This window comes from Caloranaerobacter azorensis DSM 13643 (assembly GCF_900129995.1).
Classification (GTDB): Bacteria; Bacillota; Clostridia; order Tissierellales; family Thermohalobacteraceae; genus Caloranaerobacter; species Caloranaerobacter azorensis.
In genome coordinates, this window is record NZ_FQXO01000012.1 from 1 (window position 1) to 56121 (window position 56121).

A 56121-nucleotide genomic window follows, 5' to 3' on the forward strand; every position below is an offset into this window, starting at 1 on the left:
AAATACAATTATTCGTTTTTCAATATTTCTGGAACTTCTGGTTTATAGAACCAACCGATGCAAGTAGGCTTTACTCCTACATTAGAAATTATAAATAACATTGCTGTAGTTATTGTTAAAAAGTTTCTAAAAAATCTTTTACTCATTATCTCACCTCCCCATATATTTTTTTCTCACTTTTTAAAAAAGAAAAAAGCATGAAAGATTAGAATATTTTTCTAATCTTTTATGCTAATTATATAAAAATATTTTTCCATTTTCAATAACTTTTTCCGAAAATGTCATTTCATTGTCTGAAAATGCATTTTAGATACAAAAGGACGGTTCTTCTATTTCATTTTGGATACATAGAACCATCCCTCTGTTTCCTATTCATTCCTTCTTTTTAGTATCTGAAAACACATAACCAATTAATATAATTACGCCTACATATATACTAATATCAAAATATACATATCGTTCATCTCTTAAAAATATAAGAACAGCAAGAATTGAAAGTACAATAAGTAAAAAAAATGATTGTTTTAAATATTGCCCGTATTTATTCCTAGAAATACCAAAATAATAAATAATAAAGGAACCCATGCAAAACAAATAAGTGGTGCTAACAAAATATCACTTCTCTCTTAAATTTACAGCCTGCTATATAAATAATATTTCATCTTTTAAAAATAGTCTTCATAAATATTTCTGAACTGTTAATTACATAAACTATAGTAACAAATAATGCTGAACTGTATTTATTTAATATCTTACTAGTACAAAAAACACACCTGCTATTCCAATGATTGAGCCTAAAAAAAGTAAAATTTTACTGTCTTTCTCACTCAAATAAACTCTTAAAAATATAACTCCTATCATTATAGTGATGATAAAAAAGGTCGACCATAACCATAATAACCAATAAAGGCAATTAACAGAATTGTAATTATAGGAATTAAAAAAAGTATAATAGTACCTTAAGAAATTAATTTCATAACTTAAATACCTTTCCCTTGTTATTTATTTCATAAAAATTACAAACATCATAAATATTAATAGTAAACTAAAACTATGAATAAATATAATGTCTTTTTCTTAAATAATAATTTACTTTTTTATTTGACTTGAAGCAGATAATCTAATTGGTTAAATATCATTGTTTTTTTAAATATATTTTTATTGGATAAAAAATGAAATAGACTAATAAAAGCCCATATGTAATAGGAATAATACTTCTATGTAACATTACAAAATAGGACATATAATCACCATAATAGTTTTCTAACATTATTAATTTTATAATACTACCAATAATTCCCGCCATTATACTAAATTTTATATAGCTTTCAATAATCAATATAAATTTTTTTACATCTTCTATTGTTTTTTTCTGTAAATACACTTTTAAAATTTCATTTAAATCTTTATACGTTTTAGATGCTAACATAAAACAAATCAAACTTATCAATATAAAAATAATGTCATTTATTTGTATAATGATATTAAATTTATTAGTTAAAACAAATAACCCAAAACATAGTAAAATTAAATTTATAATTATACTCAAATTTAACACCGTTGACTTATATCTATAAAAATCTTATAGAAAGCAACGCATACCTTTATAGCTCCTATCCGATACTTCTATTATGCAAATTTTATAAAACTACATAACTCGAAGTCACTTTCTACTTTTATAGGATTACACAGCTTAATATTAAGCCAACAGTTTTCACCTCCTGCTTTATATTTTTGCTGTGCTTTTTGTTTCCTAACATACATATATTTTTTGCTCCATTTAAATCAGCATTAATTATTTTATTAACAACTTTATCTGTAAATAAACCTCACTTAACTCACTTTCTATTTAAAACATTAGTTAAATCGAGGTTATATTAGGATAATTCCTTTAATGAATTATATAAACTATCTAAATAATCGAAATCTATGCTCCCATTTATAATGTCGTAGGTATGTGTTTTTGTATCATACTCATATTTAGTAATCTTATTTTCTTTATTTTCAGTTATCGAAAGTGTATTAACTGTAACTGATATACATTTATCAGTCCATATATGAATTAATATTTTTTCATCAGTTTCTCTATTTTCTAGAAAAATAGCATATCTTTTTTGGCTAGTCTTTAAATTGTTATTATTTCTTGGCATACCTGATCTATATTCAACAAGTTCCAATTCATTTAATTTAGACAAAAATTCATTAATTACGTTAATGTTATTGCTAACTTTATAAATAAATTTCCGATCTGAAATATCAAGCATTTCTATTGCATCAAATCCTTTAGCTTGTGATTTATCTAGATAAGTATTCAATACTAATTCTTCAAAAGTTCCCTTTTTTTGATAATTACTAACAAATACAACTATAGTTGCTAAAACAAATATAATCATTAAAACAATAATATTTCTTTTGATAATAATTCACTCCTTTTTTATATCCAAATTGTCAGATCAAGATACATCAATATTTCACGAAAATACATTATATAAATCTTTTTAGAAAAGAATCGCATTTGTTTATGAAGATATTCCCAATTGATGTCAAATTGAATAGCTGAATACTTATACCTATACAGCTAGATAATAAAACTTTTAAAAGGTGTAAATCGTCATTTTTCAATAACAACATACTCATCATCATAATTCCCCAAATTATTAATATGATAAGCCCGATATTTTTAAACTGCATTTTTATATTGTTAATTATTACAAACCCTATTATGACTATCACAATTGTCAAAACAATCAAACTTATATAAGGCAGAAAAGATATTTTAACTAACATTGAAAAAAATATGTAAACAATTACTGTAAAAATGAGGCATCGGTCATAGGATGTGCAATGGGCTCCGCCAGTAAATATTCTTAATGCAAGAGAAGAAAACATCATTGTAATTACAAAATCTGTAATATTCAATATTAAAGAAATAATGAAAATTATAGAAAACTCAACTAAAATTCCTAAAATCAACTGCAGAGCATAATAAATTTGGGCTTTTTGTTTTTGGTCGAAGTTTGAATGTCTACATATACTATTAGTCAAACTTTCAGATATCTTTTCTAAATTTATCATTTTTTAGCCTCCATTTAATTTTTAGGGAACATGACTGTAAAAATGACTTTATCATAAGCACTATCAACCGTTATTTCCCCATTATTCTTCTCTACTATTTTCTTAACTATATAAAGCCCCATTCCTCTTGAAGTCCCTTTTGTTGAAAAATTCTTTTCAAAAATCCTGTTAAGCGTGTGTTTTTCTAATAATTTACAAGAATTTTCAATAGTAAAGATATAATCCATTGGAGTCTGAAACATATTTACACCTATAAACCTCTTATCTTCCTCAAGTTCTAACGTAGCATCTATTGCATTATCTAAAAGATTAGACAATATCTTATTTAAATCAAACGGATTTATTTTTAAATTATCAATTTTACATTTAATCGTTAAATCAACATCTATATTTAATCTTAACGCTTTATTTATTTTAAATTGGAGTAAAATATCGACTTCTGGCACTCCAGTATTGACAAGAGGCTTTAGTTTTTCTGTTTCTTTACCAAATTCTAAAAGATATTCTTCTAATCTATCATATTTCTTTAATTTTAAAAGGCCATATATTATCTGCATATGATTTAATAAATCATGTCGCTGTTCACGTACTAAATCATTCATTTCTCTCATATTTATAAGTTCTATTTGCTTAAGCTTATACATATAATCCTTTTTTATATGATTGAATAGCTCTCTTATGATAAAAATATCTAATACATTTAATAATACGATAAATAATCCGAAAATTAGATTGAAAATTCTGATATCAATAGGCTGAAATATTTGATTGCTAACTAAAAAGTTGTTTATTATAAAAAGTGTCAATAAAAATACACTTATAATATTAAATGCTACTACTGTCTTCAAACTTAAATATTTATTATTCATTTTTCCCCTACCTCTTTAAATATCATTTTCATCCTCAAAGTCAATAATAGTAAAATTTAATTTGCGAACTATTAAAAATAATATAATCATAATCAAAATTTGAGTGATAAAAGCAAACAATCTTATCGACATGTTTTTAATAATCGATTCTGCCGGTATTTTTAAAAAATACATTATTGTTTGAATATTAAAATTCTCAACAGATATATAAATACAGCTAGTAAGAATAACACTACAAAAAATATTAAATAAATAGTTTTTAATAAATAAATATATTACAATAATCATAATTAAATCATATACAAACACATTCAGTAAAAATGAATTGATATAAGGTCTTATCAAAAATGCTGAGAATGACACGATAAAACCAATAGAAACTATTTTAAAATAATTTATTTTAAGACCGCATAATGCCAAAATAAAGATGGTTATTATTAATGCTTCTGGAAAAGAAAAAATAAAAAATTCAACTAACGATAATTTTTGCATCTCATCTATCCTCCATGATGAAAATCTATCTTCTGGGACTTAAAAATTTCAAATCGTTAACTTCAAATTATAAGTCGCTGTTATCATAATCTTATTTCGAAAGTCCTGTTCATACCTCTTTGAAAGCAATGCACATTCCTCATAATTTCTAAATAAAATTTTTCTAGACGAACGACAGTATAAAACTACTTCTTCTACTTTTTTTATATTAACTATAAACGAACGATGTGTTCTAATAAAATATTCTTTATTTAACCTATCTTCTATACTATTTAAAGACTCATATGTACAATATTTTTGAGTAAATGTATGAATGATTCTTTGTCTTTTAACCGATTCTATAAATAAAATATCATTTGAATTTATTAGTATTTGTCCGCTAGCTGTACTAAAATCTATCAATTGAACTTTCGACTTCATATTTTTAATATATTCTAATGTCTTAAAAAGTCTTTTTTTCTGAATAGGCTTTTGTATATAATCAGTAGCATAAACATTAAAGGCTTCTGACATATATTCATTATAGGAAGTAATAAAAATTAAAGAAAGAGTTTCATCTGCCTCACGAATAATTTTCGCCACATCTAATCCAGACATGTCTGGCATTTTAATATCTGTCAGTACGACATCAGGTTTCATTTTAAATACGAAATTTAAAAGCTCCTTCCCATCTGCAGCCTCTGCTATTAGTTCAACATCTTTTATCTGTCTCAAATATAATCTTAAAATATGTCTAACATTCTCATTATCATCAGCTATAATAACCCTAATGGACATTTTCTCTATATCGTTGGCTCATATATAAAATCACCTAGTAAAATGCACAGCCTTTTATCAAGCCAACGTGTCATACCTCCTTTATATCATCTTGCTGTGCATAAGTACAAGGGAATAGTTCGCTCCCCTGATATCAATTAGGATACAACAGAACCATTCCCTTGTTCCCTTTATTCTTTATAGTAGCATCAGTCCAAGTGCTATTATAGCTCCTGTTATTAGTAAGTCTACAACACAGAATCCCATGATATCTCTTGCACCTAATCCAGCTATACCTAATGCTGGTAATGCCCAGAATGGTTGAATCATATTTGTCCATGCATCTCCCCATGCTATCGCCATCGCTGTTTTAGCAACTGGAACACCTAATTGGGCTCCTGCTGGTATCATAATAGGTGCTTGAACTGCCCACTGTCCACCGCCTGATGGTACAAAGAAATTGACTAAACCTGCACTTAAGAATGTGAAGAATGGAAATGTTGTCTGATTCGAAATATTTACAAACCAATTTGACATAACTCCTGCCAATGAAAGTCCTGCTTCATTAGTTCCTGTCATCATACCCATAATTCCAGCATAAAACGGAAACTGTAATATTATTCCTGCTGTTCCCTTAGCTGCATTTTTAACTGCATTAAGAAATCTCCTAGGAGTTCCATGAAGTATAATGCCTGTAAATAAGAAAATAAAATTAATAATATTCAAATTTAATTTAAAGCCGTTTTTCTTGAAATAATAGATTATAAAAGTTAAACCCATAATACCTATTAACATTGAAAGTATGGGACTATTTTCCATTTTATCGGCTGGTGTCATATTTTCAGATATATAAGCAGCTTCTTCTTCCTCTGCCAAAAGTTCAGGGTCTATAGTAACTACATTTTCTGCACTAGGATGCATTGCCCTGTTAATTATAGGTAATACAACAAATATAGCTAATACTATAATAATATTAAAAGTTGCAAAAATAGTATTATTTGTTGATATCGGATCAGTAACTACACCATTTGTAACAGTAGATAAATCAGTTCCCGGAGTAGCTAGTTTTAAAGGAATTGAGCCTGATAATCCTGCATGCCATACTAAAAATCCTGAATACGCCGAAGCAATTAATAATCTGTAGTCAACACCTTTTACTTGCTTTGCTATTTGTCTAGCAAATAAAGCTCCTATTACTAAACCAAATCCCCAATTTATCCAACAAGCAATCGTAGATATTATTGTTACCAAAACTATAGCTTGCATTGGACTTTTTGCCAAACTTGATAATGATTTTAACCCTTTTTTAATAATCGGTGCATTAGCTAAAGCATGTCCTGTAACTAATACAAGTGCCATTTGCATAGAAAATTCTAATAACTTCCAAAAGCCATTACTCCAATGAATCACCATTGTCATTGGCCCTTGACTTGTAAAAATCATTGCTAATACAAATACAATCAATGTTAAGATGACAGCAAAAAGGAATGGATCAGGTAAATATCTTTGAACAAGTACAACACAACCATTAGTGAACTTTTTAAACATATAGTTGCCTCCCTTGTCTTTTATTAATTTGTTTTTTTATAAAACTAGGGTACTTATACAAGTACCCTATCCATTACCTAATCTATATCTCCATTTTCTTTAAGTCATCTGCAATAATTAAATCAGCCTCTGTATTAGCTTTAACATCCTCAATAGTAGCTTCTGGTCCTAATTCTTTTAGTACAAGTCCTCTTTCTGTTACTTCAATTACTGCCATCTCTGTAATTATCAAATTAACTTGTCCTGCTGCTGTAAGGGGCAAAGTACATTCTTTTAAAATTTTTGGTTTACCCTTCGCTGTATGCTCCATAGCTATAATAACTTTTTTAGCTCCTACAACTAAATCCATCGCTCCGCCCATTCCAGGTACCATCTTGCCCGGAATCATCCAGTTAGCAAGATTCCCTTTTTCATCTACTTGAAGTGCTCCTAATACTGTTGCATCAACATGTCCCCCTCTTATTATTGCAAATGAAGTAGCACTATCAAAGAAAGCTCCGCCCGGTTTTATTGTTACTGGCTGACCACCTGCATTTATTAGGTCTTTGTCCTCTTCACCTGATTTAGAAACTGGTCCAAGTCCAATGAAACCGTTTTCCGATTGCAATATTATATCAATACCATCTGGGATATAATTAGCTACCATAGTTGGTAATCCTATACCCAAATTAACGACATCTCCATCTTTTAATTCTTTAGCTACCCTTTTAGCTATTATCTCTCTTGCTCTTTGTTTATCCATTACTCATCACCCCTTACGATATAATCTACAAATATACCAGGTGTTATTACTTCATTAGGATCAATTTCTCCAATCTCAACTATTTCTTCTGCCTCAACTATTACTAAATCGGCCGCCATAGCCATGATTGGATTAAAGTTTCTAGCTGAATTACGATAATAAACATTTCCATTTTTGTCTACTTTTGCTCCTTTAATCAAAGCTATGTCCGCTTTAAGAGGTAATTCTAGTAAATATTCTTTTCCGTCTATTTCTATCTTTCTTTTACCTTCTTCTACAACAGTTCCTATACCTGTTGGAGTTAAGATACCACCAAGTCCCGCTCCCGCTGCTCTTATTCTTTCTGCTAGTGTCCCTTGAGGTATTAATTCTACTTCTGTTTCACCTTCTGTCATTTGTCTTCCTGTTTCTTTGTTAGTACCTATATGAGATGCTATAACTTTTTTTATTTGTTTATTGACTATAAGTTTTCCTATTGCTACTTCAGGAAAAGCTGTATCATTTGCTATTAAAGTTAAATCCTTTACTCCCTTTTTAACAAGTGCATCAATGATTTTATTCGGACTTCCTACCCCAAGAAATCCCCCTATCATTACAGTCATACCATCTTTAATATAATCAACCGCTTGCTCTACAGATATTAATTTATTCTTTGACACTTATTACACCCCCAATATAATATAACGTTATAACCTACATATTTTGTTATTCTATGATAGAATAATAGAATCCTTCTACATAAAAATATATTACTAAATTTTAATAATTATCTGATATTTTAAAAAACAGCAGAAAAGTTTATTTGCCTTCTGCTGTTTTTACTTTTACTTTTTTTATCTTAATTTTTGCATTTTTAATTCGGTTCCCAATCTTTTAACTATAATATCTACTATCCTGTCTGATGCTTTACCATCTCCATATGGATTTACTGCATTGGCCATCTTTTTATATTCATTAACATCGTTTACCAATATATCTATTTCTTTAAATATATTTTCTCTGTCTATTCCCGCTAATTTAGCCGTTCCCGCTTCTATACCCTCTGGTCTTTCAGTTTCTTTTCTTACAACTAATACTGGTTTTCCTAAAGAAGGTGCTTCTTCTTGAATACCACCTGAATCTGTTACTACTAGATATGACCTCGCAATTAAATTGGCAAAAGGTAAATATTCAAGCGGTTCGATAATATGAACTCTGTCTAATCCGTCTAGTATTCTATGAGCAATTTCTCTTACTTTTGGATTAAGATGTATAGGGAAAACGACTTCTACATCTTCATTCTTTAATACTACATCTCTTACCGCACTAAATATATTCTCCATAGGTCTACCTAAATTTTCTCTTCTATGAGAAGTTAACAATATTATTTTCTTATTTTTATAATCAAGGTTATCGAGTAATTCATCATTAAATCTATAATCTTCTGATACAACATATAATAAAGCATCTATTACTGTATTCCCTGTAACATAAATTTTTTCTTCATCGTATCCTTCTCTTAAAAGATTTTGTTTATTCTTTTCTGTTGGAGCAAAATGAAAATCTGTAATTACACCCGTTAACTTTCTATTAGCCTCTTCCGGATATGGAGAATACAGATTACCACTTCTTAAACCCGCCTCTACATGTCCAATCTTAACTTTATGATAGAAGGAAGTTAATGCCCCTGCAAATACAGTTGTTGTATCCCCCTGAACTAGAATTAAATCAGGATTAAAATCTATAATTACTCTTTCGAGCCCTTCCATAGCTCTTATAGTTATTTGAGTCAATGTCTGCCCCGGCTCAAAAATATTCAAATCGTAATCCGGCGTTATATTAAATATTCTTAAGACTTGGTCTAACATTTCTCTATGCTGAGCCGTTACACAAACTTTATGCTCAATGCATTGATTTTCATCTAATTTTTTAACAATTGGTGCCATTTTTATAGCTTCCGGCCTAGTTCCAAATATCGTCAATACTTTTATTTTTCTCAAAACAATCACACACCCTTCACTTAATAATTGATAAATGTAAAATTAATAATAATAAAAAATTTTAGCTAACACCCATTTACTATAAACTAATTTACATTTTTAATTCTAGCAAAGTACCTAATTACCTAAAACAAAAGTCAAGGTAAAACCTTGACTTACTTTTAATGCTATCACTTTTACTTATTTCCCTGTTTTTTTAACTCTATTAATCCTATACTAGATGCTCCTAAAAATATTATTGTTAAAATCAATCCTGAAACTATTACACATTTTTCTGGCTCCATTCCTGTAAGTATAAAAGCCAAGAACCCCAAGAATATACTTATCATATATAATATTAATACTGTTTGTCTTTGACTTAATCCTCTATCTAGCAATCTGTGATGCAGATGCCCCTTATCAGCTTCCATTATAGGTCTACCATTTATAATCCTTCTAAATATAGCAAAGGCTGTATCAAATATCGGCAATCCTAAAGCTAATATCGGTATAATTATCGTTATAGCTGCAACACTCTTCATTACACCTAATATCGCTATTGCTGAAAGCATATAGCCTAAAAATAGAGCTCCAGTATCTCCCATAAAAATCTTTGCAGGATTAAAATTATGAGGCAGAAAACCTAAAGCCGAACCTGCTAAAATTGCACACAAAATCATTATAGGAACATAACCAAATTTCGATGCCACAAATAAAAGTGATAATGCTGAAATAGCTCCTACACCTGATGCTAGTCCATCTAAACCGTCTATTAAATTCATTGTATTAGTAATTCCAACTACCCAGAATATAGTTATAGGTATTGAAAAGGCTTTTAGATATAATAATCCGTCTCCTTTATCAAAAGGATTTGTAAGAAATTCTATTTTTATACCTCCTACCACAAGAACGGATGCAGCAACTATCTGGGCAAATAATTTTAGCTTTGGTGAAATACTTTTAGTATCATCTACAATACCTGTTATTACGATTATTGTAGAACCTACAATTATAGAGATCGTTGTTCTATCGATAGGAAGAAATATAAGCATAGAAAAAACCGTTGCTAAATATATAGCTAACCCTCCAAGCCTAGGAATAGGCTTTTTATGCACTCTTCTATTGTCTTTTGGTACATCGATTGCTCCAATTTTATTGGCCACCCACTTAGCAAAAGGTGTAAGAAAATATGCTACGATTAATGCCACAAAAAAAGCTTTGTAGTAAATAGACATAATAACACTCCCTTATTATTTGCCCATGATATATATATTTCCATAATTATAATTTTACTTTATTTGTAATTGAAAGTCAACAATTTCAATCCCAGCTTCTTTAAGAAGCTGAATTGCTAGTTCATCTGGATATCCTCCACCAAATACTACTCTCTCAATTCCTGCATTTATTATCATTTTTGCACATAAAATGCAAGGTTGTGTAGTTACATAAATTGTACTTCCTTTTATTCTTACCCCAGCGTTTGCAGCATGTACTATCGCATTTTGTTCCGCATGAAGTCCTCTACAAAGTTCATGTCTTTGTCCTGATGGTATATTAAGTTTTTCTCTTATACATCCTACCTCATCACAATGTTTGAGTCCTGTTGGTGCTCCGTTATATCCTGTGGAAAGAATTCTTTTATCTTTTACTATTAGAGCGCCTACCTGTCTTCTTAAGCATGTGGATCTTTTTTTTACGACATTGACTATTTCCATGAAATATTCATCCCAAGAAGGGCGCATGAAATTACCTCCTCTTATTAAAAATCATTAGGCAAGGATATACCTTGCCTATTTTGTACCAAATAATCTATCTCCAGCATCTCCTAAACCTGGAACTATATATGCATGGTCGTTTAATTTTTCATCAACTGCCGCAACATATATATCTACATCTGGATGAGCTTTTTGAACCGCTTCTATACCTTCTGGTGCTGCTATAAGACACATAAGTTTTATGTTATTTGCACCTCTATCTTTTAAGAAATTAATAGCAGCAGTTGCAGAACCCCCTGTTGCCAACATTGGATCTAATACTATGAGTTCTCTTTCTTCAACATCTGTTGGAAGTTTGCAATAATATTCTACCGGTTCTAATGTTTCTGGATCTCTATATAATCCAATATGTCCTACTTTTGCCGCCGGTAGTAAGTTTAACATCCCCTCTACCATTCCTAATCCTGCTCTAAGTATAGGTATAATTCCTAACTTCTTACCAGAAATTATTTGAGATTTAGTTTTAGCAACAGGTGTTTCTATCTCAATTTCTTCTAGTGGAAGTTCTCTTGTAACTTCATATGCCATTAGCATAGCGACTTCTTTAACTAATTCTCTGAATTCCTTTGAACCTGTGTTTTTGTCCCTTATAAAAGTAAGTTTGTGTTTAATTAATGGGTGATCCATTACAACAACTTTCCCCATTTAAAGACCCCTCCTTTGTTTTTCTTCCTCTAATGTTTAATTCTAATTTAAAATTCAACTTTAACCTCTACTGTACATTTCTTCGATTCCCTTGATTTTATCTACTCTTCTTTGGTGTCTTCCTCCTTGGAATTCTGTTTTTAGCCATACATCCACAATTTCTAATGCCAAATTTACGCCGACTACTCTTCCGCCTAATGCCAATACATTCGCATCATTATGCTCTCTTGACATTTTAGCACTGTAGCAGTCGCTTACTAAAGCACATCTTATACCGGGAACTTTATTTACTGATATTGATATTCCTATACCAGTTCCACAACAAACTATCCCTCTATCACATTCTCCTTGTTTTATAGCTTTTGCAACTTTATGCCCAAAATCAGGATAGTCTACGGACTCTGTTGTATAAGTTCCATAGTCTACATACTCAATATTTTTTTCTTCAAGAAATTTCTTAATATGTTCCTTTAGTTCATATCCACCATGATCACTACCTAAAGCAATTTTCATAATCTATCCTCCTTCTATTTTTTTCTAATCTTATCAAGAACCTTCTTGAGAGCCTCTTTGATATCTTCGGCACTCTTTTTATATTCTTCAACTGGCAATCCAAAAGGATCAGTAATATCCAGCGAAGGTATTTGCTTTTCTAAATTCGCTATTTCTCTTTTATCATCTTCAAATTCTGCTTCAATTTCCTGCTCCCATTCTCTAATTTGCTTATCGATTTTCTCTATTTCTCTTTGAAGTTCTCTTTTCCTTTTTTCTAACGCCTTAATTTCTCCAATTCTCTCTTTAAGTATTCTATCTCTCTTTTCATATAGCCTTCTATATAGTACCGCAAGCTTATCAAGAATTTCATCTATATTATTATTTTCTAAAGCAAATTCTTTTAAAGTAAAAACTTTACCCTTTGCTTCTGGAGCCATATTAATCACAGCATTCTTATGATTTACTGTCATTGTAAGTATAAGATCCGCCCTATCTATCATGTCTTTTGTCAGCGGCCTTGCTCTATGTTTTGATAAATCTATCCCTTCTTCTCTTAATACTTGTATAGCTTGTTTCGATGCTGGTTGATTAGGTACGGCGCATATCCCAGCAGACTCAACCTTAATGCCATTAAGCTCCTCTCCCGCTTCTTCAAGCATATCTCTAAACAAAGCTTCAGCCATACTGCTTCTACAAGTATTACCAGTACAAACAAACAAGATATTCTTCATTTTCCCCCTCCTTTCTATTTTTTTCTGTCAACTAATATTACATCTCCTCCTGCCGCCTTTTTCATCCTATTCATAATAGCTCTACCTATCCCCTTTTCCTCTATTCCTTCTGCTAGTATTATATCTACCCCGATTTTATCGAATTCTCTCAACACTCTAAACAAATTCGCTGCAATTGTTTGAGGATTTTCCCTATCTCCGACTTCTAATACATTGCCAATAATATATTTATTTTTTGTCTGCTTTGTAGCCATTATTCCAACTTTTAATCCCTGTTTTTTGTATTTAGAAGCTAAACTCATCAATTTTTCCACAATGTTACCAACTTCGCCCTGTATAATAGTAAGTTTAGCTTTTGGGGAATAGTGTCTATATTTTTGTCCTGGGGATTTCGGTTTCATTTTTTCTGATAAATTTTGTATTGCCGGATCAATATCTACTCGAGGAAAAATTTCTAAAAGATCTTCTAAAGTAACAAAGCCAGGACGCAGTATCGTAGGTATATCAGTAGAAATATCTAAAACGGTAGATTCAACACCTACGCCTGTGTCTCCTCCATCTATTATCATATCAATCTTTCCGTATAAGTCTTCAATCACATGATGGGAATTAGTAGGACTTGGTTTTCCTGAAGTGTTTGCACTAGGAGCCGCAATCGGTAATCCAGATTGCCTAATTAGCTCTATAGCTATTTTATGGTTTGGCATTCTAATAGCTACAGTGGATAGTCCTCCTGTTATTCTGTCAGGGACTATTTCTCTTTTCTTAAATATTAGAGTTAATGGACCGGGCCAAAATCGCTTCATAAGTTCTTTAGCATTTTCAGGAACTTCTTTAACTAAAGAGTCTAAATCACTTATATCACCAATATGTACAATAAGAGGATTATCCTGAGGTCTACCTTTAGCAATAAATATCTTTTGAGTAGCTTTCTCATCAAGTGCATTCGCCCCTAATCCATAAACAGTTTCAGTAGGAAAAGCTACTACTCCTCCTTTTTTTATTATTTCTGCTGCTAATTGTATTTTATCTATTTCAGGATTATTCTTATCTATTTTAATAACTTGTGTTTTTATCTTCTCCATGCCATTTCCCTTCTTATCTTTTTTTGTATTATCTGCAACTTCAAACATATATTATACAATATTACATCTTTAGAGTCTAGACATATATTTAAAACTTATCATTTATTTATTTTATAGAAATACAATTATTATAGAGTTAAATATATAATTTTACATTTTCAATTTTAAATTTAAACTTATAAACGAGGTGTTTGCATGTCGAATATTTTCACTTTAACTTTAATAGGTTCTTTAGTTGGCATTACTGGTACGGGACTTGGAGGCTTGATTGCACTATCTATAGTAAGATCAAATAATAAATTTTTAAGTTCACTTCTTGGGTTTACAAGTGGATTAATTCTGGCTGTAGTAACTTTTGACTTATTACCAGAATCTTTTTCGGTAGGAGGATTTTTTACTGGAATTGTAGGCATATTATTAGGCGTTCTTACCGTTATAATAATTGAAGACTTTATTCCTGTATTTTATAAAACGTACCAAAAAACAAATAAAAATAATTTCTTAAAGACTGGGATAATATTGGGAATTGGAATTGCTATTCACAATCTTCCAGAAGGTTTAGCGGTAGGTTCTAGTTTTATGTTCACTACTCAAATGGGATTTAATATAGCTTTAGTAATCGCTCTGCACAACATTCCTGAAGGTATGGCTATGGCAACGCCTCTTAAGATAAGTGGCATGCCAAAAACGAAAGTTTTATTATTAACGCTACTTTCCGGCATTCCTACCGGCATTGGAGCCTTCATAGGAGCAGCTTTAGGTAATATTTCAAACTTCTTTATTTCACTATGTTTAGCATTTGCAGGTGGAACTATGCTTTATATTACTTGTGGAGAATTAATTCCAAATGCAAAAAAGCTCTACAATGGTAGAGCTTCTACAATAGGCTTGACTATTGGATTTATAGTTGGGGTAATTGTTAGTAGGTAGTTGTTAGTTGTTAGTAGTTAGTAGTTAGTTGTTAGTTGTTAGTTAGTTGTTAGTTAGTAGTTGGCAGTTAGGGGAAATTAATCCTATGTTGCTTAATAATTTTTACATTTTCAATTTTAAATTTAATCTAATACCCAACCTAACATACCCCTTGTTCTTTTTCTCGTCCCAATTCTCTATCAAAAGCTAATTTTAATAGCGGAGGAGTAATAATTGTCGATACTAATACTATCAAAATAACCGCTGTAAATATATCATTTCCTATTACACCCATTTTAATTCCCAAATTTGTAACAATCAAAGCAACTTCCGCTCTAGGAATCATACCTATACTTATCTGCAACGCTTCTCTGTTTGTAAATTTAGATAATTTAGCACCTATACCGCATCCTATTATTTTACCTATAATCGCCATAAGTACTAATACAATACTCAATCCTAATCCCTTACTTATGTTGTCCAATTTTACCATAAGTCCAATATTTATAAAAAATATAGGAGTAAATAATGCATAAGCAATCCTCTGTATCTCATGCGATACTCTATTTCTATGAGGAGTTACTGAAAATACTATACCTGTAAAATATGCTCCTATTATTGCAGCTACACCTAATTCTTCTGCAATGAACGCCAATGAAAAACAAAATATAAGAGCATATGTTAAGACTCTATTCTCTTTACTTATTATATGTGAATATTTCGTAAGTAATTTTGAAAACACAGTCCCAACTACTATAGATAGAATAAAAAATAAAAATATTTTAAATATAACTAATAATATGCTCCCGCTTTCAGAAGGTCTTACAACCCCTAGAATTAGAGTTAATAAAATAATTCCAATAACATCATCTATTATAGCCGCACCTAATATACCTATTCCCTGCCTTGTCCTAAGTTTGCCTAGCTCTCTTAAAGCCTGTACAGTTATACTAACGCTAGTAGCCGTTAAAATTGTACCCACAAATAACCCCTCTGAAATATCAGCATTTGGTTTAATTATTTTTATAGCCAGAAGCCCTAGTACAAAAGGCACTAGGACTCCTCCAAGTGCTATAAAAGTAGAAGATTTGCTAGATGCCTTTAAATCGTCTATATCTGTTTCTAATCCCGCAATAAACATTAAGAGTATTACCCCTATTTCAGCCATATGAGTAATAGACATATTTACAGTTATAAGATTTAAAGCAGAAGGCCCTAACAGAAGTCCTGCTAATATCTGCCCTAAAACTGCAGGTTGTTTGAATTTCTGGCTAATATACCCACCAATGTTCGCAAATATCAGTATAACAGCTATATCTAGCAAAAAAGTAAATTCCTCATTATCCAATTAAATCATCTCCCATAACTTTTGAATTACTGAACAGATTTTAACTTTTCGGCCTGATCATTCGTTATGAGAGCGTCTACTATTTCATCAATATCTCCGTCTAAAAATGAATCTAATTTATATATTGTCATATTAATTCTATGATCAGTTACCCTGCCCTGAGGAAAGTTGTATGTTCTTATTCTCTCACTTCTGTCTCCTGTACCTACCTGACTTCTTCTAGCCTCGGCTATTTCCGCATTTTTTTCTGCCTGAAGTTTATCATATAATCTAGCTTTAAGAATTTTAAATGCTTTCTCTTTATTCTTAAGCTGAGATTTTTCATCTTGACATGAAACCACTATACCCGTCGGGATATGTGTCAATCTAACCGCCGAATCCGTTGTATTAACGCTTTGTCCCCCATGTCCTGAAGAACGGAACACGTCAATACGAACATCATTCGGATTTATCTGAACGTCTATATCATCTGCTTCGGGTAAAACTGCAACAGTTGCTGTAGATGTGTGTATTCTACCGCCCGATTCTGTAACTGGAATTCTTTGAACTCTGTGAACACCACTTTCATACTTAAGTCGTGAATATGCGCCCTTACCTTTTATCATAAAGATTACTTCTTTAAAACCGCCTACCCCTTGTTCGTTTGAAGACATTATTTCTACTTTCCAACCCTGTCTTTCAGCATATCTTGTATACATTCTTAATAAATCCCCTGCAAATATCCCAGCCTCGTCTCCACCGGCTCCAGCTCTAATCTCTACTATAACGTTTTTCTCATCATTAGGGTCTTTAGGAATTAAAAGCAGTTTCAACTCTTCCGTCAGCTTTTCTTTTTTTTCAGTTAACTCTTTAATTTCTTCCTTTACCATATCCTTAAAATCATCTTCTAACTTTTCCTTTAACATTTCTTTCGCTTCATCTAATTGTTTAGACACTGTAGTATATTCTCTGTACTTCATAACTATTGGTTCTATTTCTGCATGCTCTTTTACGTATTTTTGCCATTCATTTCTTTTATTTATAATTTCTGGGTCGCTTATTTTCATGCTTAAATCTTTATATTTCTCTTCTAGAAACTTTAATTTCTCCAACATCTCTTTCACCTCTGAAACTGAATTGTCTAATTTAAGATTATAACATATTTTTGATATTTTTACTACTATTAATACATTATTACTCCCAATCCACCTGCGATAACTATACATAATATAGGGTGAAGTTTTTTATAAGTTACAAGATAGAATATTGCTAATGTTATTATTAAACTTTTTATATCTATTATTGTATTTTTGGCTACTAAAATTGCCGCAGAGGCAATTAATCCTATTATTATAGGTCTCAACCCTTTAAAAAACCAATCAACATATTTTGACTCTTTAAATTTTCTTAAAAAATGGGCTATTAATAGAATAATAACTAGAGATGGTGTAATAACTGCTAAAGTCGACACTACAGCTCCTAATACACCGCCTATTTTATATCCTAAAAAAGTAGCACTATTTATCGCTATAGGCCCAGGAGTCATCTGTGATATCGCTAATATATCGACAAATTCTTTTAAATTAATCCACCCATTTTTAGTTATAACCTCTTCTTGAATAAGAGGAAGCATTGCATATCCTCCACCGAAACTAAATACGCCAATCTTTAGAAAAGATATAAATAATTTTATATATATCATTGCAGTTCACCTTTTTCATTCTTATTATTCTAACTTTTGTATCCAAAATACACTATCGCTCCAAATCCGCCAACTAAAACCATTACTACAGGACTTATATTAACAAATACAACTAAAATCAAAGTAATCAGAGAAATAATCAGCAGTTTCTTTTTAATTCTTGAGGTTTTAGTTAGTTTATATACCGCCGAAATAATCAATGCTACAACCGCTGGCCTAACACCTAAAAATATTTTCGAAACCACTTCATTATTTCTATACTTGAATAAAAACATAGATATTATTAGGATTATTATAAATGAAGGCAGTATTACCCCTAGCATACATGCTAAAGCTCCAATAATACCTCCTATTTTATATCCTATAAATATTGCACTATTTACCGCTATCGCTCCGGGAGAAGATTGTGCAATAGCGATAATATCTAGAAATTCCTCATTATCTATCCATTTATTTTTATCCACAACCTCCACCTGTATCAGAGGAATCATTGCATATCCTCCGCCGAAGGTAAATGCTCCAATCTTAAAAAAAGTTAAAAACAATTTTATTATAGACATAAGTTTTCACCTACTACCACTCTATCATGTCCTGATAAATCCTTTATTATCTCAATTTTTTTGAATAATCCGCTATTTACTAAAAGCTCTTTAACATCTTGCCCTTGGTTATATCCTATTTCAAAGGCTATAACTCCATTATCTGTGAGGTATTTACTCAAATCTTTAACTATTTCTCTATAATAGTCTAATCCATCCTCTCCACCATCTAATGCTGTCCTAGGTTCATATTTGGATACTTCAATTTGAAGTTTTTCAATCTCATCAGTAGGTATATATGGCGGATTAGACACTACAACATCTATATTATTATCTAAATTCAGTGTTGATAAAGGCTTAAATAGACTGCCTTCTAAAAATAATACTCTATCCTCTAAACCAAATTTTTTACTATTTTCTTTAGCCACATCTAAAGCCTTCTTACTTATATCAATAGAGTATACAAATGCATTTTTTAAATAGTAAGCTAAACTCAACGTAATTGCTCCACTACCAGTACCTATATCCACAATATTAATTCGTTTTTTACCTTTTAGGAGACTGTTATCCACAATTTCAATAACTTTTTCCACAAGTATTTCTGTATCAGGTCTCGGAATTAAAACACCTTCTGCAACATTAAATTCGAGGCCCATAAATTCCTGTTTTTGAATGATATACTGTACTGGGTATCCTTCTCTTCGTCTATTTATAAATTCGAAAAATTTATCCACAGTTTCCACATTGACTTTATCGTTTGGATGTGTATAAATATATAATTTATCAACACTCAGTGTATAACATAATATAAGTTGTGCATCAAGAAGAGGGGTTTTAAAATCCCCCTCATTTAATATATTCATCCCCTCTTGTAATAAAGATTTTATAGTATAATCTCTTACCAAATGTCTGCCTCCTTATCTTCAACCAATACTCCTTTTAGAGCTTCAATAGCTACTTCTAACTGCAAATCGTCTGGTTCGCTAGTAGTTATTTTCTGCAACATAAGTCCAGGATATGAAACGATTTGAGCCAATTTGCTATCACTTCTACCCGTATATTTATTTATTTCATACGATATTCCTGCTATTACTGGTAGTAAAATTATTCTCAATATAAATCTTAATAGTGGATTTGGCCATCCAAATAATGAAAATACAAGTATACTTACTATCATTACCATAAAAATAAAACTTGTACCACATCTAGGATGAAGAGTAGTATATTTTCTTGCATTTTCTACTGTCAATTCTTCCCCATGTTCATAACAGTGTATTGTTTTATGTTCGGCTCCATGATATTCAAATACTCTTTTCACATCTTTCATTTTAGAGATGCTATAGACATATATTAGGAAAATGAGAACCCTTATTACTCCTTCTACTAGATTAAGTCCTAAATTGCTGCTAATTTTTGTTTTCAAAAAGTTAGTTAAATACGAAGGAGCTAATATGAATAATAAAATTGTGAAAAATAAAGATAAAATAACTGATAGGTAAATCATTATATCTTCAGTTTTATCTTTGAATACTTTTTCTAAAGCTTTGTCTATAACTCCCGGCTCTTCTTCCTCTACTTCATAAACTTCTGCTGAATACATCAATGATTTGACTCCTACAATCATTGCCTCTATTAGTACAACACTTCCTCTTATAAAAGGTAATTTAAGAAAGCTGTATTTTGATGAAACTGAATTTACAGGTTCTTTTTTTAGTTTGATATTGCCATTTGGCTCTCTTACTGCTATAGCTATTTCTTTAGGCCCTTTCATCATCACTCCTTCTATTAGCGCCTGTCCGCCTATACTAGTTTTGTGTTTAGGTTTGTTAAATGCATCTTTTATTTTTGATATCATGCCTCTCGCTACTCCTTATATTATTTTCTATATAATTACATTATAACTCATTTTATTATGATATAACAAGAAGGCTATAAATACAAAAAAACAAACATATACCCTTTGGACATATGTCAAACTGTTAACAAACTTATTCTCTCAAGTATTTTATGAAAATAAAAGCGAATGCTTGAAAGAATTTAGTTAAAAAACTAGGCGAAAATTTTAGAGAAAATCCGTAGGTTTGACAGGAGGTCAAACCAGCATCCTACAAGATAGGATGTCTTGATTAGGTGCGTTAGGATTTTCTAAAAATTTGAGCCTTAAGTTTTTTCTAAATTCGTCCGCATGAGCGTTATTTTCATAAATATTTAAAAATATAAGTTTATAAGCAGCCTGACATATACCCTTCAGATATATGTTTGTTTTTCGTTATTTTTCTATTGTGATATTTATTAAATTTCTCTGTCTAGTTTTAAATCCTCTATATCAAATACCCTTAGACTGTCATTGATATCCTTTTCCATTGCTAGCTTACCATATTTGTCTACTTCATTTCTGTCTTTAGGGCCATGGTGTAGCGAAGCAGCTCCTCCAATACAGCCTCCTACACATGCCATACCTTCTATGAAGTTGCCGTTTAATCTGTTTACCATAGCCATTTTTAATGCTTTATCACATTCTTTTATTCCATCGCATACTACAGGTTTAAATTCTACATCTATTTTTTCGCTGTCTATTACATGTCTTACTGCTTCAGTTACTCCTCCAGTTCTTGCGAAAATTCTACCAAAGAATGAAGCATTGTCTAATACTCCTTCTTCACAGTACTCAAGTTTTATCTCTGCCGCATCTAACATTGCAGCCAATTCTTCAAAAGTTATTACATAGTCTGTATCGCCTACTAAATCATCCTGCTTTATCTCCATTTTCTTTGCTGTACAAGGCCCTATGAAAACTACTTTAGCCTTGTCGTCCATACTCTTTATTAGCCTCGATACTGCAATCATTGGCGATACTGATTTAGATATTTTATCTGTAAGCATTGGATATTTCTTACGTATATAAGAAACAAATGCTGGGCAGCACGAGCTAGTCATAAACTTCTGATTTTCTATCGTTTCAGCAAACTCTTTTGCCTCATGTTTAGCTACTATATCTGCACCTAAAGCAACCTCTATTACATCATGAAATCCTAATTTTTTTATTCCACTTACAACCTGCTCAATCTTCGCATATGTAAATTGACTTGATATAGCTGGGGCTATAATAGCATAAACCCTTATGTTTTCATTATTTTTCGCCTCTTTTATTAAATTTATAACATCAACTATGTAAGACTTGTCCATTATAGCTCCAAATGGGCATTGATATACGCATGCTCCACATTGTATACATTTTTCATTATCTATAACTGCTTTTTTATTTTCATCTATCGAAATAGCTCCAACTGGGCAAGCTTTTCTACAAGGTCTCATAACGTCTGCTATTGCATTATATGGACACACTTGACTACACCTTCCACACTCAATACATTTACTACTATCTATGTACGCTTTATGCCCAATAATACTTATAGCATCAACAGGGCATACATCCATACACCTATGAGCTAAACAGCCTCTACAAGCCTCAGTAACAACAAATCGCTCAATAGGACACTCATCACAAGCACAGTCGATTACTTCGATTACATTTTCATTATCTTTATTTCCACCCATAGCCAACTTTACTCTTTCGGCAATTATAGCCCTTTCTTTATATATACAACATCTAGTAGTCGCTTCTGGCCCCGGTACTATTTTATTTGGAATTTCATGATATTTCTCTTCTAATTTTCCTTCCATTGCTAATCTAGATACTTCTCTTAAAACCTCATATTTTTTGATTTGAACCTGACTTTCAAACTTCCTCATTTTTTATCCTCCTTTAATTTTACTATACATATGTTACTTTGACTTCTTTCCCCAATTTTTTCATAAGTTTTTCTAATTCTTCTATCTCTTTAAGCTTTATACTAAGATCTATAGGAAGATCAGGATTTTGATGAGCTGGATTAACAGCTTTACCAACCCAAAGATTTAAATGTGTACAGTCTTCAATTAAGGCTTTAGCTAACAAAGATGCTCCATCTGTTCCCTTTATGTTAAATATTTTATCAGCTTTTGATGAAGTGTCTATGTACCTCTTTATTTTTTCAACTGCCTTACTTAATGTAAGTACACCCTCAGTTACCAAATCTATTCCCCTTATTCTAGCTATAGGAGGGACTTCAGCAGTTGCAGTGCTAATATCAACTTCTATATCTCTATTTAACTCTCTGCTTACTATTTTAGCAGCAGTACCACCACATACTATCTTTTTACCTTTGCTTTCCATAAAATTTTTTACTAACCAACTGTCTTTCTCTTTGTCTTCAGGAGGTCCGGCAAATAAATTTATTATTTCCGGCTCCCTTATTCTTACTGCTACTACTGTAGTATCATCTCCCGGCTTGTCCATATATAGACATTTACAAGTTTCTATTAGACTCTTAGATATGGTTTTAGCAGACTTTCCTTTTTTTATCTGTCTTTTTAAATAATCCGATACATTATCCCACTGCCAACCTAAGTTAAGTATTCCTCCTACCCCAGCATGAATAACTCCATCACTGACCATCACAATGGTGTCTCCTTGTTTTAATTTAAAATTACTTTCGAGCACAACTTTACCATTGACTTTTACTTCTCTTTTATCTAAATCGATTATCTCTCCATCCCTTATAAAAAATAAAGGCGGGGTATCATTCTCCACTATATAGACATTTCCATCATCTTGAATTTTTATAATTCCAAGCGTAGAATATGCCAGCTTCCTCACATTGCAGACCGGAAGGGTATTTGTTATTGTATCAACCGTTTCATAAATACTAGCTCCTTCCTTCAACATCGTCCCTGCAATTTTAGTTGTCAGAGTTGCTAAAATATTTGCCTTTACCCCACTTCCCAATCCGTCAGCCATAACAATTATTATACTATCGTCCGTACGTATTACTTCTACTTTATCCCCACATAACTCCTCACCGCTCTTATTGATACTATCATAAGAAACATCAACAAAATAATTCATTATATATCACCTGCTTCACCCAAAGCAATCTCCTTAAGTTTTGTTAAAATAACTTTTGTTTCAGCAGTAGTCTCTCCCAACAAGCTAGCAATTTCTTGAGCTACTCTCATCTGTTTCTCAATAACCTTCTGTGCCCCATTTATAGTCTCTGCTTTAACCCTAGCTAATTCTTTCTTATTCATCTCTTCCGCCGTTACGTCTGTCATAATAGCCATGATGATTTTCTGTTCCTCAAGGTATACAATGTTTGCATAGAATACTAAACCGTATTGTGGATAAGATATTTTCTGACCTATTAGGTTTTTCTTCGATTCTTTAACTTTATAGAAATAATCATCTTCAATTAGAGTCGAAATAGGCTTATTTTTGATTTCGTCAGCTTTTATTCCAAATAATAACTCTGCTTTAGGATTGAAATCTAAAACATTCATATTCTCATCCAATAGGATAATTACATTAGGAGTATTTTCAAATATCACATTCCTTATGCTCTCAGCTTTAGCTCTCATAAAAGGCAAACACATGCTAATTTCCGACATTCCATTATATACAGCCTGTGCCTTTTCTCTACATGTCCTGTATCCGCATGAATTACAATTAAGCTCATCTTCTTTTTTGTATTTTCCCATACTCCTTAATATCTTTTGTATCTCCTCTTCACTAGCTATTTCTATTTTCAATTCTTTATTGAAGAATTTCTTTGAAAAATCTAATTCTTCAATAGTACAAATCTCACCACTTTCACATTTTTCTTTTTTCCTTACGTAATCTTTCACTCTTTTTTCTCTAATATAGAAATTTGTTTCATCTTTTGGCATACCAGGTCCACCTATACAGCTGCCTTTACATATATTAAGTTCAACACAAACTCCACTTATAAGATCATTTTTAATACACTCCAATATATCTTTACATGCATCTACCCCATCGACTTGTATCATCTCATATTTATTAGAAATATTCTTATCTAAACAATTAGCAAGTATCCCTCCTTTAATTGGAAAAGCACATCCTTTTTTATATGATTCAGTATCAAAGTTTTGTGGCTCAAGTTCTTTTATGTTAATCTTTTCTTCTTTTAACCAATTAGCTATTTCATCAAAAGTTAAAACAGAATTAATAGTATCATCATGCTGAAATTCATTCGCTTCAAGCTTTTTAGCAATACAAGGCCCTATGAATACTACATAACTATCCATTCCATATATCTTCCTTAATAGCTTACCATGTGCTATCATAGGCGAAACTACTGGAATCATATACTGTATTAAAGATGGATAGTATATTTCAATTAGATAGTTAGCTGAAGGACAACTTGTAGTAATAAGATTTTTATAAGTCCCCTCTTCAATGTATTTAGAGTATAAATTTGAAACAATTTCTGCTCCTACAGCCGTTTCTTCAACAACATCGAATCCTAATTTTTTTAAAGCCGTTACTATTTGTCCTTCGTTATTCAGATCAAAAGCTCCAGCAAAGGAAGGAGCTATACTAGCAATAACCTTTTTCCCATCTCTTATGGCTTCTTTAACATCCTCAACACTACTCATTATTTTTATTATCCCTTGAGGACAGACACTTTGACAATAACCACATGAAATACATCTTTCAGTAACGATTTCTGCCTGATCTCCTATTATCTTAATAGCCTTAGACGGACATGAACGTAAGCATTTGTAACAATTATTACAATTGCCTTTCTCAAATTTAATCAAATTCACCATTATACCCTCCCAGCAACATACTGCTCAAAAAAGTCGTCCACTGTTTCTTCACTGACAGAAATGATAGTGCCTTCATCGATTTTAACTGATACTGCTTTAGTACACTCTCCAAGACAAAAAGCACCTTTAACGACAACCTTATCTTCTAATTTTCTTTCCTTAATTATCTCTTGAAGTTTATTTATTACATTATACGCACCCTTCAAATGACATGCACTACCAATACATACATGGATTGTCAACATATTTTTTCCTCCTTTAGGCTTTGTTAATTTTTAAACAATATTTGGCAAAAATTTTTTAGCTTACACTTAAAATATACTACTTTATTATCCTTTTATCAAGATTTTTGTATATAACAATTAACAAAATAGAATACGGGTAGCATTTTTAAATACTACCCTTTAATAGCTAGAATAAATAAAATCATTTTTATATTATTCCCTTGGAACTTGATGGTGCAGTCTACATCTAGCCTCATAACTCTCTTTAGCACCAACTAAAATAGTAGGTTCATTATAATTAGCAGGCTCTCCATTAATTAATCTCTGAGTTCTATTTGCAGGATTTCCACAGATTACACACACAGCCGTTAACTTATCCACAAACTCTGCTATCGCCATTAGATCAGGAGTAGGTCCAAATGGCTCCCCTCTAAAATCCATGTCTAATCCGGCTACTATTACTCTTAACCCTTTATCTGCTAAACGTCTACATAAATCCACAATTCCATCATCAAAGAACTGCACTTCATCAATGCCTACAACTTCCGTATCATCCCATAATAATTTATGTATCTCGTCAGAATTTTTTACCGGTATAGCTTTTATCTTCTCTCCATTATGAGAGACAACTTCATCAACACTGTATCTATCATCAATAGAAGGCTTAAATACTTGAATTTTCTGCCTAGCTATTTGAGCCCTTCTCAATCTTCTTATGAGTTCTTCACTTTTACCACTATACATAGGCCCAACTACTACCTCAATCCAACCGTGATGATTAGGTCCGTACATTTAAAATTCCTCCTTAATTAATTAGCGAATAATAATTAACTATGAACATTCAAAAAATAAAGGCTAGAAGCCTCATGGCATCTAACCTCTCGAACATATCCTGATTAGTCAAGACCGTATTTCTTCTTAAATTTCTCAACACGTCCGCCTTTATCTACAAGTTTTTGTTTCCCTGTAAAGAATGGATGGCATTCAGAACAAATTTCCACTCTAAGTTCTTCTTTTACTGAACCAGTTTCAAAAGTATTTCCACATGCACAGTGTACTCTAGCTTTTTTGTATTCTGGATGAATTCCTTTTTTCACCGAAATCACCTCTCTTCCAAAATCATTCTTTTCTGTCATATTATATTCAATATAATTATCCAGTTTTCAACTAATACATTATAGCATATTAATAATCTTATTTCAATAAACATAAGTAAATTAATCCCAAATCCTATTTCTCATATTCTCAATAAATTCTTCGTTAGTCTTAGTTAGTACTAACATATTAATAATTTTTTCTATGACTTCTGCTGTCGGATAGTTGCTTAAAGCCTTTCTAATGCTCCATATTGTCTCTAGCTCTTTTTGATTTAACAATAAATCTTCTCTTCTTGTGCCAGATTTATTGATATCAATCGCTGGAAATATTCTCTTTTCAGATAGTTTTCTATCTAAATGAATTTCCATATTCCCTGTACCCTTGAATTCTTCAAAAATTACATCATCCATTCTACTTCCAGTTTCTATTAATGCAGTAGCTAATATTGTAAGGCTTCCTCCATTTTCAATATTTCTTGCTGCCCCAAAAAATCTTTTTGGTTTGTGCAAAGCTCCGGGGTCTAATCCTCCTGAAAGTGTTCTACCAGTTGGAGGTATTGTTAAATTGTATGCTCTTGCTAATCTTGTTATACTATCTAAAAGAATAACAACATCTTTGCCATGCTCTACTAGCCTCTTTGCTCTTTCGAGTACCATCTCTGCTACCTTTATATGGTGCTTTGGAGGCTCATCAAATGTCGAATAAACTACATCCCCTTTTACAGACCTCTGCATATCCGTAACCTCTTCTGGTCTTTCGTCTATTAGCAGAACTATAATCTCTATATCTGGATAGTTTTCTGCAATACTATTAGCTATTTTCTTTAATAGTATAGTTTTACCTGCTTTAGGAGGAGCAACTATCATACCCCTTTGACCTTTACCTATAGGAGCTATTAAATCTATTATTCTTGTAGACAATTCTCTTGAAGTGGTTTCTAAAGTTATCCTTTCATTAGGATATATAGGAGTTAAAGTATCAAAGTCAGGTCTATTATTTGCTGTCTCTGGGTCTTCACCATTAACTTTTTTCACATATAAAAGAGCCTTATATTTTTCTCCTGATTTTGGCGGTCTTGTTATACCAAAAATTTTATCTCCAGTTCTTAAATTAAATCTTCTAATCTGCGATGGAGATACATATATATCTTCCGCTCCTGAAAGATAATTTTCTGATCTCAAAAATCCATAACCATCACTATGAATCTCTAATATTCCCTCTGCCGTACTAATCTCATCACTTCTTTCTATTTCTTCACTTAACCTTTCGGGTAATTCCTGCTTATGTCTTTCTTTTTCTTCTAACTTAGCTACCGCTTCTTTTGTTTCTGCCGATTTTCCATTTTTATAATGTTCTAATATTTTTTCAATCAACTCAGCCTTTTTATATTTAGAATAACCTTTTATGCCTATTTCTTTAGCAATCTTTCTAAGTTCATCTATCTTTTTACTATTTAAATCAGAACTGTTCAAAGCTTCACCTCCAGAACATATAAAGCTTCCTATCAACTTCTATATATTTATACAACATATGGGAACATTATAGGAAAGAACTTCTAGACAGGCTTCATTAATGTAATGATAGCACTTTATTATTGGTAAGTCAAGGATACAATCTCTCTTTATGTTTACATACCAAAAAATAGACGAATATTGCCTTTACTTTTCTGCTCATATATTATTTTTTTCTCATTATCAATTATTTCAATATATTTACTTTCTATATCATTATAATCGTATATATTCATAATAATTATATTCCCATGCCAGTAAAATTCTAAAGTCGATACTAGCTTTACATTACCTTTCGGCAATTTGTCAATTATAACTAAATTACCTTTAGAAATCTCTTCTTCTATATATTGAGGAAAAGCATGTATTAACCCTATATCAGAATGTAAAGTCTTTTCGTATTCATTATTAAAATTTAAAGTTTTTTCTATCATATAGCTGCTATAATACATTTTTGCCAATGTATTATCTACTTTCATATATGTAGGAGGAAAACGAGAGCATTCCCTAAACAATAAAATCCTTCTGACGCATTATAGTATTTGTCTTTAAATTCTATTATATTATGTCCCTTTACTTCTATTCTATAAGTAGAATCATCTTTGATAAAATCGAACACATATGGCTGCACATTAGGTAGCCATTCGCTTGCAACGTAATGTATTGTAAGTGGAGAGAGAATTTCTCTTAAATCAATCATTTTAAATAATTCATTTTCTGTTATCTCTACTTTTTTATTTGTTATTGGATTAGAAATTATTACTTTGTCCCAATTTTTTATATTTATCCACTCAAAAATATAAGTTTGTCAACAAGCTCATCGGAAGATTAATCCCCCGCTACTAGATTTATAACTTATTAAATAAATTTATTTTGCATAATCTGGTTTTTTGTCCAGCTTGTGAATTGACTCAATAAACCTTACCGTACCCGTTTCTGCTCTTGTTACCATTGAATGTGTTTTTGCCATATTGTTTTGGTAATATACTACTCCTTTTAACAATTCGCCATCGGATACTCCTGTAGCAGCAAAGAATATTTCATTACCCTTTGCTAAATCTTCCATTGTCAATACTTTATTAACATCAGTAATTCCCATTTTGTAACATCTTTCAAGTTCAGCTTCGTCCATTGGTACTAATTTGCCTTGAAATTCTCCCCCCATACATTTTAATGCAGCAGCAGCTATAACTCCTTCTGGAGCTCCTCCTATCCCCATTAATATATCAACTCCCGAATGTTCAAAACAAGTTGCAATTGCAGCAGCAACATCTCCATCTCCAAATAGTTTAATTCTCGCTCCTGCTTTTCTTATCTTTTCTATTAGTTCTTTATGCCTCGGTCTATCCAACAATGTTACTGTTAAATCTGATATGCTTTTGTTTAAAGCATCGGCAACCGCTTTTAAATTTTCTTCCACTGGAGCATCAAGATGAATTCTACCTGCTGCTTTTGGACCTACTGCAATTTTATTCATATACATGTCTGGTGCATGTAATAGGCATCCACGTGGAGCTATTGCAACTACAGAAATAGCATTAGGTAATCCCTTAGCTACTGCAGTAGTTCCATCAAGAGGGTCTACGGCTATGTCCACTTTAGGACATCCTTTTTGTGCTTTTCCTATTCTCTCTCCAATATATAACATTGGAGCTTCGTCCATTTCACCTTCTCCAATGACTACAACTCCATCTATGTTTATAGTGTCAAACATCTTCCTCATACCGTTAACCGCAGATTGATCTGCTATTATCTTATCTCCTCTCCCCATATGTCTAGCACATTCTAATGCAGCGGCTTCAGTTACCCTGACAAGATTTAGTGCTAATTCTCTATCCATAATGTGTCCCCCTTTATAATAAATATTACAATTATAGTATATTCTATTTTTATATAGTATGTCAAAATATATATTATATTTTTATAAAGTATAACTTAAAAATTAAAAATTGAAAAAAAGACAAAAAATAGACCTGAATTAATCAGGTCTAATCTTTATAATCTATACTTGCCCATATTTTTTCATCAATCTTATTAATATATCATTCTTATCCAATTTGTGTCTTGCTTCTATGAATCTTATTGTACCTGTTTTAGCTCTCATGACTACCGAATGTGTCTTAGCATAGTTATTCCCATAGTATACTACTCCTTTTAATAGGTCGCCATCTGTAATTCCTGTTGCAGCAAAAAATACTTCTTCTCCTTTAACTAAATCCTCTAATGTTAAAACCTTCTTAATATCTTCATCACTCCATCCTAATTGATGACATCTTTCAACCTCTTCATCTGACATTGGATAAAGTATGCCCTGCATTTCTCCACCCATACATTTTAACGCTGCCGCTGCTATAACTCCTTCTGGGGCTCCTCCTATCCCCATTAATACATCGACTCCTGTATCTTCAAAACCGGTAGCAATAGCTGCTGCCACATCACCTTCACCGAACAGCTTAATTCTTGCACCTACCCTTCTTACTTCCTGTATCATCTGATAATGTCTAGGCCTATCCTGAATTATTACGGTTAAATCTGATATGTCCTTATTTAATGCTTTAGCAACTGCTTTCAAATTATCTTCAATAGGAGCTTCAATATCTATTTCCCCTGCCGCTTTTGGACCTACAGCTATTTTTTTCATATATGTATCTGGTGCATAAAGCAAACAACCTCTAGGAGCCATAGCTATTACCGATATTGCATTTGGAAGCCCTTTTGATACTAAACTAGTTCCATCTAATGGATCAACAGCAATATCTACCTCTATATCATCTATTGTACCTGCTCCGATTTGTTCACCAATATATAACATAGGAGCTTCGTCTAATTCTCCTTCGCCTATAACTACCGTTCCTCTAACATTTACTAACTCAAAAGCCTCTCTCATTCCATCTACTGCTGCTTGGTCTGCTCCATTTTTATCTCCTCTACCCATGAATTTAGCCGAGGATAATGCAGCTATTTCAGTAACACGTACCAAAGATAGTGATAAATTTCTATCTAAAATCATTTCTTTCACTCCCCTAATAACATACTAAAATTAAAGGATAAGTAAAGATTAAACTTTACCTATCCTCTTATCTGCTACTTTTTAGCATTTTCCCAGTCTTTCAAGAATCTTTCTATACCTTTATCTGTCATTGGATGATTAAGCATTTTTGTAAATACGCTATAAGGTATAGTTGCAATATGTGCTCCTAATTTTGCTGCTTCTATTACGTGCATAGGATGTCTTATGCTTGCAGCAATTACTTCTGTATCAATACCATGTATATCAAATATTTCTACTATATCACTAATTATATCCATTCCGCTATTTCCTATATCATCCATTCTCCCTGCAAATGGACTAACAAATGTTGCTCCTGCTCTTGCCGCTAATAATGCTTGACTAGCAGAAAATACTAAAGTAACATTTGTTTTGATACCTTCCTTGCTTAAAACTTTAACTGCTTTAAGCCCTTCTTTCGTCATAGGAACTTTAATGACTATATTTCGGTGAATCGCTGCTAAATCTTTAGCTTCTTTTATCATTCCATCTGCATCAAGGCTAATCACTTCGGCGCTAATTGGTCCATCTACAATTTTAGCAATTTCTGTTATTACTTCTTTAAAATCTCTACCTTCTTTTGCAATAAGTGAAGGGTTTGTCGTAACTCCGCAAATTACTCCCCAGTCGTTTACTTCTCTAATTTCATCTATGTTCGCCGTATCAATAAAGAGTTTCATTTTTCCCCTCCCAATATTTAAGCTCTGCCAGCTGAACCAAACATTATCATCTTTTCAATTATTACTTTTTTCATTTCCTCTCTAGCAGGGCCTAATATTTTTCTTGGATCATATACATCAGGATTATTTTCAACAAACTCTCTTACTCCTTTATTAAATGCCATTCTGATATCTGTATCTATGTTTATTTTATTAACACCAAGACTTACTGCTTTCTTTATGCTTTCTTCAGGCACACCTGATGATCCATGAAGCACTATTGGCATGTTTAATCTTTCTTTTATTACTTTTAATCTGTCAAAGTCTAGTTTAGGTTCTCCTTTGTATGGGCCATGTGCAGTTCCTATAGCTATTGCAAGGTAGTCTACACCTGTTTCTTTTACAAATCTTTCAGCTTCATCTGGATCAGTAAATGTAGCATCTCTTTCATCAACTGTTATATCATCTTCAGTTCCGCCAATTTTACCAAGTTCTGCCTCTACTGATACTCCAACAGCATGTGCTATTTCTACGACTTTTTTAGTGATTGCTATATTTTCTTCTAATGGATACTTTGAACCGTCTATCATTACTGAAGTGAATCCATTTCTTATACATTTCATTATTTGTACGAAATCTGTACCGTGATCTAAATGGATAGCTACAGGTACTTTAGCAGTTTCAGCAGCTACCTTAGCCATTGCCGCTATGTACTCTACCCCAGCATACTTTAATCCGCCTTGACTAGCTTGCAATATTACAGGCGAATTTGTTTCTTTAGCAGCTTCAATAATAGCTTGAACTATCTCCATGTTGTTTACGTTAAATGCTCCTACTGCATATCCTTTTTTATGAGCGTCTAAAAGAATTTCTTTTCCTGATACTAACATAAATACCCCTCCTTCTTTATTTAACACAATACTATTATAATAGATTAATTACTATTTATCCACATAATTATTTGTCCAGCGATATTTGTTATTCTCTTTTATCTGTTTGAATTTCAATTTAGTATCTGTAGTATTAGCTTTTTCTATCACTATCATTATTCCCAAATTTAATATCTATACATTGAAGAAAATATTTGTGCATCTGTATCTCATCACATTCTAATATTTTTTTTAAATCTTCTTCTGTTTCTGCATAAATCAAATGTGTACTGCCACATTCTGCGCATTTTAATTCTATTCTATCAGGATATAAATCTGTTCGAATACTGTCCGAACCACAGTCGCAGAATATTTTGCCTCTACTATCCATCTCTCTAATTCTATCTATAATCTTCATCATAATTTCAAAATTTTGAAAGTAATCATAAAACCCTAATTCGCTTAGTATTTCTTCAAAATCTTTTTCATTTTCCTTTACTAACTGTTTTATATCATAATTTTTCCCTATAAAAGATATTTCAATTCCTGTTTCTATACATCTTATAATTATCTTACCTTTTAATAATCTTCGTAAACTATATTTGAACACATGAATATCCTGACAAGCAAAACAGAATAATTCTATCCAAAAATTTTTATAATCCTTCGTTTTTATTATGGCTTTAGATTGCCCACAATCACATTCTAAAATTATTTTTTTACTTCTGCTAAAATCAAATAAGGAAATATTATGTATAGTAATTTCTCCACATATATCACACCTAATCGCAATGGCAATATTACAATCAATTAACAAACCATATGCACCTCCTTCCCTTAATACTTCTTCATTTGTTTTATAAATCCTTCTTTAATAGTTAACGAAAAAAACGGCTTATAAAGCCGTTTTACTTTCTCTTGATATTTAATATCTCTCTTGCTTCATCTGGTGTAGCTACTTCTCGTCCTAATTCATGTGATAATCTAACTATTCTCTCTACTAATTGAGCATTTGATTTAGCTAATTCACCTTTTTTATAATATATATTATCTTCAAACCCTACTCTAACGTGTCCTCCTAATAATATGGCTGCAGTAGCAAGTGGCAATTCGTATCTTCCTATACCTGCAACAGTCCATGTTGAACCCTGTGGTATGCTTTCAACTAAATACAACAAATCTCTTATTTCTCCTGGTATTGCGCCCGGAACACCCATAACAAAATCAAAATGAAGCGGTTCATCAATCAAACCTTTTTTGACTAATGCTAAGGCATTTTTTATCATACCTCTTTCAAATATTTCAAGTTCAGGTTTAACACCTAACTCTTTCATTCTCTTTGCAAATTTTTCCATATACTCTTGTGAATTCATAAATACATCTGGACCAAAATTACATGTGCCACAGCTTAATGTAGCCATTTCTGGTCTTAATTCAACGGGCTGAAGTCTCTCCTCTGGTGTATGCCATACTGCTCCACCTGTAGATGGCTGGAATATTACAGGACATTTAGCCTCTATTCTTTCCTTTATCTCTTTGTATACCTCATAATCTTGTGTTGGATTCCCGTCCTTATCCCTCGCATGTATATGAACTATTGATGCACCTGCCTTATAGGCTTCGTAGGCAGCCTCCGCTATTTCTTCTGGTGTAATTGGAAGATTTGGCTGCTGTTTTTTTGTTACTTCTGCACCTGTTAATGCAGCTGTAATTATAAGTTTTTGCATTGTTCTTTCCTCCTTTGCTTGTCCTTTGGCACAACACAAGTTCCTACTGCTCTACAAACTACTATTGGCTCTTCAAGAACATCACATGCCGACTCATTTATATCTGGTCTTGGTACTATAACCTTTCTTGCCTCAAATTTCATCTTTCTTGATGTATTGCCAACTTTAATTATTTCACCTACTGCTTCAATATAATCTCCTGCATAAACAGGTGCTGTAAATTCTACCTCTTCATATCCTGCAAAAAGCCCTTCATCTCCATCATGTCTTATAAGAAGTTCAGTAGCAACATCTCCAAATAATTGAAGCATTTTAGCACCATCTACTAAATTCCCCCCATAGTGCGCATCATTTGTGCTCATTCTAACTCTTATCATAGCCTTTTCCATATTCCTTACCCCCTATTTTTTTATATTCCAATTAAATTATACTAAATTTCTGAAAAAAACAAAATCTTTGTTTAAATAAATTAAAGTGGCAAATTTGCCACTTTAATTTTAATGAGATGAAACTAGCTATTAATTAACCACTGCAATAGAATATTCCATTATTAGCGAATTAATCTTTTCTTTTAACTCAAATACATCAAAAGGTTTTTGAACAATCATATCTGGCTTGATTACACCAAAGCTGCTATCTTGTACTATATCCTCATAGCCGGTAAGTATTACTACACAAATACGCTTATCAATTTTTCGTATGTTTTTTAATACCTCTTCCCCATTCATATCTTGTAGTTTCATATCTAATATTACAATATCAGGTTTAAATTCTGTTATCATCCTTATTGCTTTACTCCCAGTTTCTACTGCTATAACATCACAATCATTCTTAAAAATTTCTCCCAGTAGAACCCTTATTCCCTCTTGATCATCAACACAAAGAAGCCTGTACTTCCTCAAAAGAACTCCCCCCCGTAACCTATTAATAAATAATATATTCTACGTATGTTAATTTATTCCTTCTTATCTAATGATTTCTGTGAAAATTTTTTTAATTTTTTACACAAAAAGCAGTCAAAATAACTTTTGACTGCTTTTAATCTTCAATAGAAATTTTTACTATTAAGTTATTAATAATCTTAAATTCTCCTTTTTGTCCAACTTTTAAATCATCAATTATTGCATCTTCTTCATCTTCAAGTTCTATTTCAACATCTTTACTAATTATATACTCATATTCCTCATCATCTGTTTGGATTGTTAATTTTATTCCTGATTTATAATCAGTTATGGCTACTATCTTTCCCTCTATCTCTAATTCTAATGCTTTTGCTTTTATTAATTCCACTTTTCCATCTTCAATCTTGACTTCTATTTCCATTCCCTCTATAAGATCAGATAAATCGGCATCCCTACCCTCTATATTAATTTTAACATCTCTATCTATATCAAACTCATAAACTTCTTCTGATACAGTTATCTTTATACTATTTTCATCTATAGATGTTAAAATACCTTCTATTTCGTATTCATCTTCAATTTCTTTCCTTACTCTTTCCCTGTGAACAAAAATTTCTCTTATCCTGTTTTGCTTATCAACTATTACTGTAATTGTATCTCCTATATTGATATCTTCAAATCTTCCTCTTTCATTTTTGAATTTAACTTTAGCATCTTTTAAAACATCGAATATAGCTAACATTTGTTTTATTTGAACAGCAACTCTTCTAGGTTCTGCTTTAGAGATTTCTTTTACTTCTCCTGTATATCTTACTATTATTTTCTGAACAGAATCATCATTTTTTAATACTTCTATATATACTACTTCTCCATTTTCTAATTCTACTCTTACTCTATATCCTTTTTTGATGTCTGAAAAATCTATTCTTTTTTCACCATTATAAATTACGGTATTTTCATTTACAGTAAAGACTTTTAACTCTTTATCTATCTTAAGTACTAAATTCTGCTCATATATGTCATCAACTACTCCTATTATCTCTTTGTCATCTACATCACTGTCTACTTTATCATCTAATCTTGAAAACAATACTGCCATTTCAGCTCTAGTCATAGTTCCCATAGGATTAAATCTTTTTTGAGGATCTCCATTCATTAGTCCTAATTCATTAGCTAAATATACATATCCAACTGAACCTAACGGTACTGCTGGAGCGTCAACAAACGGCAGCTCATCTTTCATATGCTTTTTAGCTTCTTCTTCATAACCTAATGCTCTTATTACATATTTAGCTACTTCATGCCTTTTAGCTGGCCCTTGTGGATTAAAATACATCATATCAACATCATCTAGTATTCCTTTTTCATATGCTATATTTATATAACCTTTAGCCCATTCGCCTACCTTCTTACCTTTATATTTTTTAGGAAGCTCTCTTACTAATTTTGCTTGGTCCTGCCATCCCATTATTCTTAAACACATTATTATCGTTTCTAATTTTGTAACAGGTTTTTTAGGAGCATATATTCCTTTACCATACCCTTCTATAAGTCCCTTTTTAGCCATTTTTTCAATAGCTTTTCTAGCCCATGAATAACCCTCTAAATCATCAAATACTTTATTAGTCAAAAACGCTGTTTGATTAAATTTTTCAAATGTCTTTTCAACCTTCCAACTTTTATCTTTACCCCACCCTTTTGCAAATGAAGCTGAAATAGTTACTGAAAACAACATAGTAGAAACTACTATTAATGATACAACTTTCTTTAACACAACAAACACCCTCCTTATTTTTTTATAATATATATTCGGAGGGTGCATTGATATTTTGGGGGTGTTTTATTTAACTTTTTGTGTTACTATTATAGTTTTAGCAGTAAATATACCGCCATCAAAATGTCCTATTGCTATTACTTTATCTCCTTTTCGTAAATTTCTAAATTTTATTCTATCTCCATCACTATCTATAAAAGATGTAAATTTAGTTATATCTATACGAACAACTTCCTTTTTGCCTGTATTGTAGTTAATTACAGATAATACTATGACTTCTGCATCATCATTTAGATATTCTATCTCTCCTTCGTATCTATCATTCTGCTCTATAGGCTCTACTTCCATTGAAATTATTTCATCACTTTCAATATCTAATTCAACAAAATAACCGAGCCTCAAATCATATATATTACCATTATCGTTGTCAATATCTATATCTATGTCTTTAGATAGATAATACGATACTTCCTTGCCGTCTTTGTTAACTATTGTTAGTTTAGGTCTATCGGCAATAAGTATTTCTTTAATTGTACCTTCATCTTCACTTTTGATTACTCTTGCTTCAATCTCTTTTATAACATTATATTCAACTTCTATTGCTACTTTATCTCCTCTCCTTAGATCAGTAATTTCAGCATTCTTATTATTTCTTTCTATATCCGCCCTTTTATAAACAGGAAATTCATATATTTCACCATTTTCGTCTTCAACTACTAAATTAGGCTCTGGTTTATACTTTATATCTTTTATAATACCTTTTATATGTTTATCTTTACTTTCTGCTACAATCTTAACTATCTTTTTATTTTTAACTTGTAATTCAACTAAATCTCCCTCTTTAATTTTATAGATGAATGACTCTTTACCATTTAAAATTACTTTCACATCTTTAGCTATATAAAAAGCTCTTGTTTCATTTTCCCCATTTTTTTCATATTCTATTGTAAGTATTGCCGGAGTCGTAAGAGCTAATGAATCTACTTTACCTGAATATTCTTCTTCTATACTTTTAACTTTCATTGATACTACTTTATTTTTGTTTGTAACTTCAGCCTCAACAGTTAACCCCTCTACTAACTCATTAAATTTTATCCTATCTCCATCCAATGTTATAATTGTATCTGAATTAACTTTATATATATTTTTCTGTTTATTCTCATCTTCAATAGTAACATACATTTCATTTGTAGCTTTCAATATACTCGATATAGTACCTGATATTGTTATAGTATCTTCATTAACTAAAATCTGCTCTATCTTCTCATTTTCATTAATATAGTCGTAAGCTATTGAAAGCATTTTTGCCATTATTGCACGATTTATAGGTGCCTTAGGATTAAATTTACCTTTTGAATCACCTTTTGAATTGATTATACCTTTTTGTATCATCATGTCTACATAAGGTGTGATTTGTGCAGGAATAATTTCAGCATCCTTAAATGGCAGCACTATTATAGTCTTACTTTTTGCTTCATCTTCAAGCCCCATAGCCCTTGTAAGGAATATACATATTTCTTCTTTAGTAGCAGGCGTTTTAGCTCTTCCACTCTTATAATACTCTCTTAAAACTTCTTCTGAAACTATACCCTTATGTAAAGCAACAGCAATACCATCATAAGCCCATGATTCAACCTTTAACTCATCTAATAGATGTCTATATTTATTTTTTATAGTTTCAATTGTACTATTATCCAATTTATATAACCTTGAAATCATAACTAAAGCTTGTGATTTTGTAACTTCCTTATTAGGTTTAAATGTAGCATCCGGATATCCTGTGATTATACCTAAATCCTTTACTTTTTTTATATAATCTTCTGCCCAATAGTTATCCGGTACATCTGTAAATATTTGTGCATATGCAGAAATATTAGTTAAATTTAAACTAAATATTAAGACTGAAAATAGCACTATTTTTGTTATCTTTTTAAAAATCTTCATACTTTAAAATACACCCTCTTTCTTATAAATTATAGAGATTTATCTATCTTAAATATATCTCTTGTAATTCTCTTTTACCTAATCCTGTACTATATTTAAAGTCAAGCAATGCAATATTATAATTATAAATTTGACTTGCTAAATCATTTTTTGCTCTCATAAGCTCTATTCTCGCTTTAGTAACATCATTTGGTGTTTTTTGTCCAGCTTCATATCCCAACATTGCTAATCTTAATGCTTCCTCTGATTTTTTTACTGCCATTTCGCAAGTTTTAATCTGTTTTTCAGCAGTTAAAAGTTTAATATAAGCCATTCTTACTTCCATTTCTATTCCCTTTTCTACCATTTCTAAATTCTTTATGGCTTCTTCAAGTCCTATTTCATATTCTTTATACTTGTATGTATTTTTAGGATATACTGCTTCTGCTGCTTTAAACACTAATTTTGTTAATTCTACTTTTTCTTTCACTGTCTTTAGCAGTGCATTGTTTTTAAGTGCTTTTTCTATAGAATCTTGTAATTCTATTTTATCATGTTTTTCGTATTGGATAATTTGATCGAGTTTTATTTCTTGATCTAATGGCAATCCCAAAATATTATTGAAATTCATTTTTTGAAATTGATAACCCATCTGTGCAGATGTATAAGATGTTTGAGCTTGAGAGACAGCACATTCCATTTCTAATAATTCTTGATTTGACAAAAGTCCAAGTTCAAACATTTTTTTACTTTGTTCATACTGCTTTTTAGCCAAATCCAAACTTTCTTTAGCTATTTCCACTCTTTTCAAAGCTTGCATCACATCATAATATGCTTTTTCTACATTATATTTTATTTCGTTCTGCTTTATCTCTTTGTTCCACTTAGCTATTTGAAAATTTAACTCTATTGCACGTTTAGTTACTCCCATATCATTTTTCATTTCTTCCATGATTTGCGCTGACATCTTCCAAGGTTCAAACGCCATTTTTTCCGAATCTTCTTTAGAGACCTCGTATTTATCTAGCCTTTTCATTTCTTTCTCATAAAATAATTCTGCTTTTTTTACATTTAAATCTTGAATTAAAATATCTCTATTATGTTTTAGTGCATAATCCACTGCCTGTTGCAAATTAAAATTCATCACTTTTTGACTACTATCACTATCGTCAGTACAATAACCTATAGAAATTACTGAAAATAGCAACATAAGAGCAGTTAATACCGTTAAAACTCTTTTCATTTTAAAAGTCCTCCTTTTACATAGCCTTTAATAAAAGATTATCCCATTTAATGCAAATTGTCAATATTTTCAATTCAAACTAAAGTATCAATTTTAAAAAAAAAGTACGGGCATCCGCCCGTACTCCCTAGCTTAATTATCTTTTGAAGAATAATACCTTAACTACTCCGTCTTCCATTAAGCAGTATAATGTGTCTCTGTTATCTCCTTCATCATCAACATCTGAGAAGTCTGCTTCTTCGAATTCAGCTTTTCCATCTTTATTAATTTCTACTCTGTATACTAATGCATCATCAGCAACTTTGTAAGTTACATCGTTTATATCAAAGTAACTTCCTGAAACTGAGTCTTCATCAACTGTACCATCTACAACACTGAATCCTGCTACTGTTATAGAACTCATGTTGTCATATACTGCATCAGCTACAATCTTAATTTGATCATCTGATAATAATTCGTAAACAACTACTGTATTTTCGTCTTTTTGCTCTTTAGCTTTGTATGTTTCTGTTCCATCTGGAGTAGCTATTTCATATTCATATTTATATCCGCTTGAAGCTATTTTATCTCTGTCTAGAACAAACGCTACTTTGTACTCTTTAGTTTCGCCTAAACTTACATTATTAGAATCTGTTATAAGCACAACATTTGCTTTTACTTTATCAGCTTTGAATTTTATACCAAGGTCATTTCCAGCTGTCTTTTCAATGTCTTCCCACTTAACATATTCAACAGTACCATCATCTTTAACTTGGAACATTACTGCGTTATCTACATAAACCTTATTTGCAGCTTCTGCTACTTTAATATAATCATATTTAGAACTAAATTCTTTAGCTGTATAATCTGATAAGCTACTAACTTTTTCTGCTTTAACTATCTCTTCATCTTCATTGATAGTAAACTTATAGAATGCATTTAATTTTGATGTTTGTTTGTCGTCAGCTTCCTCATTATATTCTTTTAATCCGTCAAATTTTTCGCTACTGTCATCGTTGCTAGGTATTGACACTTTATAAGTTACTTCTTTGATTTTATCATCAACTATCTTTTCTACTTTTACTCTTTCATCTAATTTGTCACCTTTAGCTACTACGAAACCATAGAATGTAGTTGTATCTTCTTCAACATCTGCTGCAATGTATACAACGTCTCCTTTGTTATTTAATAAAGCTTCAACATCTTTATCAAATAACTTATCTAAACCTTCTAAATCTGTACTGCTGTAATGTTCTCCTTCATCTGTTGACATATAAATATTAGATGCTACATCAATGTAATCTCCATCTATTCTTACTTGTTTATCATCACTGTCTATTCTATCGAATTCACCTTCTACTTTCTTATCTGTTGCTACAATGATGTATTTATCTGAAGCATACTCTTTATAATCGAAATACATACCTTCTTCAAGGTCTTTGTATTCAGCTGCTTCACCATTTATAACAACTGTCATTTTCTTAGCATCATCTAAATCTCTTATTGTTTTAGTTCTGTTTCCTTTAGTGTATACCAATTTGCTGTCTTTTACATCTTTAATTAAACCAGCTTCTTGTGGATCATAAGCTTCGATAGTTACTATCTCGTCTCCATTTAATACAATTTTAGCAAATAATCCGCTAGTTAATTTTTCATCATCATCTAATTTAGAACCGTCTTTGTACACTTTAGCTATTACTTTATCTTTGTCATTTAATGCGATATCATATGTTTTACCTTCGTTAAGAAGTTTGATATCTTCTAATTTCTCAACTTCTACATCTTTAGTATCTCCATTGATTTTAGCTATATAGTCATATTTAACTGTTGACTTAACTGTAATATCTAAAACTTTTCCGCTTTTAACCCATAATTTAACTATTGCATTTTCTAATCCAGCAAGTTTAATTCCGTCTAATACTTTGTACTCTTCTTTTTCTGTATAAGCTCCGTCTTTTTTCTCATTTACTACTATTTCTTTTTTATCTGTGTCTACTGAAACAACTTGAGCTTCAACAGTACTTAAACCTAATTTGTCAAGAAGAGTTTTGTCTGATTCTTCATATTGTTTTAAGTCACCATATCCTGTTTGAACCATCATTTTTACATCTAATGAATTGTCTAATAATTGAGCTACTATTCCTCTTGGAGCTGCAAGACCAATTACTCCATCTACACCATCAGTTACATCTTTCTCATCAGCTAATGCTAAATAACCTAATGGATATCCTCCTCTGTCTTCAGCAGCAGGCTTATATCCTAATGCTCTCATGATTAATGTTACTGCTTGTTCATAAGTTACAGGAGCATTTGGAGCAAAAGTTCCGTCTCCCATACCATTAACATAACCTAATTTTGAAGCTATGTTAATGTATCCTGATGCCCAGTGATCTGCAGGAACATCAGTGAATTGAGTAGCACCTTTAGCTGCATCAGCTGCTGCTTTTAAGTTTAATGTTCTTATAACTGCAGCAGTGAATTCTGCTCTTGTAATAGAATTGTTCGGTCTGAAAGTTCCGTCTGGATAACCGTTTAAAACACCTAGTGCAGTTAATCTAGCAACTGCATCTTCATATTTTGTACCTTCAACATCGCTTGGAGTAGCCGCTAAAGCAAAACTGAAAGTTCCAAGCACTAATGAAAGTACTAAAACTAGTGATAAAATCTTCTTCATTGTCAGAGTCCTCCTCCTTTTTGTATTTTAATTTTAATTGTGAAGAAGTTTGATCTTTTAAAGATATGTAGTTAGACTGCAACTTCTTCTTAACCAGCCTAACAGATTTTAAGGCATATTCGATAATGCCTATATCATATCACTAATTATAGCATTGACTAGATAATCAGTCAATGGGACAAGTTTTATTGTAATAAAATTGTAATATTGTGTAATTTTTTTGTCCTGCTACACTACCTATTATATATTAAAAAGAAGCAATTTACTATTACAATTATGTTACAGTTTAATTGCATTTATAAGTCATTGCCTCTCTTAATTATTACAAAAAAAGTATTTCTCCATAATATAGAGAAATACCTTCTTTACCTAAAAAATAAAAGTTAAACGATCATTAATGTTTAGTTTTAGCTGCTTTAATAAATTCTCTAAATAATGGATGGCTGCGAGTAGGTCTTGATTTAAATTCTGGGTGAAATTGTGATGCTACAAACCACGGATGATCTTTAAGCTCTATTATTTCTACTAATCTCTCATCTGGCGAAATTCCACTTATAATTAATCCTTTTTCTACTAATTTATTTCTAAATTCGTTACTAAACTCATATCTATGTCTATGTCTTTCATATATTAATTCTTCTTTATAAGCCTCTTTAGCTTTAGTGCCATCTACTAATTTACAAGGATATAAACCTAGCCTCATTGTTCCGCCCATTTCCTCTATATCCTGCTGTTCTGGCATAATATCTATAACCGGGAATTTTGTATTCGGATCAAGCTCTGAACTATGTGCTCCTTTAAGTAAGGCTACATTTCTTGCAAATTCTACTACTGCCATTTGCATACCTAAACATATTCCCAAGAAAGGTACTTTATTTTCTCTTGCATATTTTATCGCACATATTTTCCCGTCTATTCCTCTATCTCCAAATCCACCTGGCACAAGAATACCATCAGCATCTTTTAAAACTGACTCACAATTATTTTCATTAATTTGCTCTGAATGAATCCAATCTATATCTATTTCTACTTCATTGGCTATACCGGCATGTCTTAACGCTTCTGCTACAGAAATATATGCATCTTTTAATTCAACATATTTACCTACTAATGCAATTTTCACCTTTCCTTTTGGGTTTTTGAGCCTTTCTACTATATTTTCCCATTCAGTAAGGTCAGGCTCTCCACATTTAAGCCCCAAATGTTTTATAATCATTTGAGGAAGTCCTTCTTTTTCTAACATTAACGGTACTTCATATAGTGTCTCTGCATCTAAATTCTGTACAACATTGTTATAGTCTAAATCACAAAATAGTCCTATTTTTCGTTTTATTTCCTGCGAAAGCGGTCTTTCTGTTCTGCATACTATAATATCTGGCTGTATACCTATACTTCTAAGTTCTTTAACACTATGTTGAGTAGGTTTAGTTTTAAGTTCACCCGCTTTAGCCAAATATGGTACTAATGTAACATGAATATACATTACATTTTCTCTACCTACATCATATTTTATCTGCCTAATAGCTTCTAAAAATGGTAGACTTTCAATATCGCCGACTGTACCGCCTATCTCCGTAATAACTACATCTACTTCTTTTTCTTTTGCGACTCTAAATACCCTCTCTTTGATTTCATTTGTAATGTGAGGAATTACTTGAACCGTTCCTCCTAAATAATCCCCTTTTCTTTCTTTTTTAATTACAGACCAATAGATTTTGCCTGTTGTAACATTACTATTTTTGCTTAGGTTTATATCTATAAACCTCTCATAATGTCCTAAATCTAAATCAGTTTCTGCTCCATCATCTGTTACAAATACCTCACCATGCTGATATGGACTCATAGTACCTGGGTCAATATTAATATAAGGGTCAAATTTTTGAATAGTAACTTTAAGTCCTCTACTTTTTAATAACTGTCCAAGAGAAGCAGCAGTTATCCCTTTTCCTAAAGAAGATACCACACCGCCTGTAATGAAGATGTATTTGGTTGGCATTTGATAACCTCCTTTTTATACCTACATAACTATAGTATTTTATCCTACGTTAAGAAATATGTCAATGTTTCGATAATACATATTATACTCAAAATAACAAATTAAAAAGCATGCAAGTTAATCTCACATGCTTTTTTAACTTTTATTATCTATACTTCAATATCTTATTCTTCCAAAAGCACCTCCACAGCTTTTTGCAATTGTTTATCCTCATTATCCGGTCTTGCATATTCAATAATAGCTTTAGTTAAAGCATCTTGAGTCGTAAAATCTAATACTCCATAACTATATAATCCATGGTCTTTTTGAAATTTCTTTATTGCTTCAAATGTTACTTCATCAAATACCCCATCAGGTTTATTTACTTTATATCCTAATATTTCTAATATCATCTCTGCACCCAATACATCTAATCCTACAACTCCCATTGTTGGTTTTCTTGTTTTATCTAAAGTAGGAATCTTTGATAAATCTACTTTTGGCTTTAATGTGTTTTCTATTACTATATCCGGTTTAATACCTACCTCGTTAACCTTTCTCATTTTTGGGGTTAGGTACTCCGCTATTGTCATTTTTATACCACTACCATCTACTAGTGGAAAAACAGTCTGTACTGTACCTTTACCATAAGTCGTAGTTCCTATTATTATACCTGCCTTCGAATCTTGGATTGCTCCTGCAAATATTTCTGATGCACTAGCACTGCCACCGTTAACTAATACGGCTAGTTTATATTTGGGTTTTTCTAAATTCGAATTATATGTTTCAATAGTTCCATCTGCTTTTCTAATATTAACAATAGGACCTTCAGGAACAAAGAATTGAAGTACATCTACAACCTCATCAAGATATCCGCCGGGATTATTCCTTAAATCTATAATTAATTTTTTTATATCCTTTTCATCAAATATTTTTAATATATTCTTTAAATTTTCATATGTATTACTATTAAATTGTGATATTCTTATATATCCTATCCCATTATCCATAATCTTATATGTAATTGGATTTATCTTTATTATTTCTCTAGTTATATTAAAGTAAATGATACCATCTACACCTTTCCTTATTACTCCTAATTTTACTTGTGTTCCAGGCTTACCTCTTATCAGCGATGTCGCTCTATCTACTGTTACACCTTTAATATCAATATCATCTACCGTAACAATCCTATCTCCTGGCTTTATTCCTGCTTTAGCTCCAGGTGTCCCGTTAATTGGCGATATTACTGTTATATATCCATCTTTTTCAGTAATCTGAATTCCTACTCCTCCAAAATTACCCGATACCGACGTATTAAATTCCTTAAATTCCTCTGGTGAATAATAATTACTATATTTGTCAAGTTTACTGAAAACCCCTTTTATTGCACCCTCTATAAGTTCTTCTTCTGTAATTTCTCCTGCATAATTTGCTTTGACAAATTCAATTATTTGTCTTAGATATTCTAAATCTTTCGCTGGAATTTGAGTTTCCTCTCCATTTGCATATATAACACTACTAGAAAAAATTATAATAATAGAAAGTAATAATGCTGAAACTCTTTTTAGACGCAATCTCACCATCTCCTTCTGTCATAATCACTTAAAAATATTCTATAAAATCTGTTGAAATCCTTTCAAAAAAAGAAAACTCCTGATGGAATATTCCACCAGGAGCTTTCTTTACATTCTATTAAGCACTTCTAATAATCTATAAATCATCACTGCAGCTTGTGCTCTATTTGCAGTATCTTTTGGTGCAAATTTATTTTCCCCAACACCATTAACAATTCCCTTATTATAAGCTATACCAACTGCTTCTTTAGCCCAGTTAGAAATTTCCTCTTTATCCATAAAAGATAATTGTGAACTATAATCAGCATCCGGATTTAGATACTTCATAGCTCTGACTATCATTGTAGCCATTTGCTCTCTAGTTATCTCTCCATTTGGATTAAAGCAACCATTATAACCTTTCACAATGCCTAAACTTGCAGCAGTTTCTACTGAATCCTTATACCAAACATTTCCTTTTACATCTGTAAACGTAACTTCATTTTCGCCTTTTTCTAAATCTAATGCATAAACTAATAATTTAGCAAATTGAGCTCTTGTGATATTAGCATAAGGAGCATAATGTTTATCATCTACACCATCTATTATATGCCTTGCTGTTAAAACTTCTACTGCTTCATTAGCCCAAGGAATATCTACATCAGCAAAAACTTTATTATATTCCATAACTGTATATTTACTGAAATGTCCTGCTTTAAAAGTAATAGTTCCATTTTGGCTTGGTAATCCACCAACATACTCCCAAGTCTTTGTGGACTCGTTCAAATAGTAAACTCCTAATTTCTTGTAATTTTTCACCTTATCTTTATTGTAATTAATTGTTATGATAAGTGGCTTTTTAAATATTAGTTTAGTTTCTTTTTCTCCTTTAATCTGAACTAATTTAAAATCGAATATGTTTGAAACTGGCAAATATCTGACGTTTAACTCTTTTAAGTATTGATTAGCTTCTTCCTTTTTGAGCTTTCTAACCTCAAAACTTATTTTTGAATTTTCTTCTAAACGTAAAGCTTCCGGTTCTATTTCTACTTTAACTTGATCTATATCTATCTCTATAACCCTGCCTTTTTTGCCAATTTCGACAACAATTTCAGAATCCATGTTTATAGCAACTCTGTCGGCATCTTTACCACTTGTAGCATTTATTATTAATTTATTCTGATTATCTTTTTCTAATTGTTTCATTAATTTTCTATTGTCTATTTCGAATGTAGCTAATATATTTCCATTTTTATCTTTTTCAATGGTTAATTTACCCTGTTCTGTTTCTTTTACTTCTTTACCCTTATTTTTACTTGCACCAGACGATGAAGAACCTCCGCCTCCACCGCCACCACCTCCGGTAGAAGGCTTTTTAGCTATATTAAATGTTTTTTCCACAGTAATCCCTAACGCTTCAGCCTGTACTTTATATACTCCTGTAGCCTGCTCTGGCATAGTCTTATACTCTACACTGAACTTACCTTCACTATCTGTCATTAATTCTTTTACAAATTTAATTTGATCATCATAAAAAATTTTGATTATAATCGGTGTATATGATACAATAGCACCTTCCTTATAAGCTACACCACTTATCTTTACTGTGTCACCACTATAGTATTTTGTTTTATCTAATTCTAATATTAATTCCGATGTCGGTTTGTTTTTCTCTACCGTAAAATGTACAATCTTAACTATCCCTACTGAACTTATATATATATCGTACTTGCCATAGGCTATGTCCTTATTTAATTTAAAAACAGTTCTGAAATCTCCATTTGAATCAGTCATAAGCTCCTTAACGAAAACTTTAGATTTATCTTCTTCTCTTTCTATAACAATAGTTACTGGTGTATTTGAATAGCCATTACCATTCTCTTTGACTTTACCAAAAATCTCAACTTCACTTCCCGGTAAAAGTTTGTCTTGAGATAAGTTAACCTCGATTTCATATTGGGAACTAGCTGCTATCGATGAAAATGCACTTACAAACAAAACAGTAAGTATCAATATTACAGAAAAAAACTTCTTCAAACCTTCCTGCCCCCTTTTGTTTTCATAATTGTATTAGAGGGGGGATTGGTCCCCCCTGATTTTAGAATCCTACTCTATTACGAAAGTTGTAGATTGCGGACTTGAAAGTGAAGTTGTATCATCCCAACCAGACCATACATAAACATCTACATTGTAAGTACCATTCTCTTTTACGCCAAATCCTGAACTCAATTTAACTACTTGGCCTGCCTGTAGATTATCCATTTGTACAGTTGAAATGTTTACAACATATCCATTATCATCAGTTACTTGGATAACTAGCATTGGATTTTGTGGACTAGGTCCTAAGTTTTCCATAGCGGCTTCTACTGCTATATATCCTTCTCGCTTGATTACTTCAACATTTCTTATTTTAATTGGATAATTATATACTGTAAATGTCGCTTCTTTTGTTGCAATATTCTCTTCTTTTATAGCCTTAAATACAACTTTATACTCACCATTTAATTTCTTAAACTCATCTGGACTCCAACTTGCATCAAATGCTGTTCCAGTTTGATTGAATACTTTAACAGTTTCATTGTTTGGATCAATAATACTTACTTCCCAAGTAACTTCTTGATTTGCCTCTGCTCTGATATTTACAGGTCTTTCACTGCTTATATCAGAATCTGGAGTTACTGATGTATTAGTAATAATTACTTCTTGATCTAATACAGGGTCCTCTTCACCTTGCTGTTTTCTATAAACTTTATATTCTTTGTATGTTACATTACCCGCAGCATCTTGTGCCTCTATTCTTATTATGTTGTCGCCATACTCAAGTTTTACTTCATAATTCTTCAATTCATAACTAGCTGGTTCTAAATCTTTGAAGTACTCCCATTCTTGTTGAATATTCTTTATAACATTGCCATTTACCTTAACAAGTAAATCTGGGAAATTCTCTGTAATATCAGCAGATATATTTACACTATCTACTGTATAATCTACTATTCTGTCTTTTGGTTCTTCAGTTACATTAATAACTGGAGCTGTAATATCTATAAATACTTTATGTTTAAATTCAATATAATTATCTGCAACATCTTTTGCTTCTATATTTATTTCTTGCATACCTTCTTGTAATTTTAATACAGTTTCAAAATCGTATTTTCCAGTTCCCTCATTATATACATATTCAACATCTTGACCATTGATTTTTAATTCTGTAAGTTCAGAATCGTCTTTCACTGAACCTTTAAACAATATTTCAGAAGTATTATATATGCCAAAGTATTTAGGAGTTTCAATGAATATATATGGTATAGTTTTATCTCCTGTATTTATAGGTTCTGTATCTACATGATTCAAACCGCAGTCATAAACTCTTACTATAAATTCATGTACTCCTTTATATTTTGAAATATCAAATTCTCCTTTTGATGATTCTTTTAATACTTCTCCATTTTCTATTAATTCATATTTCAAAATTGGATAATCTCCATCATTAGCTTTTACAACAATAACATCTTTATCTTTATCATATTTTACTTCTTCAATAACTGGTGGTACAGTATCTATCCTTACAGGGAATTGTACTGTTTGCCATCTTGAGTTAGGATAGTCTATCCTAGCCCTAACTTCATATATATATTCTCCATCGTCTGCTAATTTATTGTTTATAATACCATCCCATGACCAATTATCCTTAGCATAGTATTTATTACCTCTTCCACCATCAAAATAGTTCTTTCTAATATATTCTTCATAAGCTAAATCTCTAACTTTATTACCATCTTTATCCAATATATTAATATCTAATTCTCTTGCATTTCTTAAGAATGATAATAACGGAATAATACTATCTGCTACTCCATCTCCATTAGGTGAAAAAGCTATTTTTGTCTTGTCTGGGCCGTCTGGAGTATAGCCTAAGAATTTATAAACTTTTTTCTCCCCACTTTCATCTAGCCATGATATTACTGTTAGTCCATAGAATGACTTATTATCTTCATCAGCATCATAATTTGTAACATCTATTACAGGTGCATCATCCCAATCTCCATAAAAACCTACATATGGAATACTTAATTCAGGAACATTATCATCAACTGGTACCAATCTTACAAATCCATCGATAAATGTACCATTAGGGAATACCTCACTAAGTGGTTTCTCATCCCACCAATCTACAGTATCTGTTAAATCAATTGTTACATCAAAATCTATAGACTCGCCTGCTGGTATTTCTAATACATTATATACGTTGTCAATAACTGTTCCATCTGTAAATTCAAATGTTATTGGGAATTCACCAACACCAGTGTCCTCGTCAATTGTACCTTCTTTATATACACCCTGAGGTTCTAAATAATTCGAACCTTTATAAATAAAATCTGTACATACAGTTCCATATACTGCATAACTAACAGTCTCATCGCCAAAATTCTCTACAGTCAAAGTAAATGTTGTTACATCTCCTATTTCTTTTAGATTAACCTTACTTAATCCCGTATCTTTATCTACTACTATAGCAGGTGTAGTAGTCGCTGCATAAAGATCCATTACACCAGCACCTTGTCTTCTAGGTGAAGTATAATTTTCTAATCCAAAATAATCATAAATAACTCCTTTATTTATATTAGGTTTAGCCGTACTCATCAATATATTTTTAGCCATTTTTACTCTATCTGGCCCTGTTAATCCAAATTTTTCGTCTATTCTTTGAAGTACTAGAGCCGCTCCACCTGATACATGCGGCGCTGCCATTGAAGTTCCGCTCATAATACCGTATTTATTATTTTGTAGAGTTGAATATATTTGTCCGCCAGGAGCTGTTATTTCAGGTTTAAATTCAAGATTTGGAGTTACACCCCATGAAGTAAAATCTGACATTTTACCACTATTAGGATTTAATATAGTTTTTCTGTCACCTTTAAATTCAATCTTATTTTTACCCTCTTCTATTAATTCTAATAATTTTGAACCATCAGTATTTCCTATAAATATTGCTGGTATTTTCCCTTCTTCAGGATACATCATATGGATTAGATTATCTCCACCTGACTCATGATTAAATACTATAACACCTATTGCTCCATTATTTTGTGCATTCATTATCTTATCTACAAAAGCATACGAGCCGCGCTTTATTAAAGCTATTTTACCTTCAAGATCGACATCTTCAAAATCTTCCTGAGTTCCACCTAATCCGCAATATACGTACTCTTGAGGACCATCAAATACTTCTACTGGATCATAAGAACCTGCTAAAACATACCCAGCTAACTGCTGTTTCCCATCTTCATCAGAATATGCTAATGCCTCTGCTTTAATATGAGTATTTTCAATAGAAGCAACCTGTAGTGATTCTGCTGTAAGCCCCGGAGAACCTACAACCCCAATATCTGGGTTTTGAACTAGAGGATCAGCATATCCATCTCCTATATGATTTGAGTTACCAGCTGAAATTGATACTAATACTCCATTTTCAACGGCTCTAGTTACAGCCTGTTGTTCTGGATCATCTGGTAAAACAAAAGCTGCAGTTGAACCCAAACTCATATTTATAACATCTGCACCTAATTTAACAGAATCATCTATTGCTTTGATGATTATATCTCCAAAAGTCGAAGGCATGGAAGGGTTATTACCGAAAACTTTCATTGCTAAAAGCTGAGCTTCAGGTGCTATCCCTTTGATTCCATTTTCATTTTCGTTCCCATTTGCACCTACAGTACCAGCAACATGCATACCATGCATTGATGCATCTGGCCCAAGGTCTAATATCTCAAAATTATTATCCATATAGTTATATCCATATGGAACCTTGTCTGTAAACCATTTACCAGGAAGCTCTTCATTTGAAATTATGTCTTCTACCTTTCCTCTATTCAGTTTAGCTTTGTCAGGATTAGTTAATTTCATATCTTTATGGCTTGGATCAATACCTGTATCAACAATAGCTACTACTGTACCCTCACCATTATATCCTAAGTTCCATGTCTCTACTGCTTCGACCATATCTTTACTTGTTTCCATTTCTGGTTCTGGTCTGCTGTATTCATTTGCTATTGTAACTCTCTTTACTCCCGGCATTCTTTCAATTCTCTTTGCTTCCTTAAAAGTTGTTGTTGCACTAAATCCGTTAACTACATTAACAAAACTATTATGATACTCAATATCAATATTTTTTTCCTCAATGTTTTCTTTAATTCTCTCCTGCATGTTAACTAAATCATCAGTGATTACCCTAGCTGTCTGTTCGCTTAATTCGTCTACTTTAACTCCATATTCTGTTGCATATTCGATTAATGGTCTTCCCTCTAATTCAACAATAATCCTTACATCATCATCATCCTGTAATCCTTTAGCTCTAGGATCGGCTTCTATACTATGTCTATTAAGAGATTCTCTTAAAGTATTTAAGTTTGACTTATAAATTTTATCGATCGGCGAAGCTAATGCTGTGCCAAAAGTTCCTATTAATACAGCCAACACTAACAAAATTGAAAAAATCCTTTTATTTCTCAACTCCATCCCCCTCTTTCTAAAAAATATTATAAAGACAATAACAAAAGCAGAAAAATTAATTAATTATACTCTCCAATCCCCCCTTTTCTCATATTATTGCTTATTGTTTAAATATTTAAAATTTTCTATCTTTCTAAATATTCTATATATATTTATATTTTCCTCTATTTACTTTAAAATTTTTTATCGACATTTTTCGACATATTATCTCAAATTTAACTTTTATTAATTATCTACAAAACATAAAAAAAGAGCGACTATACAGTCACTCAAGTATATTACATGTCAACAAGTCCATCTTTATTATTCTGATTATTTAACCCGCCTATAACGTTAAATGAATATGAATCATCTGCAATATATTTTTTATCGATTTCTATCGTAAGGACATTGAAAGTTATTACTTGTAAATTCATCTCATACTTATTTGAAGATTCTACTTCTATATAAATATCATATTTACCTTCTTTGCTTCTTATTATTTTTTCAACAGCTACATTATATCCAGGGTTAGGTAATTTTTCATATATAGTAACGATTATCTTATCGTCATTATTTTTTACACTAATCTTTCTATTTATTTGAGTATATACTTTTTTATTATCTATTACTTTAAAAGGTATATTACTTTTATCCATTGACAACTCTCCTTCTAATCTTTGTAGTAATAAAACTGCTTCAATCTGTGATACTTCATTATTAGGCTTAAAAGTCTTATTTGAATAGCCTTTAATCAAACCTAATTTATAACCCTTCAAAATATCTATTTTATATTCTTTTTCAATATTATCTAAGTCCGTAAATGGATTTGTTAAATCATATATTTCTTTATTACCTTTGCAAATTTCTAAAGATTTAACTAATAGACTTGCTACTTCCTTGCGAGTAATATTCTCATTCTCTGATTTCTCATCATTTGCATTTCCTATTATCTCTTCATTCTTATTATTATACCTTTTTATCAAACTTGATAGTGAGTGGTAAAAGTTTTTTCTAGATATTGCCATGTTAGGAGAAAAATTTTTATAATCTGCTTCGGACAAATAGGAAAAATATTCATTAAAAAACTTTTTATCTACAAGTTCTTCAGCCCAGTGTCCTTTCAATGCATCTTCAAGACTAGCCAATGAGATAGTAGAATTGAAAATTAATAAAATAGAAATAGAAAAAATCACAAACTTATTTTTTTTATACATTATAATAACCCCCCTGTTATAATTCTATAATTATATTATACCATTGGGATTATAGGCAAATATTTCATTATTGTTACAAAAAAAACACACTAAAGTGTGTTTTTTAATCCTAATAGCCCAATATCATGTCTCTATAATATGTTTTAAAATCCTCTTGTAAATAGCTAATGAATCTATTTAAGAAAACTGCTGCTTCTGCTCTTGTCATATAATCGTTTGGATAAAAATATCCTTCGGGACTGCCTTCAGCAAGTCCTATTTGTTGTGCTACATATATAGCCTTTTTAGCCCATTTAGGTATTTTTTCATCATCTCTAAATCTCGTTGTAAATGGCGGATTAGGCGCTAATCTTTCTATACCTAACGCCCTGATTATTATAGTTACAGCTTGTGCTCTGGTTAGGTTCCCCTTTGGCATAAATTTGTTATCTCCTATTCCGTTCATTATCCCTTTTTCTTTTATCGCTTTAATATATTCATAATCAGGATTTTCTCTAGTTACATCACTAAATACTGGTGGATTAATCTCTGGTTTTACATATGATCTTTTCGGTTTCTTCTCTTCCTTAACCAGATTTACTGCTTTAGCTATCCACTTAGCAAATTCCTGTCTCTCTATTGGCAAATTACCTCCAAAATATTTATTATTCGCATCTATTATTTGAAGTCCTGCTAATTTCTTAATATCTTTTTCTGCCCAATACCCTTTTATATCTTCAAATTTAGGAATATACATTTTCTTCTGTGTAGGATGAGTTTCAAATCTCTCTACACCATTTCCTTTGTTTCTTAACTTCGCTACAACACGCTCCTGCTCTTGCTCCGTTTTATCTAGATATGGAAGATTATATTTATACTCCATTATCGTCTCTTCTTTCTCTGTAAGAGTATAGCCACCATCAAAACTCGATAGATATGCAGCATTTTCAAAATACTCAATATTTTTAGTTCTATTAAATGAAACATCTATATCTGCATATCCAGACCACTCCAAAGTGGTATCTCCTGAATTTAAAGTATAATTTATGTCTTTATGAATTTTTTGAGTCTCTGTTGCTCCCCAATAATGGTCATAACCATATATATTTCCTGTAATTTCTACTACCACTTGTCCTTCATCTTTATTAATCGAATACGTCTTGGTCCCCACCCAATTACCTGAATAAAAAGCAACAACAGGCTCACAATCATCTATAGTTGAATTATGAAACTGATAATCCACTAACGTATAAGTCGTCTTGTTCTTACCATTCTTTATTACAATCTCCTCATCATAATCTAATATATTATTAACTTCAACTATCTGACTCGGATGAGAACTTTGATCTATTATCCTTTCTAATTCTATATCCCTCTCTAGAGTAACTTGTCCATCTTTACTGGATAATTCATATTTATATTGCAATCTTTTATCTTTTATCTTTATTGCAACAGTTCCTTCTAAAAGAATAGGTTCACCGGTCAAGAAAATTACTTCTTTATACTGTTTAGTTTTCTTGTAGTCCATTTCATTTTTATGAATTCCACCTTCAAATCCCGCATTATTTACTTTAGCATAAACTATAAACGGATTAAGCATTAGCACTAACACTAGTATAACTGATATTTTCTTCATTACGACACCGTTGACTTATATCTATAAAAATCTTATAGAAAGCAACGCATACCTATAAATCTTTATAGATTTATAGGTCTTATCCGATACTTCTATTATGAGGCTATAAGCCTGCATAACTCGAAGTCGCTTTCTACTTTTATAGGATTGCACAGCTTAAAATTAAGCCAACGGTTTTCACCTCCTGCTTTGTATCTCTGCTGTGCTTTTTTACTGCCCAATATACATATATTCCTTGCTCCGTTTAAATTAGCATTAACAATTTTATTTACAACTTTGTCTTTGAATAACCCTCGTTTAACTCGCTTCCCATT

The 56121-nt window shown here is 31.5% G+C and carries 52 protein-coding genes; 1 reads left to right on the forward strand and 51 read right to left on the reverse strand.

Translation table 11 applies throughout. From position 1 onward, the window contains the following. Nucleotides 1–8: 8 nt before the first annotated feature. The 18 genes from BUB51_RS02935 to BUB51_RS03020 form a co-directional block, all read right to left on the reverse strand. Nucleotides 9–146: a cyclic lactone autoinducer peptide gene (locus BUB51_RS02935; RefSeq protein WP_083599486.1), complete on the reverse strand. Its 138-nt coding sequence runs from the start codon at nt 144–146 to the stop codon at nt 9–11. Nucleotides 147–1135: 989 nt separating this feature from the next. Beyond that, on the reverse strand, nt 1136–1549 hold the full coding sequence (locus BUB51_RS02945) for a hypothetical protein (protein WP_073195346.1): 414 nt from the start codon (nt 1547–1549) through the stop codon (nt 1136–1138). Nucleotides 1550–1629: 80 nt separating this feature from the next. After that, nucleotides 1630–1764, reverse strand: a complete 135-nt coding sequence (locus BUB51_RS13550) for a hypothetical protein (protein ID WP_278293912.1) — start codon at nt 1762–1764, stop codon at nt 1630–1632. A 113-nt stretch (nt 1765–1877) separates the two neighbouring features. After that, nucleotides 1878–2393: a hypothetical protein gene (locus BUB51_RS02950; protein WP_073195349.1), complete on the reverse strand. Its 516-nt coding sequence runs from the start codon at nt 2391–2393 to the stop codon at nt 1878–1880. A gap of 91 nt (nt 2394–2484) precedes the next feature. Next, nucleotides 2485–3075 carry an accessory gene regulator B family protein gene (locus BUB51_RS02955; protein ID WP_073195350.1) on the reverse strand — a complete coding sequence of 197 codons (591 nt, stop codon included), beginning with the start codon at nt 3073–3075 and terminating at the stop codon, nt 2485–2487. A gap of 14 nt (nt 3076–3089) precedes the next feature. Then, nucleotides 3090–3944: a sensor histidine kinase gene (locus BUB51_RS02960; RefSeq protein WP_073195353.1), complete on the reverse strand. Its 855-nt coding sequence runs from the start codon at nt 3942–3944 to the stop codon at nt 3090–3092. A 15-nt stretch (nt 3945–3959) separates the two neighbouring features. Then, nucleotides 3960–4436: a hypothetical protein gene (locus BUB51_RS02965; protein WP_073195354.1), complete on the reverse strand. Its 477-nt coding sequence runs from the start codon at nt 4434–4436 to the stop codon at nt 3960–3962. Between the two features lie 48 nt (nt 4437–4484). Further along, nucleotides 4485–5213 (reverse strand): LytR/AlgR family response regulator transcription factor, encoded by a 729-nt coding sequence (locus BUB51_RS02970; RefSeq protein WP_073195356.1) that lies wholly within the window; start codon nt 5211–5213, stop codon nt 4485–4487. A gap of 177 nt (nt 5214–5390) precedes the next feature. Continuing rightward, a complete protein-coding gene (locus tag BUB51_RS02975; RefSeq protein ID WP_073195358.1) occupies nt 5391–6740 on the reverse strand; it encodes a TIGR00366 family protein in 1350 nt (449 codons plus the stop codon). 82 nt (nt 6741–6822) lie between these two features. After that, the gene (locus BUB51_RS02980) at nt 6823–7482 is read right to left on the reverse strand and encodes a CoA transferase subunit B (RefSeq protein WP_073195360.1); all 660 of its coding nucleotides are present in this window, start codon (nt 7480–7482) and stop codon (nt 6823–6825) included. Then, nucleotides 7482–8141: an acetate CoA-transferase subunit alpha gene (gene atoD, locus BUB51_RS02985; protein ID WP_073195362.1), complete on the reverse strand. Its 660-nt coding sequence runs from the start codon at nt 8139–8141 to the stop codon at nt 7482–7484. The genes BUB51_RS02980 and atoD overlap by 1 nt, the downstream gene beginning before the upstream one ends. Before the next feature lie 174 nt (nt 8142–8315). Continuing rightward, nucleotides 8316–9452 (reverse strand): non-hydrolyzing UDP-N-acetylglucosamine 2-epimerase, encoded by a 1137-nt coding sequence (gene wecB / locus BUB51_RS02990; RefSeq protein WP_073195437.1) that lies wholly within the window; start codon nt 9450–9452, stop codon nt 8316–8318. A 185-nt stretch (nt 9453–9637) separates the two neighbouring features. Next, nucleotides 9638–10675: an MraY family glycosyltransferase gene (locus BUB51_RS02995; protein ID WP_035164245.1), complete on the reverse strand. Its 1038-nt coding sequence runs from the start codon at nt 10673–10675 to the stop codon at nt 9638–9640. 54 nt (nt 10676–10729) lie between these two features. Next, nucleotides 10730–11182 carry a deoxycytidylate deaminase gene (locus tag BUB51_RS03000; protein ID WP_073195364.1) on the reverse strand — a complete coding sequence of 151 codons (453 nt, stop codon included), beginning with the start codon at nt 11180–11182 and terminating at the stop codon, nt 10730–10732. Between the two features lie 48 nt (nt 11183–11230). Next, a complete protein-coding gene (gene upp / locus BUB51_RS03005; protein WP_035164247.1) occupies nt 11231–11860 on the reverse strand; it encodes a uracil phosphoribosyltransferase in 630 nt (209 codons plus the stop codon). A 60-nt stretch (nt 11861–11920) separates the two neighbouring features. Then, a complete protein-coding gene (gene rpiB / locus BUB51_RS03010; RefSeq protein WP_073195365.1) occupies nt 11921–12373 on the reverse strand; it encodes a ribose 5-phosphate isomerase B in 453 nt (150 codons plus the stop codon). A gap of 14 nt (nt 12374–12387) precedes the next feature. Then, a complete protein-coding gene (locus BUB51_RS03015; protein WP_073195368.1) occupies nt 12388–13086 on the reverse strand; it encodes a low molecular weight protein arginine phosphatase in 699 nt (232 codons plus the stop codon). A 14-nt stretch (nt 13087–13100) separates the two neighbouring features. Further along, nucleotides 13101–14162 (reverse strand): L-threonylcarbamoyladenylate synthase, encoded by a 1062-nt coding sequence (locus BUB51_RS03020; RefSeq protein WP_200791878.1) that lies wholly within the window; start codon nt 14160–14162, stop codon nt 13101–13103. 204 nt (nt 14163–14366) lie between these two features. Between BUB51_RS03020 and BUB51_RS03025 the strand changes: the two genes are divergently transcribed. Next, nucleotides 14367–15101 carry a ZIP family metal transporter gene (locus BUB51_RS03025; protein ID WP_073195370.1) on the forward strand — a complete coding sequence of 245 codons (735 nt, stop codon included), beginning with the start codon at nt 14367–14369 and terminating at the stop codon, nt 15099–15101. Between the two features lie 139 nt (nt 15102–15240). Here BUB51_RS03025 and BUB51_RS03030 read toward each other — a convergent pair whose 3' ends face one another. From BUB51_RS03030 to BUB51_RS12975, 33 genes are all read right to left on the reverse strand, one after another. Further along, the gene (locus BUB51_RS03030) at nt 15241–16428 is read right to left on the reverse strand and encodes a cation:proton antiporter (protein ID WP_083599487.1); all 1188 of its coding nucleotides are present in this window, start codon (nt 16426–16428) and stop codon (nt 15241–15243) included. A 26-nt stretch (nt 16429–16454) separates the two neighbouring features. Beyond that, nucleotides 16455–17522 (reverse strand): peptide chain release factor 1, encoded by a 1068-nt coding sequence (gene prfA / locus BUB51_RS03035; RefSeq protein ID WP_073195372.1) that lies wholly within the window; start codon nt 17520–17522, stop codon nt 16455–16457. Nucleotides 17523–17590: 68 nt separating this feature from the next. Continuing rightward, on the reverse strand, nt 17591–18109 hold the full coding sequence (locus BUB51_RS03040; RefSeq protein WP_073195380.1) for a chromate transporter: 519 nt from the start codon (nt 18107–18109) through the stop codon (nt 17591–17593). Nucleotides 18110–18138: 29 nt separating this feature from the next. Then, nucleotides 18139–18669 carry a chromate transporter gene (locus BUB51_RS03045; RefSeq protein WP_073195383.1) on the reverse strand — a complete coding sequence of 177 codons (531 nt, stop codon included), beginning with the start codon at nt 18667–18669 and terminating at the stop codon, nt 18139–18141. Further along, nucleotides 18660–19553, reverse strand: coding sequence for a peptide chain release factor N(5)-glutamine methyltransferase (gene prmC, locus BUB51_RS03050; RefSeq protein ID WP_073195385.1), 894 nt, complete (start codon nt 19551–19553; stop codon nt 18660–18662). The genes BUB51_RS03045 and prmC overlap by 10 nt, the downstream gene beginning before the upstream one ends. Then, nucleotides 19547–20503 carry a DUF1385 domain-containing protein gene (locus tag BUB51_RS03055; RefSeq protein ID WP_073195388.1) on the reverse strand — a complete coding sequence of 319 codons (957 nt, stop codon included), beginning with the start codon at nt 20501–20503 and terminating at the stop codon, nt 19547–19549. Before BUB51_RS03055 ends, prmC begins: the two co-directional genes overlap by 7 nt. Before the next feature lie 437 nt (nt 20504–20940). Continuing rightward, the gene (locus tag BUB51_RS03060) at nt 20941–22401 is read right to left on the reverse strand and encodes a 4Fe-4S dicluster domain-containing protein (RefSeq protein WP_073195389.1); all 1461 of its coding nucleotides are present in this window, start codon (nt 22399–22401) and stop codon (nt 20941–20943) included. A gap of 22 nt (nt 22402–22423) precedes the next feature. Continuing rightward, on the reverse strand, nt 22424–23596 hold the full coding sequence (locus tag BUB51_RS03065) for a SpoIIE family protein phosphatase (RefSeq protein WP_073195391.1): 1173 nt from the start codon (nt 23594–23596) through the stop codon (nt 22424–22426). Beyond that, a complete protein-coding gene (locus BUB51_RS03070; RefSeq protein WP_073195393.1) occupies nt 23596–25320 on the reverse strand; it encodes a [Fe-Fe] hydrogenase large subunit C-terminal domain-containing protein in 1725 nt (574 codons plus the stop codon). The genes BUB51_RS03065 and BUB51_RS03070 overlap by 1 nt, the downstream gene beginning before the upstream one ends. Then, a complete protein-coding gene (locus BUB51_RS03075; RefSeq protein ID WP_073195395.1) occupies nt 25320–25565 on the reverse strand; it encodes a (2Fe-2S) ferredoxin domain-containing protein in 246 nt (81 codons plus the stop codon). The genes BUB51_RS03070 and BUB51_RS03075 overlap by 1 nt, the downstream gene beginning before the upstream one ends. A 192-nt stretch (nt 25566–25757) precedes the next feature. Further along, entirely contained in the window at nt 25758–26336 is a 579-nt protein-coding gene (locus BUB51_RS03080; RefSeq protein WP_073195397.1) for a thymidine kinase, read from the reverse strand. 104 nt (nt 26337–26440) lie between these two features. Continuing rightward, nucleotides 26441–26641, reverse strand: a complete 201-nt coding sequence (rpmE, locus tag BUB51_RS03085) for a 50S ribosomal protein L31 (protein WP_073195399.1) — start codon at nt 26639–26641, stop codon at nt 26441–26443. Nucleotides 26642–26761: 120 nt separating this feature from the next. Continuing rightward, a complete protein-coding gene (rho, locus tag BUB51_RS03090; protein WP_073195401.1) occupies nt 26762–28114 on the reverse strand; it encodes a transcription termination factor Rho in 1353 nt (450 codons plus the stop codon). Between the two features lie 155 nt (nt 28115–28269). Then, entirely contained in the window at nt 28270–28668 is a 399-nt protein-coding gene (locus tag BUB51_RS03095; protein ID WP_073195403.1) for a hypothetical protein, read from the reverse strand. A gap of 353 nt (nt 28669–29021) precedes the next feature. Further along, the gene (gene glpX, locus BUB51_RS03100; protein WP_073195404.1) at nt 29022–29993 is read right to left on the reverse strand and encodes a class II fructose-bisphosphatase; all 972 of its coding nucleotides are present in this window, start codon (nt 29991–29993) and stop codon (nt 29022–29024) included. Nucleotides 29994–30155: 162 nt separating this feature from the next. Continuing rightward, nucleotides 30156–31163 carry a class II fructose-bisphosphatase gene (gene glpX / locus BUB51_RS03105; protein ID WP_073195406.1) on the reverse strand — a complete coding sequence of 336 codons (1008 nt, stop codon included), beginning with the start codon at nt 31161–31163 and terminating at the stop codon, nt 30156–30158. A 74-nt stretch (nt 31164–31237) separates the two neighbouring features. Beyond that, the gene (fsa, locus tag BUB51_RS03110) at nt 31238–31882 is read right to left on the reverse strand and encodes a fructose-6-phosphate aldolase (protein WP_073195408.1); all 645 of its coding nucleotides are present in this window, start codon (nt 31880–31882) and stop codon (nt 31238–31240) included. A gap of 17 nt (nt 31883–31899) precedes the next feature. After that, a complete protein-coding gene (locus BUB51_RS03115) occupies nt 31900–32751 on the reverse strand; it encodes a class II fructose-1,6-bisphosphate aldolase (protein WP_073195410.1) in 852 nt (283 codons plus the stop codon). Between the two features lie 133 nt (nt 32752–32884). Further along, nucleotides 32885–33547 (reverse strand): hypothetical protein, encoded by a 663-nt coding sequence (locus tag BUB51_RS03120; RefSeq protein ID WP_035162347.1) that lies wholly within the window; start codon nt 33545–33547, stop codon nt 32885–32887. Between the two features lie 91 nt (nt 33548–33638). After that, complete coding sequence (gene kce, locus BUB51_RS03125; RefSeq protein ID WP_073195412.1) at nt 33639–34457, reverse strand: 3-keto-5-aminohexanoate cleavage enzyme; 819 nt, start codon at nt 34455–34457, stop codon at nt 33639–33641. Then, complete coding sequence (gene kal / locus BUB51_RS03130; protein WP_073195414.1) at nt 34442–34846, reverse strand: 3-aminobutyryl-CoA ammonia lyase; 405 nt, start codon at nt 34844–34846, stop codon at nt 34442–34444. Before kal ends, kce begins: the two co-directional genes overlap by 16 nt. Nucleotides 34847–34975: 129 nt before the next feature. Beyond that, nucleotides 34976–35359, reverse strand: coding sequence for a response regulator (locus tag BUB51_RS03135; RefSeq protein ID WP_073195416.1), 384 nt, complete (start codon nt 35357–35359; stop codon nt 34976–34978). A 136-nt stretch (nt 35360–35495) separates the two neighbouring features. Beyond that, entirely contained in the window at nt 35496–37133 is a 1638-nt protein-coding gene (locus BUB51_RS03140) for an S-layer homology domain-containing protein (RefSeq protein WP_073195418.1), read from the reverse strand. A 66-nt stretch (nt 37134–37199) separates the two neighbouring features. Then, the gene (locus BUB51_RS03145) at nt 37200–39077 is read right to left on the reverse strand and encodes an S-layer homology domain-containing protein (protein ID WP_073195420.1); all 1878 of its coding nucleotides are present in this window, start codon (nt 39075–39077) and stop codon (nt 37200–37202) included. Between the two features lie 43 nt (nt 39078–39120). Further along, complete coding sequence (locus tag BUB51_RS03150; RefSeq protein ID WP_073195422.1) at nt 39121–40299, reverse strand: TolC family protein; 1179 nt, start codon at nt 40297–40299, stop codon at nt 39121–39123. A 136-nt stretch (nt 40300–40435) separates the two neighbouring features. Next, nucleotides 40436–42952 carry an S-layer homology domain-containing protein gene (locus BUB51_RS03155; protein ID WP_073195424.1) on the reverse strand — a complete coding sequence of 839 codons (2517 nt, stop codon included), beginning with the start codon at nt 42950–42952 and terminating at the stop codon, nt 40436–40438. A 394-nt stretch (nt 42953–43346) separates the two neighbouring features. Further along, on the reverse strand, nt 43347–44948 hold the full coding sequence (locus BUB51_RS03160) for a CTP synthase (protein ID WP_073195426.1): 1602 nt from the start codon (nt 44946–44948) through the stop codon (nt 43347–43349). 164 nt (nt 44949–45112) lie between these two features. Continuing rightward, the gene (locus tag BUB51_RS03165) at nt 45113–46504 is read right to left on the reverse strand and encodes a S41 family peptidase (RefSeq protein WP_159430372.1); all 1392 of its coding nucleotides are present in this window, start codon (nt 46502–46504) and stop codon (nt 45113–45115) included. Between the two features lie 108 nt (nt 46505–46612). Then, nucleotides 46613–48520: an S-layer homology domain-containing protein gene (locus BUB51_RS03170; RefSeq protein WP_073195429.1), complete on the reverse strand. Its 1908-nt coding sequence runs from the start codon at nt 48518–48520 to the stop codon at nt 46613–46615. A gap of 69 nt (nt 48521–48589) precedes the next feature. Continuing rightward, nucleotides 48590–52996: a S8 family serine peptidase gene (locus BUB51_RS13555; RefSeq protein WP_073195430.1), complete on the reverse strand. Its 4407-nt coding sequence runs from the start codon at nt 52994–52996 to the stop codon at nt 48590–48592. 278 nt (nt 52997–53274) lie between these two features. Next, on the reverse strand, nt 53275–54192 hold the full coding sequence (locus BUB51_RS03180) for an S-layer homology domain-containing protein (protein ID WP_073195432.1): 918 nt from the start codon (nt 54190–54192) through the stop codon (nt 53275–53277). Nucleotides 54193–54301: 109 nt separating this feature from the next. Then, nucleotides 54302–55807: an S-layer homology domain-containing protein gene (locus BUB51_RS03185; RefSeq protein WP_073195434.1), complete on the reverse strand. Its 1506-nt coding sequence runs from the start codon at nt 55805–55807 to the stop codon at nt 54302–54304. Nucleotides 55808–55902: 95 nt separating this feature from the next. Continuing rightward, nucleotides 55903–56121: hypothetical protein (locus tag BUB51_RS12975; RefSeq protein WP_200791876.1), on the reverse strand; the 219-nt coding region annotated here is incomplete at its 5' end.

Excerpts from the sequence above, each read along its gene's own strand:
- kce (WP_073195412.1), bottom strand. The coding sequence starts at position 34,457 with ATGCAAAAACTTATAATTACAGCTGCATTAACAGGTGCAGAAGTAACA.
- BUB51_RS03155 (WP_073195424.1), bottom strand. The coding sequence starts at position 42,952 with ATGAAGAAGATTTTATCACTAGTTTTAGTACTTTCATTAGTGCTTGGA.
- upp (WP_035164247.1), bottom strand. The coding sequence starts at position 11,860 with ATGGGGAAAGTTGTTGTAATGGATCACCCATTAATTAAACACAAACTT.
- BUB51_RS03145 (WP_073195420.1), bottom strand. The coding sequence starts at position 39,077 with ATGAAGATTTTTAAAAAGATAACAAAAATAGTGCTATTTTCAGTCTTA.
- BUB51_RS03040 (WP_073195380.1), bottom strand. The coding sequence starts at position 18,109 with ATGATATATATAAAATTATTTATATCTTTTCTAAAGATTGGCGTATTT.
- BUB51_RS02980 (WP_073195360.1), bottom strand. The coding sequence starts at position 7,482 with ATGGATAAACAAAGAGCAAGAGAGATAATAGCTAAAAGGGTAGCTAAA.
- BUB51_RS02975 (WP_073195358.1), bottom strand. The coding sequence starts at position 6,740 with ATGTTTAAAAAGTTCACTAATGGTTGTGTTGTACTTGTTCAAAGATAT.
- BUB51_RS03065 (WP_073195391.1), bottom strand. The coding sequence starts at position 23,596 with ATGAATTATTTTGTTGATGTTTCTTATGATAGTATCAATAAGAGCGGT.
- BUB51_RS03150 (WP_073195422.1), bottom strand. The coding sequence starts at position 40,299 with ATGAAAAGAGTTTTAACGGTATTAACTGCTCTTATGTTGCTATTTTCA.
- glpX (WP_073195406.1), bottom strand. The coding sequence starts at position 31,163 with ATGATTTTAGATAGAAATTTATCACTATCTTTGGTACGTGTTACTGAA.
- BUB51_RS03070 (WP_073195393.1), bottom strand. The coding sequence starts at position 25,320 with ATGGTGAATTTGATTAAATTTGAGAAAGGCAATTGTAATAATTGTTAC.
- BUB51_RS03000 (WP_073195364.1), bottom strand. The coding sequence starts at position 11,182 with ATGCGCCCTTCTTGGGATGAATATTTCATGGAAATAGTCAATGTCGTA.
- BUB51_RS02965 (WP_073195354.1), bottom strand. The coding sequence starts at position 4,436 with ATGCAAAAATTATCGTTAGTTGAATTTTTTATTTTTTCTTTTCCAGAA.
- glpX (WP_073195404.1), bottom strand. The coding sequence starts at position 29,993 with ATGGATAGAGAATTAGCACTAAATCTTGTCAGGGTAACTGAAGCCGCT.
- BUB51_RS03060 (WP_073195389.1), bottom strand. The coding sequence starts at position 22,401 with ATGAGGAAGTTTGAAAGTCAGGTTCAAATCAAAAAATATGAGGTTTTA.
- BUB51_RS02970 (WP_073195356.1), bottom strand. The coding sequence starts at position 5,213 with ATGTCCATTAGGGTTATTATAGCTGATGATAATGAGAATGTTAGACAT.
- rpiB (WP_073195365.1), bottom strand. The coding sequence starts at position 12,373 with ATGAAAATTGCTTTAGGTAGTGATCATGGTGGATATGAACTAAAGGAA.
- BUB51_RS03055 (WP_073195388.1), bottom strand. The coding sequence starts at position 20,503 with ATGATATCAAAAATAAAAGATGCATTTAACAAACCTAAACACAAAACT.
- BUB51_RS03185 (WP_073195434.1), bottom strand. The coding sequence starts at position 55,807 with ATGAAGAAAATATCAGTTATACTAGTGTTAGTGCTAATGCTTAATCCG.
- BUB51_RS03160 (WP_073195426.1), bottom strand. The coding sequence starts at position 44,948 with ATGCCAACCAAATACATCTTCATTACAGGCGGTGTGGTATCTTCTTTA.
- fsa (WP_073195408.1), bottom strand. The coding sequence starts at position 31,882 with ATGAAACTCTTTATTGATACGGCGAACATAGATGAAATTAGAGAAGTA.
- BUB51_RS03180 (WP_073195432.1), bottom strand. The coding sequence starts at position 54,192 with ATGTATAAAAAAAATAAGTTTGTGATTTTTTCTATTTCTATTTTATTA.
- BUB51_RS03115 (WP_073195410.1), bottom strand. The coding sequence starts at position 32,751 with ATGTTAGTATCAGGAAAAGAAATTCTTTTAGACGCTCATAAAAAAGGA.
- BUB51_RS13550 (WP_278293912.1), bottom strand. The coding sequence starts at position 1,764 with ATGTATGTTAGGAAACAAAAAGCACAGCAAAAATATAAAGCAGGAGGT.
- BUB51_RS02955 (WP_073195350.1), bottom strand. The coding sequence starts at position 3,075 with ATGATAAATTTAGAAAAGATATCTGAAAGTTTGACTAATAGTATATGT.
- BUB51_RS03075 (WP_073195395.1), bottom strand. The coding sequence starts at position 25,565 with ATGTTGACAATCCATGTATGTATTGGTAGTGCATGTCATTTGAAGGGT.
- BUB51_RS03045 (WP_073195383.1), bottom strand. The coding sequence starts at position 18,669 with ATGTCTATAATAAAATTGTTTTTAACTTTTTTTAAGATTGGAGCATTT.
- BUB51_RS03015 (WP_073195368.1), bottom strand. The coding sequence starts at position 13,086 with ATGAAGAATATCTTGTTTGTTTGTACTGGTAATACTTGTAGAAGCAGT.
- BUB51_RS02960 (WP_073195353.1), bottom strand. The coding sequence starts at position 3,944 with ATGAATAATAAATATTTAAGTTTGAAGACAGTAGTAGCATTTAATATT.
- BUB51_RS03080 (WP_073195397.1), bottom strand. The coding sequence starts at position 26,336 with ATGTACGGACCTAATCATCACGGTTGGATTGAGGTAGTAGTTGGGCCT.
- BUB51_RS02950 (WP_073195349.1), bottom strand. The coding sequence starts at position 2,393 with ATGATTATATTTGTTTTAGCAACTATAGTTGTATTTGTTAGTAATTAT.
- BUB51_RS03025 (WP_073195370.1), top strand. The coding sequence starts at position 14,367 with ATGTCGAATATTTTCACTTTAACTTTAATAGGTTCTTTAGTTGGCATT.
- prfA (WP_073195372.1), bottom strand. The coding sequence starts at position 17,522 with ATGTTGGAGAAATTAAAGTTTCTAGAAGAGAAATATAAAGATTTAAGC.
- BUB51_RS02935 (WP_083599486.1), bottom strand. The coding sequence starts at position 146 with ATGAGTAAAAGATTTTTTAGAAACTTTTTAACAATAACTACAGCAATG.
- kal (WP_073195414.1), bottom strand. The coding sequence starts at position 34,846 with ATGGAAAAGGCTATGATAAGAGTTAGAATGAGCACAAATGATGCGCAC.
- BUB51_RS02995 (WP_035164245.1), bottom strand. The coding sequence starts at position 10,675 with ATGTCTATTTACTACAAAGCTTTTTTTGTGGCATTAATCGTAGCATAT.